Genomic DNA, 55,313 nt, shown 5'->3' with positions numbered 1-55,313 from the left:
CGAAGCCGGCGCCGACGATGACGACGCGATGGGGATTTGCGGCCATGATTTAACCCTCGAATCTCGCTGCTGCTCGCCTTCATTTAAGTGCGGATTGGGCGCCGCGGTCCAATAGAGGTCATCAATCGTCGCATAGGCCTGATGTATCGATCCGGCGCGAAAAAGCGCCGCAGCCTCCCGGACCGGCCCTGGGCCGGCCTCGGCCGAAGTGAGTAGAATTATAATTCTTGCCATCTCAGATCGGGGCGAAATATGGTGCAGGGCGGGCGCTGAGCCATTGGCGGCGCGACATATTTTGCGTTCAATAGAGACAGGCCTGGAGCGGCGATCACCCCGCTTCCAGGACCGATAATTAAGGAGGGAGTGTTATGAGGACGGCATTCTGGCTGGCGGGCGCAGCGGCGCTGGTGCTGGCAAATCAGGCATTCGCCGGAGACACCATCAAGATCGGTTTCGTCTCGACCTTCAGCGGCCCGACCGCCGTGATCGGCAACGACATGCGCAATTCCTTCGAGCTCGCGCTCGATCATCTCGGCCGCAAGATGGCCGGCAAGCCGGTCGAGGTGCTCTACGAGGACGACGGGCAGAAGCCCGACGTCGGCAAGCAGAAGACCGAGAAGCTGGTGCAGTCGGACAAGGTCGACTTCATCGTCGGCTATATCTGGTCGAACGTGCTGCTCGCCTCGCTCAAGACCGCGGTCGATTCGAAGACCTTCCTGATCTCGGCCAATGCCGGGCCGTCGCAGCTCGCGGGCGAGCTGTGCTCGCCTTACGTGTTCTCGACCTCCTGGCAGAACGACCAGACCCCGCAGGCGGTCGGCACCTATATGAACCAGAAGGGTGTCAAGTCGGTGTTCCTGATCGGCCCGAACTATGCCGCCGGCAAGGACATGCTGGCCGGCGTCAAGAGCACCTTCAAGGGTCAGGTCGTGGGTGAGGAATATACGGTGTGGCCGAGCCAGCTCGACTTCTCCGCCGAGCTCTCCAAGGCGCGTGCCTCCGGCGCCGAGTCGATCTTCGTGTTCTACCCGGGTGCTGCTGGCGTGCAATTCCTGAACCAATATGCACAGGCCGGGCTGAAGAGCACGATGCCGCTCTACACCGCCTTCACCATCGACGAGCTCTCGCTGCCGCTCCAGAAGGAGAACGCGCTCGGGGTGCCCGGCGCGCAGCAATGGGTCAACGACCTCCCCAACGAGCAGAACAAGCGCTTCGTCGCCGACTACCGCAAGAAGTACCCCGGCCTGCGCCCGACCTTCTACGGCGCGCAGTCCTATGACGCCGCGAACCTGATCAACAGCGCCGTCGTCGCCGTGAAGGGAGACACCTCCAAGAAGGACGAGATGAAGGCCGAGATGGAGAAGGCCAACTTCAAGTCGGTGCGCGGCGCGTTCAAGTTCGGCAACAACCACATCCCGATCCAGAACTTCTATCTGCAGGACGTGGTCAAGGATTCCGAAGGCCAGCTCGCCTTGAAGACCGTCGCCACCATCGTCGAGAACGATCAGGATCGCTTCCACGAGAAGTGCAAGATGAAGTGAGCCACAAGCGACGTAGCCCCTTCTCCCCTTGTGGGAGAAGGTGGCGCGAAGCGCCGGATGAGGGGTTCTCTCCCCTTGCAAGATTGTCCGTGAGGAGAGAGACCCCTCACCCGTTCCGCCGCTTTGCGGCGAGCCACCCTCTCCCGCAAGGGGAGAGGGGAAGCAGAATTGCCTACACCCTCGGCATGCTTGCCGGGCGCACCTCGCGCGCTTGCGCTGCGAGCCTGATGCCGGCGTTGGCCGCGCCAAAACCCTGATAGTTCCTGCGCTCGACGATCTCGAAGAAGAAGCGCTCGTCGAAGATGTGGGTGTAGACCTGGAAGAACTCGCCGTCGCCTTCGCGGTCGTAGAGGATGTGGTTGGCGCGCAGCTGCGCCATCAGTTCGGGCGAAAGATCGTATTTGGCTTCGATGTCGTCGTAGTAATTGTCGGGGATGTCCAGGAAGCCCGCGCCGCGCCGGCGCATCGCGGCGACGGTCGCAAAAATATCCTGACACGCGAAGGCGACATGCTGCACGCCCGAGCCGAAGAACTCGGAGATGAAGCGCGCCGGCAGGGTGCGGTTGGCGGAGGAGCCATTGAGCACGAAGCGCAGGCTCTGGTCGGCGTTGATGACGGCCTGGCTCTGCACGAGGCCTCTGGGGTCGGCGATCTCCATCTGCGGCAGGCGTTTCAGATCGAGAATGCCGGTGTAGAACAACAGCCAGGTCAGCATCTCGTCATAAGGCATCGACTGCGCGATGTGGTCGACCGCGACCAGCGCATCGGCGCTTGAATCGCTTGCAACAGGCTCGAAATCGGTGTCCCAGTTCTTGCCGGCCTGGTCGAGAAAATAGAGCAGGCTGCCGCCGACGCCATGGATCGCGGGAATCTCGAGTTCACCCGGTCCGACCGGCTGGTAGAAGGTGCGCGCCTTCAGCGTCTCGGCGCGCTGCATGGCGCGGCCGGCATCGTCGACGTCGAGCGCGATGGCGCAGACGCCGGGCCCGTGGGTGACATAGTGCGAATGCGCAAAGCCGTCGGTCTCGCAATTGATGACGAGCTCGACCTTGCCCTGCGACCAGCGCTCCACCGCCTTGCTGCGGTGCTGGCCCGTCTTGCGAAAACCGAGCTGCGAGAACAGGCGGCCAAGCTCGGCTGCCTTGCTCTCGTTGACGGCAAATTCGATGAAGCCGGTGCCGCGGCTCTTCGCCTTCGGGGCCAGCGCCTTGCCGGCGAAATTCTGCCAGTCCGGTGCGAGCTGGTCCTCCAGCAGGATCAGCGAGCGCAGGCCGTCGACCGCGGTCTGTGCGGCCGAGCCGGCGCGGAACTGGTCGTTGAAGATTTCCAGCGACAGCGGTCCGGCATAGCCGGTCGCTGCGATCGCCGCCATGAACGCGCCGACCGGCAGGTCGCCCTGGCCGGGGAAGGAGCGGAAGTGCCGGCTCAATGACAGGATGTCGAGCTTGAGCCTTGGCGCGTCGGAGAGCTGCACCAGAAAGATCTTGTCGCCGGGGATCGAGGCCATGGCGCGGGTCGGAAAGCCAGGTGCCAGCGCATGGAAGCTGTCGAGGATGACGCCAATCGCGGGATGATCGGCGCGGCGCACGATCTCCCAGGCGTCGCGATAATCGTTGACGTGGCGGCCCCAGGCCAGCGCCTCATAGCCGACGCGCAAACGACGTTTCGCGGCGCGCTGGCCAAGCTCGCGAAAATCGTCAGCCGCGCGGTCGATGCCGCCGAGCGCGGCGGGTGAGACGTTGGAGCAGATCAGCAACAGATCGGTGCCGAGCTCCTGCATCAGATCGAACTTCCGCTCCGCGCGGGCGAAGTTGCGCGCGCGCTGCGGCTCCGGCATGCCTTCGAAATCGCGGAACGGCTGGAACGCACAGATCTCGAGATTGAGGTCCGTGCACATCTTCGCGATATCGCGTGGGCCGGCGCCGAACGACAGCAGGTCATTCTCGAAGATTTCGACCGCATCGAAGCCCGCGGCGGCGATGGCGCGGAGCTTTTCGTCGAGGCTGCCTGAGAGGGAGACGGTGGCGATCGAGCGCTTGTTCATGCGGCCTGCTCCATGATCTGCCCCGGCGAGATCGTTTGCCCGGTACGCGCGGCCGCGCTGACGGCTTCGACGACGGCGAGCGTTCCCATCGCGTCCTCGACCGAGATCAGCGGCTGTTCACGGCCGGCAATCATTGCGCAGAAATGCCGGAGCTGCTCGACCAGCGGATCGAACGCGGGCGGCGCGATGGTCGCGCGCGCCAGCGGCGCGTACCAGCCGGGCTGCTCTGTGTATGACCACAGCTCCATGTTCGGCACGGAGAGCGAACCCGCCGTCCCTGCGAAGATGTAGCAGGGCTGGTCCTGCGTGGGATAGGCCGGGTTCTCGCCTGAGGAGAGCTCCCAGCTCCACGGCGCCGGCGTCGCATCCGACACGGTTACCGTGCCCAGCGCGCCGCTCGCAAAGCGCAGCAGCAGCGCGGCGGTGTCCTCGACCGCGAAGCCGCGCACCTTGTTCGAGGTCAGCGCCTGCACCTCGACGATCTCGCCGCAGATGAAGCGGAGATTGTCGATGTCGTGGATGAGATTGATCAGCAGTGGCCCGCCGCCTGCCTCACGCCGCCAGGCGACCTCGAAATAATCGTCGGGCTTCTTGAGGAGCCACAGCCCGACCACGGCCGTGAGCTGGCCGAGCTTTCCGTTCGTCACGGCCTCGCGGGCCGACTTGATGACGGGATTGTGCCGCCGGTGGTGGCCGACCAGCATCGGCACGCCGGTGCGTCTCACCGCCGCGCACAGGCGTTGCGCGGTGGCAACCGTCTCGGTCACCGGCTTCTCGATCAAAGCCGGCACGCCGGCTTCGGCGCAGTCGAGCGCCATCGGCAAGTGCAACGTGTTGGGCGACGCAATGATGAGGCCGTCGGGCTTCTCTTCGGCCAGCAGCGCGCGATGGTCCGCATAGCAGGGCACGCCATGCGCCCGCGCATATTCCTTCGCGGCGGGCGAGGGGTCTGCGATGCCGGCGAGCACGCAATCCTGGGAGGACTCGATCAACTCGATATGGCGACGGCCGATCAGGCCGGCGCCGGCCACGGCGATCCGCATTCTCGCGCTCATGCTGCACTCTCCTCCATGGCGCCGCCGAGGAAGAGCTGCCCGATGCGCGGATCGTTCAGAATGCGCCTGGCGTCATCGACCATGCGGGTCTGGCCAAGCTCCAGCACGATGCCGATGTCGGAGATCTCCAGCGCCGAGCGCGCGTTCTGCTCGATCATCAGGATGGTGACGCCGCGATCGCGCAAGCTCTTGAGGATGTCGAAGGTCTGCTGCACCATCAGCGGCGACAGACCGATCGAGGGCTCGTCGACCAGCACCAGCTTCGGCTCGAGCAGCAGCGAGCGGGCGATCTCGAGCTGCTTCTGCTCGCCGCCGGACAGCGTCGAGGCCTGCTGCGCGGACTTGCGCCGCAATGCGGGAAACAGGTCGAGCGCCGCCTCGATCCGCTTGGGCAGGTCGAGGCCCTTGTCGGCGGCGACGCCGCCGAGCTCGATATTGTGGCGCACCGACAGCTCGGGAAAGATGTTGCGGCCCTGCGGCACATAACAGATGCCGGCGTTGAGCAGCGCGCGCTGGCTCAAATTGGTGACGTCGCGGCCGGCGAAGCTGATCTTGCCTTCGCGCAGCTTGAGCAGGCCGAAGATGGCCTTGAATACCGTCGATTTGCCGGCGCCGTTCGGGCCGATGATCGTCGTGATCGTGGCTGACGGCACGGCAAACGTCGTGCCGTTCAAGATCGTCATCTTGCCGTAGCCGCCGACGAGATTGTGGACCGAGAGAATGGGATCGCTCATTACGCGCTCCTAATGTCCGAGATAGGCTTCGATCACGGCGGGGTTCTTGCGGACCTCGTCGGGCCGGCCCATCGCCAGCACCTTGCCTTCCGCCATCACCATCACGCGCGAGCACAGCGACATCACGAACTCCATGTTGTGCTCGATCACGACGAAGGTGGCGTTCTTCTCGCGGTTGATCGCGACCAGGCGCTCCTTGAGGTCCGCCAGCATCGACGGGTTGACGCCGCCGGCTGGCTCGTCGAGCAGCACCAGGCGCGAGCCGCCCATGAAGGCCATGGCGGCATCGAGCAGTTTTTGCTGACCATAAGAGAGACCCCCAGCCGGCTCGTCGGCGAGATGGTCGAGCTTGAAGAAGCCGATCATCTGGTTCGCGGCCTCCGTCAGCCCGGCATCGGAGCGGCCGACCAGGCGCGAGGCCATGTTGCCCTGGTGCTCCTGTCCGGCGAGGATCAGGTTCTCGCGCACCGAGAGCTTTGGGAACACCTGCAACAGCTGGAAGGTGCGGCTGACCCCGAGCTTGTTGAGCTCGGAGGGACGCAGGCCCGTGACGACCTGTCCGTCGAGCTTGACTTCGCCGCCGGTCGGCGTGAGCTGGCCGAGGATGCAGTTGAACAGCGTGGACTTGCCGCAGCCGTTCGGCCCGATCAGGCCGAGGATCTCGCCCTCGCGCACGTCGAACGAGACCCCGTTGACGGCGTGGATGCCGCCAAAGCTCTTCTTGATGTCGGTGACTTCGAGGACCGCGCTCATTGCGCCGTCTCCAGGCGCGACTTTGCGACGGCGCGCAGCGCGGACGCCGCCTTGGTGCGGCGCTCGGCGAGATATCGGTCGAGGATTCCGAGAATCCCGGTCGGCGACCAGATCAGCAGCAGCATCACGGCGACGGCGTAGAGCATCAGGTAGTAGCCTTCCGTGAAGCGCAGCCATTCCGGCAGCAGCACCGCGATCATCGCTCCCAGGAACGGACCGAAATAGAAGCCGGCGCCGCCGACGATCACCATCAGCAGGAGGTCGAGCGAGAGCGACAGGTTGAACGGCACGGGATCGATATATTGCGTCAGCGGCGCATAGAGCGCTCCGGCGACGCCGCCGAGTGCCGAGCCGATCGCGAAGGCCATCAGCGTGTAGCGGCGGGTATCGACGCCGAGGGATTGCGCGCGCAACGGATTCTCGCGCAGCGCCATGAAGGCACGGCCCCAGGGCGAACGGATCAGCCACCACACCGCAAGCGAGACGATCGCGAGCGAGCCGAGGCAGACATAGTAGAACGGCAGCGGCTTGTTGGTCGCGATGCCGAAGATGTGCGGACGTGGGATGTTGGAGATGCCGTAGATGCCGCCGGTCAGCCAGCTCTCGTTGCGGAACACCAGGAAGGCGAGGGTGGAAAAGGCGAGGGTGACGAAGGCGAGGTAATGGTGCTGCACGCGCAGTGCGGGATAGCCGAGCACCCAGCCGATCGCAAAGCTCAAGACGATCGCCACCAGGATCGCCGCCGGCAGCGGCCAGCCATGTGTGGTCATGATCGCGGCGGCATAGGCGCCGATGCCGACGAAGGCGCCTTGCGCCAGCGAGACCTGGCCGGCATAGCCGAGCGTGAGATTGAGCCCCATGGCGGCGATGCTCATCACCGCCCATTGGCTCAGGATGAACAGGCCGTAGCGGTTGAAGTTCATGGGGACGATGATCAGCGCGGCGAGGATGGCAAGGCCGAGCGCGATCTTCAGGGGTTTGGCGATGCCGCTCATACGGTGCGCTCCTCGGCACGGCCGAGCAAGCCCTGCGGCCGGAACAGGATGACGGCGATCAGGAACATCATCGGCACGGCGGCGCGATACTGCGTCGACACATAGGCCGCCGCGAGATTGTCGAGTACGCCGATCAGCAGGCCGCCGGCGATGGCGCCGCGCACCTGGTTGAAGCCGCCGACGATCGCGGCGATGAAGGCGGCCTGGCCCAGCACCTCGCCGGACGAGAATTTTGCGAGGTAGATCGGTGTGATCAGCAGCGAGGCCAGCGCCACCAGGAAGGCGTTGATCAGGAAGGTCAGCAGGATCATGCGCTCGACCGGGACGCCGATGATGCGGGCCACCGTCGGGTTCTGCGCCGCCGCCTGCATCTGGTGGCCGAGCGAGGTACGGCTCAGCAGCGTGGTCAGGCCGAGAACGGCGAGGATGGCAACAGTGAGCACGCCGATGCTCTGCAGCGACACAGCATGGCCGAGGATGGAGATGTCGCCGGTCGGCACGATCGAGGGGAAGGGCGAAGCCTCCGCGCTGTAGAACTGCTTGACCGATTCCTTGATGCCGATCGCGAGCGCCATGGTCGCGATCGCCAGCGGTAGCACACCGTGACGCATCATCGGGTCCACCAGCAGCATCTTGAAGGCGAGCCCGAGCAGGATCAGCGAGAGCAGGATGCCGACGATGATCGCGAGCCAGAACGGCGCGCCCACATGCATCGCGGCCAGCATCAGGAACGCCGGCAGCATCACGAACTCGCCTTGCGCGAAATTGATAGTCTGCGAGGTCTGCCACAGCAGCGTGAAGCCGACGGCGACCAGCGCGTAGATGGCGCCGGTGGCGAGCCCCGCGACCAGTAGATCGAATAGGTTGGACATGTTCCCCTCTTTCCTCTCCCTCTCCCCGCTCTCTTTCTTCTCCCTCTCCCCGTACTTACGGGGAGAGGGTTGGGGTGAGGGGCTGTCTCCGCGTACTCGATTGTCACCGTCGTCGCGGAAGCAGCCCCTCACCCCGCCCTCTCCCCGCGAAGGGGCGGGGAGAGGGAGACGAAAGATCTCTCCCCGCGTAGAGCGGGGCGAGGGAGAAGGGCCACGCTTCACTTCACCTTGGGCAGCACCTGCTTCACCACCTGCTTGCCTTCGACCACCTCGACCAGGAAGCTCTGGCGGTCGATGTCGCCGGTGTCGCTGAAGGTGACGTCCATCAAAATGCCCGGCTCGTCCGCGGCCTTGATGGTGAGGCCGTGCAGCGTGTCGGCGAACTTCTTCGGGTCGACCTTGCCCATCTTTTCCGTGGTCGCCTTCACCATGTAGACGGCGAGGTAGCCCTTCAGGCCGTTATGATCGGGGACGTAATTGTACTTCTTGGAGAACTTCTCGCGGAACGCCTTGACCAGATCGACCGGCGCGTCGGTGGTGAGGCCGACATGGCCGCGCGCGCCGTTGGCGGCATCGCCCGCGAGCTCGATCACCTTCTGGCCGATCAGCGTGGTCTCGCCCATCAGCGGCGCGGTGACGCCCTGGCGCTTCAGCTCCTTCAGGATGCGCGCGCTCTCTTCCTCGTTCAGGTAGACGAACACGGCGTCGGGATTGGCGGCCTTGATCTTGCCGACGTCGGCGGCGAAGTCGGCCTGGCCCGCTTCGGTGGAGAGATCGGCGACGACCTTGGAGCCGAGCCGGTCGAGCTCCTTGACCACGACGTCGCGGCCACCGCGGCCGAAATCGTTGTTGACCCAGACCACCGCAACGGTCTTCGCCTTCATCTCGTCGTGGATGTACTTTGCGACCTTCGGCATTGAGGATTGCTGGCCGAAGGAGGTGCGGAACAGGAACTTGTTTCCTGTCTGCGTCAGCTCGGCGGCTTCGCCGCCCATGATCTGCGCGATGCCGGCTTCGGCCGCGAGCGGCGCGGTCACCTTCACCGAGCCGGAATAACCGGGCCCGAGCAGCACATAGGGCTCGGCGTCGAGCGCCTTCTGCACCTGGGCGCGCGCCACCCCGGGGTTGGACTGCGAGTCGGCGTGGCTGACCTCGAGCTTGCGGCCGAGCACGCCGCCCTTGGCGTTGATCTCCTCGATCGCGAGGTCGATGCCGTTCTTCCAGTTGGTGCCGACGGTAGCGCCGCCGCCCGAGAGCTCCGCGACATTGGCGAGCTTGATCGCCTGGGCAAAGGCGCCCGTTGCGGTCATGACGGTGAGCAATGCGCCCACCACTAGCGTTGATTTCATCGTCCTCTCCTCCCGTTTCAAATCTTGCAAGCGGCCTTGTATCCGGCCGCTTCGCCTCAAGCTGCCTGATAGGCGGCGCTGCGCGCTGCCATCACGGCGTCGAAAGCCTCTCCCATGATCTCGGTGGATGGGGCAAGGCCTGTGAACAATTCGAAGGCGTCGGCGGCCTGGTAGATCGCGAGGTCGCGGCCGGTCATGATCTTCGCGCCTTTCTCTCGCGCTGCGGCCAGCAGCGGCGTGATCAGCGGCGAATAGACGGCGTCGGCGACCCATAGGTCCGCCCTGAGCAGTCCCGCCGGCACCGGCGTGTCACGGTTCGGCAGCATGCCGACCGGCGTGCCGTTGACGAGACCGGTCGCGCCCTCGAGCGCATCCTCGACGCTGGCGGCAACGCGGGCGCCGTGCGGGGCGAGCATGGCGGCCAGCTTCTCGGCGCGCGCCGGCTCGCTGTCGAAAATGCGGATGTCAGCCACCTCTCGGCTCGCCAGCGCAAACGCGATGGCCTTGCCGACGCCGCCGGCGCCGATCAGGGCGATGGCGTTGCCGGAGGGCGCCAGCAATGGCGTCACCGCCCGCGCGAAACCCGTGGTGTCGGTGTTGTGGCCGGTCAGCCGGCCGTCCCTGACGACGACGGTGTTGACCGCGCCCATGCCGGCTGCGCCCGGCGCCAGCGCGTCGAGCAGCGGCACCACCGCTTCCTTGTAGGGGTAGGTGACATTGACGCCGGCAAAGCCGAGCCGCCGGATGCCCTCGAGCATCATGCGCAGCCCGGCCGCATCGGCGCCGGCGACCTCGATAAGCTGGTAATGGCCGCGCAGGCCGAGCGCCTCGGCGGCGCGCTCATGCATGGCAGGCGAGGCGGAATGCGCGATCGGGGCGCCGATCAGGCCGGTAAGGAGTTTCTTGCTGGCGGCGTATCCGCGTTTCGACATGGTTCGCTATCGTCTCAAAGGGAGCGTCCGGACCCGGCCATTAGCGGGGAAATCCGTGCAATTCCAGCTGCGACGATAGCCTTTCCCCCGCCTAACACAATTACCCTTTTATCTGGCAAACCTAACATCATGTTATTTCCTCCGCCCGCGGGCAGGGGCGGTCTTGCCACTGCCGCGGGAGGGCTCGACCGCGCGCATCTCGGCGCGCAGGGCCTCGATGAAATACTCGGCATGCAGCGACAGCGGCGTGCCGCGCTTGACTGCGATGTAGGTGTCGAAGCGCGTCGGCTCGGCGATCTTCAGAAGCTCGATCCCGGGATAGCCGCCATGGGCGACGGTGAACTGGTCGATGATGGCGATGCCGAGTCCCGCCTTCACCAGCGCGCAGACGGTGGTGCCGAAGCGCGCGCGGATCGTGATGTTGTAGTCGAGCCGGTGGCGCGCGAAGATCCCGGCCATGATCCGGCCGTAGGGGTCGTTGGGATCGATGCCGATCAGCGGATAGCGCGTGATCTCGGCGGCGGAGACCTGCTTGCGGCCGGAGAGCTCGTGGCCGGGCGGCACGATGCAATAGAGCTCGCCCGAAGCGAGCGGCATGAAGTCGAGCCCGGAATGCTCGAGCCGATAGCTCATCGCCACGCATTCGCCGCGGCCGAGCATCAGGTAGTCGATGGCTTCCTCGAGCTTGAGGATGTTGATGTCGATGCCGAGATCGGGATAGCGGCGGCGGACGCGCTCGATCGCACGCGGCACCATCACCTGCGAGATGCTCGGCACCGAGCCGATGCGCAGCTCCGACAGGCCGCCGCGGCCGATCTTGGAGATGATCTCGGAGAGGTCGTCGACCTTCTTGTAGACGCCGTTGATCTGCTCGAAGATGTTCTCCGCTTCCGGCGTCGGGAAGTAGCGCCCGTTCTGGCGCTGGAAGAAGCGGATGCCGAGCGAGCGCTCGGTGTATTTGACGAGGCGGCTGATCCCCGGCGCCGAGACGTTGAGCAGCTTCGCCGCACCGCCGATGGTGCCCGTCACCATCACGGCACGGATCACTTCGACCTGGCGCAGCGTCATCATGGCCTTGAACCGTCCCTGGCATCGACAAGAGATCGCGGCGATCATCTCACGAGAGATGCGCTGTCATCCAGCGGCAAGTGTGCGCCGATGTGGCCGGAGGCTGGCGCTTTCCCTCTCCGCTTGTGGGAGAGGGTGGATCGCCGCAGAGCGGCGAGACGGGTGAGGGGTCTCTCTCCGCGACTTCAAATGGGAGTTGGATTCGCGGAGAGAGACCCCTCATCCGGCGCTTCGCGCCACCTTCTCCCACAAGGGGAGAAGGGAAGCCAAAATTCGCAGTCAGAGTGTTTCGACTAAAACCCGCGCGGTCAGATGGAGAGGCGTCCTCGTGACGCGATCTGTTGCTCCGGCGTCGTCTTTGCAGCGGCGTTCTAGCTCGCCGGCCCTTCCGGCGACACGCTCTCGGCCAGCTCCGCGCGCTCGCTCTGCAGCACCTCGCGCGCAAACTCGATGATCTTCTGCTTGTTCGCCGTTTCGCGGACGGCAAAAAACACGCGGTTCAATTCCAGGCCGAGCACGCTGTTGAGGGCGATGTCCTCGTCTTCCATCGTTGGCTTCCCGCTTCGGATGTTCTCAGGTGTATCGTGGCGTCAATTCTGCCACAAGTAGTTAAATCCTCAGAGCGCATGAGCACCGGGAAACTACGGCCACAGCGAATTGAGGCGGTCTGTGAATACGTGCTATACGGAAGCGCGAGGGTCAGGAAACGTACGATGTCCGCCGTAGACTATGGCCGGGAGGCGCTCGACTTCATCGAAGGCCTGCAGACCTACCGCAAGGTACCAGAGGCCATGAACGCGCTCGAAGCGGCGTTCGGTCGCTTCGGCTTCGAAACCATCATCGTGACGGGGTTGCCCAATCCCGATCAGCAGTTTGCGCAGATGGTGCTCGCCAAACGCTGGCCTGCGGGATGGTTCAGCCTCTACACCGAGAAAAACTACGATCGTTTCGATCCCGTGGTGCGGTTGTGCCGGCAGTCGGTCAATCCGTTCGAGTGGTCGGAAGCGCCCTATGATGCGGAACTCGAGCCGAATGCGGCCGAGGTGATGAACCGTGCCAGCGAGTTCCGCATGTCGCGCGGCTTCATCGTGCCGATCCACGGCCTCACCGGCTACGAGGCGGCGGTCTCGCTCGGCGGTGTCCATCTCGACCTCAATGCCCGCAGCAAGCCGGCGCTGCATCTGATGGCGATGTATGGCTTCGACCACATTCGCCGTCTGCTCGAGCCGATGCCGCATCCGTCGACGCGCCTCACGCCGCGCGAACGCGAGGTGATCGCCTGGGCTTCGCAGGGGAAGTCGGCCTGGGAAATCGGCGAGATCCTGCACATCACCCAGCGCACCGCCGAAGAGCATCTTGCAACTGCTGCGCGCAAGCTCGGCGCGGTCAACCGTACGCATGCGGTCGCGCTGGCGATTCGGAACAAGATCATCAATCCTTAAGCCGCCTTACTGGGAAATTTCCCAATACCGAAGCTGCGTCTTTTCGCAGAATCTCCCCCCATTGAGGATGAATGGGGGTTTTCATGATTCACGCAGTTTCCGCGGTAAATCGTCACCTTTATGAAGACGTAATCGAGCAGCATTTCCGGCTGCGTCACGACATCTTCGTCGAGGAGCGGCGCTGGGAGACGCTGCGCAGGCCGGATGGCCGTGAGATCGATTCCTACGACGACGAGGACACCGTCTACCTGCTGGCGCTGGAAGGCCGCCGCGTCGTGGGCGGTCATCGGCTCTATCCGACCACCAAGCCCTCGATGATGAGTGAGGTGTTTCCGCATCTGGCGGCGGTTCGCGGCTGGCCCGCCGATCCGCTAGTGTGGGAATGGTCGCGCTACTTCGTCGTGCGCGATCGCCGCGACGGCGCGCTCAACCTGCAACTGATGGCTGCGGTGCAGGAGTTCTGCCTCGACCAGGGAATCGCGCAGGTCAGCGCGATCATGGAGACCTGGTGGCTGCCGCGCTTCCACGAAGCCGGCTTCGTCGTGACGCCGCTCGGCCTACCGGCTCTGGTCGAGAACGCATGGACCATGGCGGCGACCATCGACATTCGTCGGGAGACGCTCGATGCCCTGCATCATCGGATCGGCACGGCTTCGGTCGTGCAGCAGGACGGCCCTCGTCTCGATGCCATCGCCCGTGCCAACCTCTGCGGTCATGTTGCCGCGCAACGAAAGAGCGCCTGAGATGTCGAACGTGATGCGGGACAGCCAGATCATGGCGCAAATGAAAGACGAGGATCTCGGCTACATGTCCGACATGGCGCTCGAACTGGCGCAAATGGCGGAGGACACCGGATTGACGACGCTCGCTTATCTGTTTCGGATGGCGGCCCTGGAGGCGTCGACGGCCAACAGCGTTCTCGCCGAGCCGGACGAGCTCCCCCGGCAGATGACGTCGCACTAGACGCAGCCCTGCTCGATTTTACGACGATCGTACCCTCTCACCGCCAGCCGGTGAGAGGGTGATGCCGTTTCGCTGCGGCAGGTTGCCTCATGCCGCGCGGCAGCCTTTTTGCATTGCGGGGCGCGTCCCGGCCGCACGTGCCGAGATGCAACAAAGTGCATGTTTGATGTCGAATCGCTCTTGCCTCGGAACGATACTGCCATTACCCATTTTTCGGCCTTGAAGAGGCAGGGGGAGCTCTTTCACTGATGGCGACAGTGTTCGAACATCGGCGCGCGTCTGTATGCGCCTGAAAGAGTCCTGATGCTGCTCGTCGTCGAACAATTCTTGAATGGGTTGCAGTTCGGTCTGCTGCTGTTCCTGCTCGCCGCGGGCCTGACGCTGGTGTTCGGGATCATGGATCTCGTCAACCTCGCGCACGGCTCGCTCTATATGATGGGCGCCTATTTCGCCGCCACCTTCGCGGCCTGGACCGGCAGCTTCCTGCTCGGCGCGCTGATGGCGTTGGGCGCGACGCTCGTGCTCGGCATCGTGCTGGAGGTGAGCGCGCTGCGGCATCTCTATGGCCGCGACCATCTCGACCACGTGCTCGCGACCTTCGGCCTGATCCTGTTCTTCAACGAAGCCGTGCGGCTGATCTGGGGCCCCGCGGGCCTGGCGTTGCCGCTGCCGGCCTGGCTCACCGTGCCGGTGCCGATCCTGCCCGGCATTCACTATCCCGCCTATCGCCTCGCCATCATTGGGGTAGCGCTGCTGGTCGCGCTGCTGCTCTATCTCGGCGTGATGCGCACCCGCATCGGCATGCTGATCCGGGCCGGCGCATCCAACCGCGAGATGATCGGCGCGCTCGGCATCAACATCAAGCTGCTCTACACGCTGGTGTTCGGCCTGGGCGCCGCACTCGCGGGCCTTGCCGGGCTGATGCAGGCGCCGATCCTGACCGTGCAGATCGGCATGGGCGAGAACATCCTGATCCTCGCTTTCGTCATCATCGTGATCGGCGGCATCGGTTCGATCCGCGGCGCTTTCCTCGCCGCGATCTTCGTCGGCATGATCGACACGCTCGGCCGCGCCTTCCTTCCGAACCTGCTCCGCCAGGTGCTGAGCGGCGCCGCCGCATCCACCGCCGCGCCCGCGCTGTCCTCCATGCTGATCTATCTGCTGATGGCGATCGTGCTGGTGGTGCGGCCGGAGGGGCTGTTTCCGGCCAATCGTCGATGAAGGGTTTGAGCGTGAGCAAGGCCGTCACGGCCCTGATGCTGGCGGGCCTCGTGCTGCTGCCGCTCTATTCGCAGCTGACCGGCAACATCTTCATCCTGACGCTGTTCACCCGCATCATCATCCTGGCGCTGGCGGCTGCGAGCCTCAACCTCATCATGGGATTTGCGGGCCTGATGAGCTTTGGCCATGCCGCGTATCTCGGCATCGGCGGCTATGCCGTCGGCATGCTCGCGCAGGAAGGCGTTGGGTCCGGCTTCATCCAGTTTCCGGTCGCGATTGCGGCGTCGGCGATCTATGCGCTGGTGATCGGCGCGCTGTCGCTGCGCACCCGTGGCGTCTACTTCATCATGATCACGCTGGCCTTCGCCCAGATGGCCTACTATGTCGCCTCGGGCCTGGCTCGTTACGGCGGCGACGACGGCCTGACCATCTACACGCGCAGCGACTTCTCGGGCCTGATCGATCTCGGCAACCGCACGCAGTTCTATTATCTCTGCCTCGCCTGCCTTTTCGGCGTCATGCTCCTGATATGGCGCATCGTCAACTCGCGCTTCGGTCTTGTCGTGCAGGGCCTGCGTTCCAACGAGCAGCGCATGCAGGCCATCGGCTTCCCGGCCAAGCGTTACCAACTGGTCTGCTTCGTCATATCAGGCACGATGTGCGGCCTTGCCGGCGCGCTGCTCGCCAACAACACCGATTTCGTAAGCCCGGCCGTGATGTACTGGACCCGTTCCGGCGACCTCATGGTGATGGTGATCCTGGGCGGCATGGGCACGCTGTTCGGCCCGGTCATGGGTGCGGTGGTGTTCCTGCTGCTGGAAGAACTGCTGTCGCAGATCACCGAATATTGGGCGCTGATCCTGGGCCCGCTGCTGCTGCTCATCGTCCTGTTCGGCCGCGGCGGCATCATGGGCGCACTCGGGAGGGCTGGCCGTGGCTGAACCCTTGCTCCGCGTCGAAAAGCTGGTGCGCCGCTTCGGCGGAATCATCGCCACCGACAACGTCTCGCTCGACGTCGCATCCGGCGAGCTGCACGCCATCATCGGCCCGAACGGCGCCGGCAAGACCACGCTGATCAGCCAGCTCACCGGGCATCTCGAACCGCATTCCGGCAGCGTCTCGCTGGCGGGGCGCGACATCACCTATCTGCCAGCCTATCGCCGCTGCGCGTTGGGCCTGGCGCGTTCGTTCCAGATCACCTCGCTGCTGCTCGATTTCACCGCCGCGGACAATGTCGCGCTGGCGGCGCAGGCGCATGCCGGCACCTCGTTCCGATTCTTCGCCAATGCGCGGAAAGAGAAGGGTCTGCGCGATGCCGCCCAGGCGGCGCTCGATCGCGTCGGCCTCGGCCATCGCGCCGATATCGTGGTCTCCAGGCTCAGCCACGGCGAACGCCGCGAGCTGGAGCTCGCAGTCGCGCTCGCAAGTAAGCCGAAGCTGTTGCTACTCGACGAGCCGATGGCCGGCCTCGGCGTGACCGAATCCCAGCGCATGGTGAAGCTGCTCCAGGAGCTGCGGAAAGAGGTCTCGATCGTGCTGGTCGAGCACGACATGCCGGCGGTGTTCGCGCTGGCCGACCGCATCACGGTGCTGGTCTATGGCCGCGTCATCGCCTCCGGCGACCCGGCCGCGATCCGGGCCAATGAGGACGTCAAGCGCGCCTATCTCGGCGATCAGCATGTGGTGACGCATCATGGCTGACACGCTGCTCGAGGTCGACGGCATCGAGACCTGCTACGGCCTGTCCCAGGTGCTGTTCGGCCTGTCGCTGTCGATCAAGCCGGGCGAGATGGTCTCGCTGATGGGCCGCAACGGCATGGGCAAGACCACCACCATCCGCTCCATCATGGGCCTGACGCCGGCGCGCGCGGGCACCATTCGCTTCGCGGGCGCGGAGGTGCGGCAGCTTCCGTCCTACCGGATTGCGAAACTCGGTGTTGGTCTCGTGCCCGAGGGCCGGCAGATCTTCCCGAACCTCACCGTGCGCGAAAACCTGGTCGCGGCCGCGGCGGATCGCTTCAACAGCGATAATCCCTGGACGCTCGCCGCGATCTACGTGATGTTTCCGCGCCTCGCCGAACGCGCGTCCAACATGGGCAACCAGCTTTCCGGTGGCGAGCAGCAGATGCTCGCGATCGGCCGCGCGCTGATGACGAATCCAAAGCTCCTGATCCTGGACGAGGCGACCGAAGGCCTCGCGCCGCTGATCCGGCAGGAGATCTGGAATTGCCTGTCGCTACTCAAGAGCCGCGGACAGTCGATCCTGGTCGTCGACAAGAACGTCGACCATCTCGCCCGCATCTGCGATCGCCACTACATCATCGAGCGCGGCAAGACGGTGTGGAGCGGCACCTCCGACGAGCTGATGGCCGCGCCGGACCTGCAGCACAAATATCTGGGAATCTGAGCCCGGCTCCAGCCGCGTCGTCGTTGCGAGCACAGCAAAGCAATCCAGCCTGCCGCTGCGGAAAGATCCTGGATTGCTTCGCTGCGCTCGCAATGACGGAAGAGATAACGTGAGCTCTCACCAATAAATTCCGTGCCGATGCAGCTCGCGGATCACGCGCGCCTCGGTGGACGGCTGCCGGCGCTTCGGCTTGGCGGTTTCGGCCCTCGACGCCGTTGCGGACCGGGCCGACGTTGTGGCGGCCGGAATTGCAGAGGCAGGCGCCGTCGATGCAGCTGGTGCGGTCGCCGTCGGCCCATTCGTTGTTGGCGGGGCTTGAGGCGTCTGCGCTGGAACTGGCGTCGCAGTGGCCGGCTGTTCCGCCTGCTGGCTTGCATTGCTGGCCGCCAGGCTGAGGCTCCGCGAGCCTCCGGCATTGGCCTGGCTTGCGAGCAGCGACATCGCGGCGATCAGGATCAGCTTGCGCATGGCAATCCCCGTCATCTGGTCAATCGATCTTACCCAATTCCCTTGGGCTTCATGGACCTAACGCGCGAGGCGGTGCGTGCCGATCTCGATCAGGGTGGTCCGGCAGGACAGGCGATAGATCAGGCTGAAAAGTTGACCCCACATGACCGAACTCCGTTGTTGATCAATGCAGAGAATCTAGACCGCCTGCCTTTCCGGCGTTTTTCGCCGGGTGAGGAAAATGGCTTCGTCCGGGGGCGGCGCGATGTCGTCGCAACAATCCGGAAGAAGTCGCCTCACGCGGGCGTGAAGCAGCGCGCCGATCGAGGCCGGACCGGATTCCGATCAAGGCCAGTAGTTGTCCCGGGATGAAGCGCGCGTAGCGCGGCAGTAACGTGCGGGCGGCCTTCAGCCGCGGTTATTGTATGAGTTCCGATCGCCAAGACGATCCGCCGATCCTCATCTGCTCAAAATGCAGGCGGCCAATGAAGTTCCTGGCGACACTACCTGGAATAGTCACGCTGCCTGCGGAGCACGTTTATCATTGCGTCCAGTGCCGTCGCGTCGACACGATTCGGCTGAAGTGACGCTCTGGTGGCCGGGGCGGGCCGCTTACAGCAGTTGTAGCTGCTCCCGCCGCCGCGAAACCGGTGCTATAATATCGTGAACAGACGAGAACAGGGAGGACACCATGAACCACACCATGGTTCCCAGTGATCGCGTGGAGCACGTCGCCGTCTACGGACGCGACGGCACGAAGCTCGGCACGATCGAGCGGTTGATGCTCGACAAGATGAGCGGAACGGTCGCCTATGCCGTGATCAAGACCGGCGGGCTGCTCGGTACGCGTCACCATTATCCGCTGCAGTGGAGCGCGCTGAAATACGATCCAGCACGGCAGGCGTTCCAGACCGAGCAGACGCTGGACGAACTCAGCAGCGGCCCGTGCGAGTTCGATGGCGACGCGTTCGACTGGGGCGACCGCTCGCGGCCCTACCCGCATCCGCATTACTGGTCGGTCTAGCGAGCAAGACGGTTCGGCCGCGGAGCAGTATTTGACGCGAGCGCCCGCTATCCCGCGAGCGGCGGCTCGCCGACCTTGGGCCAATAGGTGCCGAAGCTCCAGAGCCCGCCCTCCGGATCGCGTGCGGCGAAATCGCGGCTGCCATAATCGGTCGTGTAGGGCTCCATCTCGATCTCTGCACCAGCGGATTTCACCTTCGCATAGAGCGCGTCGGGATCATCGACAGCCAGATAGACGGCATCCGTCCGCCGGCCGCCGATGTCGCCAACCAATTTGCCGTAGGCGTCGTCGCGATGCGCGCCCAGCATGAGGATCGACGATCCGAACGCCAGCTCGGCGTGAACGACCGTGCCCTCCTTGCGGTACACCACCCGTTCGGTGAAGCCGAGAACGTTCTTCAGCCAGGCGATCATCGCCTCGGCATCCTTGCAGCGCATGGTGTGGTAGAGGCGCGGCGCTTCGTAGCCGTTCGGCTGGTTCATGACACTCTCCAGGTTCGGTGCAAGCTTGTTGCGAAGCCGACCCTAGTTCGGATCATGGCGGCCGGCTTGAACAAATGGGACCTGACCGTGCCTCGCGCCGTCTTGCCGCTGTTTTGGCGCTAGCCCCCGCCGTCCCGCATCAGGCGTGAATCGACGACATCGAGCCGCGCGGCCCATCCGGTCGGCGTCTCTCCGCTGAACATCCGGAAATCGCGAGCAAGATGTGCCTGGTCGGCATAGCCGGCGTCCGCGGCAATGGCCGCCCAGCCGCCTGCGCCATCCGTCCGGGCCAGGACGCAAGCGCGATGAAAGCGCAGCATCTGGGCCAGCGTCTTTGGCGGAGCGCCGATCTCGCGGTGGAAGCGGCGTGTGAGATGCTTGCGGCTCCAAGTCGGAGGCAATGTCGGCGATCCTGACCGCGCCCGCGCCTCGCCACAGCGTCTCCAGCGCGAAGGCGACCTCAGGCGAGGGCTCGTGTACGGCGCGGCGAAGCACGAAGTCTTCGACGATCTCGAATCGTCGCTGCCAGCCGGCCGCCTCGGCCACCCTGGCGCGGAGCTCCCTGCCGTGCCGTCCCAGAATGTCGTCGAGCCCGACGATCCGCGCGGTCAGATCGGGCACGGCGCCTCCGAAGAAGCGATACGCCCCGAGCGGCGTGAAATCGACCTGAACGCATTCGGCGCGCCCGTCGGATTCGATCACGACCGGCCCAGGAAACAGACCCGCTGCGAAACTCGGCCGCGCATCGGCGGTGTCCGGTCGGTGTCCGAGCGCAATGCGGAAGGGCGTTCCCAAATTCACCAGCAGAGGCAGTGCAAGCGGCGCGGCGTGGCGGAAGGCGGCCAAGCCGATCCCGCGCTCGCGGTAGAAGGAAATGCTGGAGATCAGCCGCGCAAGACGCGGCGAGGGCGATCGACGGATGACATCGGGAGGTGCGTCCATCACGCGCTAACGCTCCGTCACTTCGCGCTCCATGCGTATGGTGTCGCAGAGCATGTCGGTCATGCCTGGAGCTTAGCAGGCGATCGCAGCGGAACTCAAATGACCCGGTGCGTGGCCGTCGAATTGCGCCGAAGCGCTGCCGCCCCGTCACGGCCGGTTGCGCATCCAGTCGGCCAGGCCCGCTATCGCCTTGTCGAGATCCTGGCGCGCGGCGGCGTCGGTGATCGTCTCCTCCAGCGCGCCGCGCATGCAGAGCATCCAGGCGTCGCGCTCGGCGTCCCCAATGGCGAAGCCGAAATGGCGCTGGCGCAGCCGCGGATGACCTTTCTCGGGTGTATAGAGCCGCGGGCCACCGGTCCATTCGGTGAGATAGCGCTTCAGCACGTCCCTGATCAGGCCAAGGTCGTCCGCATGCATGGCGCGGATGATCTTCGCCTCCGGCAGCGTGTCCATGCGGTCGTAGAAGCGGTCGACGAGGGCGTCGATCGTGGCGCTGCCGCCGATCCGCTCGAACATGGAGGTGGCGACGTCGGTGGACGTCATCGCTACAGCGCCACGCTGCGCAGGCCGAAGCTGCGGGCTTCGTTCTGCAGCACCGGCCGCACCGCATCGATCAGGCGTGCGGCGGCGGCATCGACGGAGAGGCCGGCGGTATCCACCACCGCGGTCGCGCGCGAATAGAGCGGCTCGCGGCTGAGCAGGATGTTGCGCAGCTCCGTCATCGCCGAGCGATCATCCGCCATCGGGCGTAGATCGCCCTGGCGACGCACGCGCGCCATGTGCTCCTCGGGCTCGGCCTTCAGCCAGATCGTGTAGAACGAGGAGAGGACCTGATCGAAGGTCAGGGGCTCGGAGACGATGCCGCCGCCGGTTGCCAGCACCATCAGCTCGTTGCGCGCGAGCAGCTGTTGCAGTGCCGCCTGCTCCATGCGGCGAAAGCCTTCCTGGCCGTACAGCGCGATGATCTCGGCGACCGAGAGCCCGTTCTGCTGCTCGACCTCCTTGTTGAGCTCGACGAAACTCCAGCCGATCTTCTTCGCCAGCATGCGTCCGAGTGTCGACTTGCCGGCGCCGCGCAGGCCGATCAGCGCGATCCCGCAGAACGGCGCGCGCCGGGGCGCGGTTACGCTGCCGCCGGCGAGCAGATCCTTGGCCTGAGCAATCTGCGCGGGCGTCGCCTTGCGCAGGAGGTCGCGAAACATCTGCCAGTCCGGCGTCGGATCGGGCGAGGGGAGCAAATCTTCGAGATGCGCGCCCATCGCATCGGAGACGCGGCGCAGCAGCACGATCGAGACATTGCCCTTGCCGCTCTCGAGCTGCGCGATGTAGCGCTCCGAGATTCCCGATACCTTGGCGAGCACTTTGCGCGACATGCCGCGCAGCGCGCGCATGGTGCGCACACGCTGGCCGAGTTGTTCGAGGAAGCGGGATTCGGCGTCGGGACTTTCGGTCATGAGTCTTCTTTACAGGGGTCCTGCGGCGCGTTTTAATGAAACATAGTGCCTGCTGGCATTGACAGCAAGCCGCCGTGGTGTCTTTCTATGAATTATAATTCTAAATTCCGGGGAGATGTCCGTGAGCGAGGGATCCTATAACGCGGTGACCTGGCTGCTCGACCGTAACGTCAGGGAGGGCAGGGGCAGTAAGCTCGCCTTCGACGACACCGTCTCGCGACTCACCTATGGCGAGCTCCAGCAACAGACCCGGCGCGCCGCCAACATGCTGCGCCGGCTCGGCGTCCGCCGCGAGGAGCGCGTGGCGATGATCATGCTGGATACAATCGATTTCCCGATCGTGTTCCTGGGCGCGATCCGCGCCGGCATCGTGCCGGTGCCGCTCAACACGCTGCTGACCGCGGACCAGTACGCCTACATCCTCGCCGACTGCCGCGCGCGCGTGCTGTTCGTGTCCGAAGCGCTCTATCCCGTCATCAAGGACGTTGTCGGCCGCATGCCGGATCTCGAGCATGTCGTGGTCTCCGGCGCCAAGCAGAACGGCCACAAGCAGCTTGCCGAAGAGCTCGCTGGCGAGAACGATCAGTTCACCACCGCCGTGACGCATCCGGACGAGCCGGCGTTCTGGCTGTACTCGTCGGGCTCGACGGGCATGCCGAAGGGCGTGCGCCATTTGCACTCCAATTTGCAGGCCACTGCCGACACCTATGCCAAGCAGGTGCTCGGCATCCGTGAGAGCGATGTGTGTCTCTCCGCGGCGAAATTGTTCTTCGCCTATGGCCTCGGCAATGCGCTGACCTTTCCAATGTCTGTCGGTGCCAGCGTGATCCTCAACAGCGAGCGGCCGACGCCGGCGCGCATGTTCGACCTGATGAATCGCTACAATCCCTCGATCTTCTATGGCGTGCCGACCTTGTTCGCCGCGATGCTCAACGACGAGACCATGAAGAGCAAGCGCGGCGGCAAGGCTTTGCGCATCTGCACCTCCGCCGGCGAGGCGCTGCCGGAATCCGTCGGCCACAGCTGGAAGGCGCGGTTTGGTGTCGACATTCTCGATGGCGTCGGCTCGACCGAGCTGTTGCACATTTTTCTGTCGAACGCGCCCGGCGACATCAGATACGGTTCCTCCGGCAAGCCGGTGCCGGGCTATGCGGTGCGGCTCGTCAACGAGGCGGGCCAGGACGTCGCCGACGGCGAGGTCGGCGAGCTCCTGGTCGATGCGCCCTCCGCCGGCGAGGGCTACTGGAACCAGCGTCACAAGAGCCGCCGCACCTTCGAAGGGCCGTGGACCCGCACAGGCGACAAATATGTCCGTGACGCCGATGGCCGCTACACCTTCTGCGGCCGCGCCGACGACATGTTCAAGGTCTCCGGTATCTGGGTCTCGCCGTTCGAAGTCGAAAGCGCGCTGATCACGCATCCGGCCGTGCTGGAAGCTGCCGTCGTGCCCGAGGCCGATCCGGAAGGACTCCTGAAGCCCAAGGCCTTCGTCGTGCTGCGCCCGGGCGCGAAGACGACGGATTTGCAGGAGATGCTCAAGGAGCACGTCAAGCAGAAGATCGGCCCCTGGAAATATCCGCGCTGGATCGATGTGGTGGACTCGCTGCCGAAGACCGCGACCGGAAAGATCCAAAGGTTCAAGCTGCGGGAAGGCGCGCATTAGGCGACTAGGCACGATGGTTCGTCATGGCCGGGCTTGACCCGGCCATCCACGTGCCACCGCGATTGCCATAAGACGTGGATGCCCGGTCAAGCCCGGGCATGACGATCGAGAGAGAAGAGCGCAGAAATGACCAATCTCACCCCCACCGGCTTCCTCAACATCGACGGCGCCAGCCTCGAATACAGATGGCTCGCGCCGCTAGTCCCCGACGCGCCCACGATCGTCATGCTGCATGAAGGCCTCGGCTCCGTCGGCCTCTGGGGTGATTTCCCTGAGAAGCTGCAGCAGGCCACGGGCGCGGGCATCTTCGCCTATTCGCGCGCAGGCTACGGCCAGTCCAGCCCGGTCGCACTGCCGCGGCCGCTCGACTACATGCATCGCGAGGCGCTGGACGTGCTGCCGAAGCTGCTCGACATGATCGGCTTCAAGCGCGGCCTCCTGCTCGGCCATTCCGACGGTGCCTCGATCGCCACCATCTATGCCGGGGCGCATCAGGATCATCGCCTGAGCGGCCTCGTGCTGATCGCGCCACATTTCATCGTCGAGGACATCTCGATCAAATCCATCGCCGCGATCAAGACGACGTTCGAGACCACGGACCTCAAGACAAAGCTGGCGCGCTGGCACAAGGACGTCGACAACGCCTTCCACGGCTGGAACGGCGCCTGGCTCGATCCAAAGTTCCGCGATTGGGATATCTCCGAATACCTCGCATACATCCGCGTGCCCGTCATGATCGTGCAGGGCACAGATGATCAATACGGCACGCTGCGCCAGGCCGAGATCGCGCAGGAGGAATGTTACTGCCCGGTCGACCTGAAGATCATGGCTGGGGCGGCGCATTCCCCGCATCGCGAGGCCGCGGGGCCGACCCTCGATGCCATCGTGCAGTTCGCAAAGGCCGCCTTGCGGGACGATCCAGGGCTTCAGGCTGCATGAAGCCCATGCCCGCCGAGATGAAGCAAAGTGCATGTGAATCCGCGATTCGGGCTAGACTAACCTAACAAGATGCACTATTGTGCATCTAACGCTCCAAATGCATAACCAAGCTTAAGGGTGGCTCATGGCCGGGGAAGATCGGCGCCTCGCAGGCGGCGCGACATTCATCGATTTCCAGACCGAACCGTCCCGCTACAAGCATTGGAAGCTCGCGGTCGATGGCGACGTCGCGACCTTGACCATGGATGTCGACGAGAACGGCGGACTGTTCGAGGGCTACCAGCTCAAGCTCAATTCCTACGATCTCGGCGTCGACATCGAGCTGGCCGATGCGATCCAGCGCCTGCGCTTCGAGCATCCGCAAGTGAAGGTCGTGGTGCTGCGCTCGGCCAAGAACCGCGTGTTCTGCGCCGGCGCCAACATCCGCATGCTCGCGGGCTCGACCCATGCCCACAAGGTGAACTTCTGCAAGTTCACCAACGAGACCCGCAACGGCATGGAGGATTCGTCGGAGAATTCCGGCCAGCGCTTCATCACGGTCGTGAACGGCTCCGCTGCCGGCGGCGGCTATGAGCTGGCGCTCGCGACCGATCACATCATCCTCGCCGACGACGGTTCGTCCGCCGTCGCGCTGCCCGAAGTGCCGCTGCTCGCGGTGCTGCCGGGCACCGGCGGTCTCACGCGGGTGGTCGACAAGCGCAAGGTGCGGCGCGATCACGCCGATGTCTTCTGCACCATCGAGGAAGGCGTGAAGGGCAAGCGCGCCGTGCAATGGCGCCTCGTCGACGAGATCGCACCGAACTCCAAGCTCGAGGCCAAGATCGCCGAGCGCGCCAAGGAGTTTGCGGCGGCCTCGACGCGCAAGGGCAGCGGCAAGGGCATCGCGCTGACGCCGCTCAGGCGCCTGATCGACGAAAACAGCATCCGCTACGGCTTCGTCACCGTCGACATCGATCGCACCGCCCGCATCGCCACCATCTCGATCAAGGCGCCGGAGACCGCGCCGCCCGCCGACATCGACGGCATGATGGCGCAAGGCGCCGCGTTCTGGCCGCTGCAAGTGGCGCGCGAGCTCGACGACGCCATTCTCCACTTGCGCATCAACGAGCTCGAGATCGCGATGCTGGTGTTCAAGAGCCATGGCGATCGCGCCCATGTGCTCGCCAGCGATGCTTTCCTCGAAGCCAACAAGGCGCACTGGCTGGTCAACGAGATCAGGCATTACTGGAAGCGCGTGCTCAAGCGCGTCGACGTCACCTCGCGCACGCTGGTGACGCTGGTCGAGCCCGGCTCCTGCTTTGCCGGCACGCTCGCCGAGCTCGTCTTCGCCGCCGACCGCTCCTACATGCTGATCGGCACGCGCCAGGGCGATAACCGCCCGCCGCCGTCGATCGAGTTGTCTGCCATGAACTTCGGCCCGTATCCGATGAGCCACGGCCTGACGCGGCTGCAGTCGCGCTTCCAGGCCGATCCGTCCGACCTGGAGCGCGCGGAAGCAACGCTCGGCACCAGCCTCGACGCCGAGCAGGCCGAAGAGCTCGGCCTCGTCACCTTCGCGCTCGACGACATCGACTGGGACGACGAGGTCCGCGTCTTCCTCGAGGAGCGCGCCAGCTTCTCGCCCGACAGCCTCACCGGCATGGAAGCGAGCCTGCGCTTCGTCGGCCCCGAGACGATGGAATCGAAGATCTTTGCGCGCCTTACGGCGTGGCAGAACTGGATATTCCAGCGCCCGAACGCCGTCGGCGAGGAAGGCGCGCTGCGCCGCTACGGCAGCGGCCAGAAACCGAAATTCGATATGACGCGAGTCTAGCGAATAGGGAGTGGCGAATAGCGAATAGGGGAATTCCATTCGCTACTCGCCATTCGCCCTTCGCGCCCTTCAAACGAGTAAGTCCCCCACGGAAGGTCCACATGAACATGAACATCATGAACGTCGACTACTCGACCAAGATTCCGAACAACGTCAATCTCGCCGAAGACCGCCAGGTGCTCAAAGCGCTGGAAGGCTGGCACCCCGGCTACATGGACTGGTGGAGCGACATGGGGCCGGAAGGGTTCCAGGAATCGCTGGTCTATTTGCGCACCGCCTACTCCGTCGATCCGCGCGGCTGGGCCAAGTTCGACTACGTCCGCATGCCCGAATATCGCTGGGGCATCCTGCTTGCGCCGCAGGAAGAGAACCGCGTCGTGCCGTTCGGCGAGCATTATGGCGAGCCGGCCTGGCAGGAAGTGCCGGGCGAGCACCGCGCCATGCTGCGCCGCCTGATCGTGATCCAGGGCGACACCGAGCCGGCCTCGGTCGAGCAGCAGCGCCATCTCGGCAAGACCGCGCCCTCGCTGTACGACATGCGCAATCTGTTCCAGGTCAACGTCGAGGAAGGCCGTCACCTCTGGGCGATGGTCTACCTGCTCCAGAAATATTTCGGGCGCGACGGACGTGAAGAAGCCGATGATTTGCTGCGCCGTCGCTCCGGCGATGCCGACGCGCCGCGCATGCTGGGCGCGTTCAACGAAGCGACGCCGGACTGGCTGTCCTTCTTCATGTTCACCTATTTCACCGACCGCGACGGCAAGATGCAGCTGCACTCACTGGCGCAGTCCGGCTTCGATCCCTTGTCGCGCACCTGCCGCTTCATGCTGACGGAGGAAGCGCACCACATGTTCGTCGGCGAGACCGGCATCACCCGCGTCGTGCAGCGCACCTGCGATGCGATGAAGGCGGCCGGCATCACCGACCCCACCGACATCGCGAAAGTCCGCGCGCTCGGCGTGATCGATCTTCCGACCATCCAGAAGAAGCTGAACCTGCACTACACGCTCTCGCTCGACCTGTTCGGCTCGGAAGTCTCGACCAACGCGGCCAACGCCTTCAACGCCGGCATCAAGGGCCGCTATCACGAGACCCAGATCGACGACGATCACCAGCTCAAGAATTCGACCTATCCGGTGCTCAAGTTGATCAACGGCGAGGTCAAGCTGGTCGACGAGCCGGCGTTGACCGCGCTCAACATGCGCCTGCGCGACGATTACAGCCAGGATTGCGTCAAGGGCATGCTGCGCTGGAACAAGGTGATCTCGACCGCCGGCTACGACTTCAAGCTGACGCTGCCCAATGTCGCCTTCCACCGCCACATCGGCGAGTTCAAGGACGTGCACGCGACGCCCGACGGCATTTTGATCGACGATGCCACCTGGGCCAAGCGCAAGGACGAATGGCTGCCGTCGGCCAGCGACGGCGACTTCATCACCTCTCTGATGCAGCCCGTCACCGAGATCGGCCAGTTCGCCTCCTGGATCTCGCCGCCCAAGGTCGGCATCGACAACAAGCCCGGCGATTTCGAGTACGTGAAGATCGAGTCGTAAGATAGTCGAATGGCGAGTGGCGAATAGTGCGACAGATGCTATTCGCCATTCGCTACCTCACTACTCGCGCATTCAGCTGTCCCACCCGCTGCCCTTGATCCCGGGGTTCGCATAGACGATGCCGCCATCCACCGCGATGGTCGCTCCCACCACGTAATCGCCGGCGCGGGAGGCGAGGTAGATCGCAGCGCCCGCCATGTCCTCGTCGGTGCCGATGCGGCCCACGGGGACGCGCGTTGCGACCTCGTCGGCGTGGTCGCGCGCGGCGCGGTTCATGTCTGACTTGAACGGGCCCGGCGCGATTGCGGTGACCACGATGTGGTCCGGGATCAGCTTCACCGCCATGCGCCGCGTCAGATGAATCAGCCCGGCCTTGCTCGCGGCATAGGAATAGGTCTCGCCGGGATTGACGAAGATGCCGTCGATCGAGGCGATGTTGATCACCTTCGCCGGCCGTTCCGCGCTCGCTGACGTGCGCAGCGTCGGCGCCAACGCCTTGGTCAGGAAGAACGGCGCCTTGACGTTGAGGTTCATCACCTTGTCCCAGCCGTTCTCCGGAAATTCGTCGAACTCCGCGCCCCAGGCCGCGCCCGCATTGTTGACGAGGATGTCGAGCCGGGACTCGCGTTTCCCGAACTCGCTGGCCAGCAGCTCGGCGCCGGCAACGGTCGAGATGTCGATCGGCAGCGCGATGCATTCCCCGTCATATTGCGCGCTGAGCTCCTTCGCGGTGGCCTCGCACGGTCCGGCCTTGCGCGCGGTGATGTAGACCTTTGCCGCGCCGGCGCTGAGAAATCCCGCCGCGATCATCTTTCCGATGCCGCGCGAGCCGCCGGTTACCAGCGCGATGCGGCCTTTGAGCGAGAACAGATCGTTGAACATGCGTCCCTCCCTTGGTTGCCGCCGGTTGTGGGCGGAGCGGGGAGGGGTGTCAAGGAAGGCACGCTTGTCCTCGACCAGTGCAGATTGAGGCCTACGCCGCCGCGATGCGGCGGAAGCCGTTCCACATCGCGGTCGCGGCACCCGAGGTCAGCACCGGCAGGATCCGCGCGTCCTGATAATTGCCATTGAGCGAGACGCGGGGCAGCGCGGTCATGTGGCCGGCGTTCTCCGCGAACAGCATGCCGGGCCGCGTCGTCACCGCGGTCTTGAAACCGGCGGATGCGGCAAGGGCGAATTCGCGCGCGCCCGCGGCGTCGCGGTCGCCATAGGGATAGGCGAGGTGCAGCACGGGGCGCTCCAGCACCTGCTCGATCCGCGCGCGGCTTGCGGCCATCTCCTGCGCGGCGATGTCTTCCGTCTGCTTGGCGAGATTGCAATGGCTGATGCTGTGCGCGCCGATCGTGACCAGCGGATCGGCGGCAAAGGACTTGAGCTCGGCCCAGGACAGGCAGAGGCCGCGGCACTGCGCTTCCATGTCGACGCCGTGAGTCCTGCACAGCGCCCCGATCTCGCGCGCAAGATCCTGCTCGCCCGGCAGCGCGCGCAGCCAGTCGTGCAGGCGGTCGAATGCCGCCTGCTTCGCCGCGACACTGGTCGCATCGAGCCGCAGGGCGGAATTGCCGATCTGAATGTCGATCTGCTCGGCCTTGGCGATCACGGCCTCCAGCGCCGTCCACCACAATCGCCCGGTGCCGTCGGCAAAATCGCTCGTGACATAGACCGCCAGCGGCGCGTCAAATTCGCGCAGCACCGGCAGCGCGTAATCCAGATTGTCGCGGTAACCGTCGTCGAGGGTGAAGGCGGCGAAGCGACGGTCGAACCGGCCCTGCACCAGCCGCTCATGCAGCTCGTCCATGCTGACGATGTCGATGTCGCGCGAGCGCAAATGGCACAGCGTGGCGCGCAGGAAGTCGGGGGTGACCTCGAGATGCCGGTTCGGCTGGAACGCGGCCTCGCGCGCCGGCCGCACATGGTGCAGCATGAAAATGGCGCCGACGCCCGACAAGAGCGGGCGCAACAGGTGGTGCGCCCCGCTGAGATAGAGTGCTCCCAGCCCGGCGCGGATGACGTTGTTACGCAGTTGTTTCATGACCGGGTGGGGGACTTTGGCATTCCGGCCTCAACTTACGGAAGAACCCTTGAAGAAAAAGTTATTCCGATTGTCCCACCCGGGCCTTGGGACCAGGGCCATTTCCGGTTTGACAGCCTGCCAAGGGTTTGTTTTGTCTCCGTTTCCAGAGGTCGGGTCGTCGAATGCAGAAGCTTTTCTCGTGGGCCAGCAAATGGTGGCCGGGGTTGATCCCCCTTGCCGTCATGTGGGGATTTGCGGCCTGGAATAATACCTTACCGGTCGAGGCTGATCTGTCGGCCCGCAGCTCGGCTGCGCTCAAGGACACCGTTCTGGACAAGACCCGGATCGCGGTCGACGGCCGCGACGTCAGCCTGGCCGCGGACGCCTTCTCCGAGGAGGGGCGCCGCGACGCAGTGATGGCGGTCGAAACCGTGCCCGGCGTGCGGCTGGTCGACGACCGGACCCGCCTCGTTCCCGAGGCCAAGCCCTTCGTGTGGAATGCCGAGCGCGACGTGGTGCGGGTGACGCTGTCGGGCTCCGCGCCGCTGCCATCGATGAGGGCCCGGCTGACCGAGGCGGCCCGCAAGGAAGTCGGCGGCGTCGAGGTCGCCGACCAGATGGGGCTGGCGCGCGGGGCGCCGCCCCGGTTCGAAGCCGCCGCGATGCTGCTGCTGGATCAGATCGGCAAGCTGAAGGACGGCAAGATCACGATCACGGACACCAAGGTCAATCTGTCGGGCATGGCGCGTGAGCTCGGCGGCCGTGAGGCGATCGCGGCTGCGCTGAAGAACCTGCCCGAGGGTTTTTCGATTGCGGCCAACGAGATCAAGGCGCCGCCCTACATCTTCCAGGCCTACAAGGATCCGGTGGCTGCGACGGTGACGCTGACCGGCAATGTTCCGGACAACAACGTCCACGCCGCGATCGGCACCAGCGCCTCGCGAAAGTTCTTCACCGAAAAGGTCGTCGACAATCTCAAGGCCAGCATCGGCGCCCCCGGCTCCTTCAGCACGGCTGTTATCGCCGCGCTCGGCGCGCTGTCGCGGCTGTCGACCGGCACGCTGGTCGTCTCCGACCGCGAGGTGAAGCTCTCAGGCGATGCGCTCTACGAGGGCGCCGCCAACGAGATCCGCGCAGGCCTCGGCAAGGACTTCCCGAAGAACTGGCAGTACAAGCCGGAGATCACGGTGAAGCCCGCCGCAGGCCCGGTCGACGGCACCGTGTGCCAGCAATTGTTCTCGGAGCTTCTGACCAAGGGCAAGATCCGCTTCGCGAACAGGCGCGCGGACATCGATCCTGACTCGGCCGGCATTCTCGATCGCCTCATCGAGACTGCGCTGCGCTGCCCCACCACCAATATCGAGGTCGTCGGACATACCGACGCCGATGGCGAGGATGCATTCAACCAGGCCCTTTCGGAAAAGCGCGCGCAGGCGGTGATCGACTATCTGGTCAAGGCGGGCCTTCCTGCCAGCCGCTTCACCGCGGTCGGCCATGGCAGCACGCAGCCCGTCGCCGGCAACGACACCGATGAAGGCAAGGCGCAGAACCGCCGCATCGAATTTCTGGTGAGGTGACGATGCCTTATCTCGTCTCGTTCCATCTGGGCTGGCTGATCGGCTCGCTGCTGCTGGGCTTCTGCATGGGCTGGATCTCGGTGGTCCAGCGCGGCAACGGCACCTCGAAGGTGATTGCGCGGTGGCTCGCAGTGCTTGCCGCCGCCCTGGTCGCGGCCTCTCTCACCCATGTGGTCCCCGGTCGCTTCGGCTACTGGCTCGACCTCGGCCTGATCATGTTCGCCTGCTATCTCGTCGGCGGCACGATCGGAGCGTGGCTGCGCGATCGGGTGGTCTCGCGTACCGCGCCGCCAGCCGCTGTGTGATGTTGCTATGCACCCTCACGCGCGGGGCGGGGTGTGCTCCGCCGCGGCCTTTCGGCGCATTGGAAAACCGGGACCTGGCCGCTCCAGTCACCCCTCTTTCAACAGGCAGGCCGGCTCCATAGATTGACGTTGGCTTAAGGCGTGACGGAACATTGTGCGGCCGAAATCATCAAAACTTCATGGCCCCTGCGCAGGATCGCCTGGAGATTCGCGCCAAGCCTTGCCGACGAAAGCGCCAAATTCTGCACTGGGAGCTGCAACCCTGCCTAAAATATTGAAGGCACGTGTTTTTGTTCGAATTGGCGAATTCCACTTCGGCCGAAAACGCGCTAGTGGAGGGGCAGGGGGCATGCGCGATTCCGGCGCCGGCGGCGAGGGTTCGTTGAATGCCTGCGCGTCCGCCTGTCCGCCGGCCACCCTGGCCGCTGAAGCGTTGTTCGAGGTCTAGATGCTGGAAGCCATACGCAGGGCGACGACGTTTCTGCGCCAGAAGCAAGTCCTGCATAAGCTTGGAGTCGTGATCAGCATCGCGGTCATCGGCATCGCTTGCTACGTGCTCTACCACATGCTGCGCGGCATCGATTTCAACGAGGTCCTCGAAGCGATCAAGAGCACTGAGCCGAGCCAGATTGCGATGGCGGCGCTATTCGTCACTGCGGGCTATTTCACGCTGACCTTCTACGACCTCTTCGCCACGCGCGCGATCGGCCATGCCCATGTGCCCTATCGCATCAACGCGCTCGCGGCCTTCACCAGTTATTCGATCGGCCACAATGTCGGCGCCTCCGTCTTCACCGGCGGGGCGGTGCGCTACCGCATCTATTCGGCCTATGGGCTCAACGCGATCGACGTCGCAAAAATCTGCTTTCTCGCCGGCCTGACCTTCTGGCTGGGCAATGCCGCGGTGCTCGGCCTCGGCATCGCCTACCATCCGGAGGCGGCAGCCTCGATCGACCAGCTGCCGGTCTGGCTGAACCGGACACTGGCGCTGATGATCATCGTGGCGCTGATCGGTTACGTGATCTGGGTCTGGAGCCAGCCGCGGGTGGTCGGCCGCGGCCCTTGGACGGTGGTGCTGCCGGGCGGCCCGCTGACGCTGCTCCAGATCGCGATCGGCATCGTCGATCTCGGTTTCTGCGCGCTGGCGATGTATGTGCTGGTCCCCGACGAGCCCAATCTCGGCTTCGTGATGGTCGCGGTGATCTTCGTCTCGGCGACCCTGCTCGGCTTCGCCAGCCATTCACCCGGAGGCTTGGGGGTGTTCGATGCCGCCATGCTGGTCGGGCTCTGGCAGATGGACCGCGAGGAGCTGCTGGGCGGCATGCTCCTGTTCCGCGTCCTCTATTATCTGTCTCCGTTCGTCTTATCTGTAATCTTGCTGACGTTTCGAGAGGTTATAATCGGCGCCCGATCGAAGCGCTTGCAACAGGCGGCGCTCAAGCTGGACCCCGGCCCGGCGCCTGAAGCCGCCTATGTGAGAGAGCGCAGCGACAGCGGCGCCTGACCGGTGTCAGGTCCTTAAGGACAGTCCCCAGGAGAAGTCCGCCCCGATGGCGATCGACGCCCCCTCTTCTCCCTCCGCCCAGCCCTGGTCCGATCGGCTGCGGCACTCGACCATCATCCTGATCGCCGCGGCGCTGGCGCTGTCCGTCGTGGTCTCGCTCGGCGAATTGTCGGCGCTGCACGCTGCAATCGTGTTCCTCTGCATCGCGGCGGCTGCCTTGATCCCGTGGCGGCTGCACGATCCCGCCACCTCCCGCGACGACGTCAGACGCATCAACCCGGTCGAGAGCGCGGCGGTGGCCGCGGTGGTCGCCGGCATGCCGGATCCGGCGGTGCTGCTCGACCGGGCCGGCCGCGTCATCCACCTCAACGCCGCCGCCGCCCAGCTCGCGCCGGCGCTGCGCAAGAACGAGCTCGCCCAGTTCGCGCTGCGCTCGCCGGAGATCATCACCGCGCTGCGCGAGGCCATCGCGACCACCGAGCCGCGGCGCGCGACCTATCTCGATCATGTTCCGGTCGATCGCTGGATGGAGCTGATCATCACGCCGGTACCGGTGCCGACCAGCTTCGGCGGCGCCGACAAATGCATGCTGATGACCTTCCACGACCAGACGCCGCTGCGCCGGGTCGAGGAGATGCGCGCCGACTTCGTCGCCAATGCCAGCCACGAGCTGCGCACGCCGCTGGCGGCGCTGTCGGGCTTCATCGATACGCTCCAGGGCCAGGCCAAGGACGATCCCAAGGCGCGCGAGCGCTTCCTCGGCATCATGCACAACCAGGCCACGCGCATGGCGCGCCTGATCGACGATCTCTTGTCGCTGTCGCGGGTCGAGCTGTCGGCCCATGTCCGGCCCGACACCCTGGTCGATCTCGTCCCGATCATCCGTCAGGTCGCCGACGGGCTCGAGCCGCTGGCGCGCGAGCGTCAGGTCGAGGTGGACATCCACCTGCCGGAGCCGCCGGTGATGATCGCGGGGGACCGCGAGGAGCTGCTCCGCCTGTTCGAGAACCTGATCGAGAACGCGCTCAAATACGGCGCCTCCGGCGGGCGCGTCATCGTGTCGCTGACCTCGAGCGCCGCCGCTGACGGAACTCAGGAAATCCGGGTCATGGTCCGCGATTTCGGCCCGGGCATCGCGCCGGAGCACCTGCCGCGGCTGACCGAGCGCTTCTATCGGGTCGACGTCGGCGACAGCCGCTCGCAAGGCGGCACCGGGCTCGGGTTATCGTTGGTGAAACATATCCTTAACCGTCATCGCGGCCGCCTTTTGATCGAAAGCGTGCCCAGGCAGGGCGCCACCTTCACCGCCTGTTTTCCCCAGATCAAGACTCCGGCTTGATCGGAAACGCAAGCAATTTCAATTGCTTGGTGTCGTCATCCAACTGTCACGAAACCTTCGTAAAAGCACAGCCGACCGCCCCTAAAGCGGCGGCGCGGGGAGCGCGATCGGGCGCGGATGGCGCTTCGCTCCCCTGTATGGAGACCAGCATGAATTTCCTCAAAACCATGGTCGCTGCCGGCTTGGTCGCCGCATCGACGACGGTAGCCTTTGCGGCCGACATCACCGGTGCCGGCGCGACGTTCCCGTTCCCGATCTATTCGAAGTGGGCTGACGCCTACAAAAAGGAGACCGGCAACGGTCTGAACTACCAGTCGATCGGCTCGGGTGGCGGCATCAAGCAGATCCAGGCCAAGACCGTGACCTTCGGCGCCACCGACGCGCCGCTCAAGGCCGAGCAGCTCGAGAAGGACGGCCTCGTCCAGTGGCCGATGGTGATGGGTGCCATCGTCCCCGTCGTCAACATCGAGGGCGTGAAGCCGGGCGAGCTGGTGTTCGACGGCGAGACCCTGGCCAACATCTATCTCGGCAAGATCACCAAGTGGGACGATGCCGCGATCAAGAAGCTCAATCCCAACGCGAAGCTGCCGTCAGAAGCCATCACCGTGGTCCGTCGTTCGGACGGCTCGGGCACCACCTTCAACTTCACCAACTATCTCTCCAAGGCCAGCGCGGACTGGAAGAGCAAGGTCGGCGAGGGCACCGCGGTCGAGTGGCCGGTCGGCGTCGGCGCCAAGGGCAACGAGGGTGTGTCGGGCAACATCAGCCAGACCAAGAACTCGATCGGCTATGTCGAATACGCCTATGCCAAGCAGAACAAGCTCACCCACACCGGTCTCGTCAACAAGGCCGGCAAGCCGGTGCAGCCGACCGTCGAGGCCTTCCAGGCGGCCGCCTCCAACGCCGATTGGTCCAAGGCTCCCGGCTATTACGTCATCCTGACCGAGCAGCCCGGCGAGAAGTCCTGGCCGATCACGGCGGCGACCTTCATCCTGATGCACAAGTCCGCCACCGACAAGGCGGCCGCGCAGGAAGCGATCAAGTTCTTCCGCTGGGCCTTCAAGAACGGCGGCAAGATGGCCGAGGAGCTCGACTACATTCCGATGCCGGACAGCGTCGTCCAGCAGATCGAGAAGACCTGGGCTGCCGAGATCAAGAGCTAAGGCGCTATATGTGTCCCGGACACGGTTCCGGGACGCTGCAAGATCTCCGCTCCGGATCGGCCTCCTGCCGCATCCGGAGCGCGCCACCAACAACAAGCGTACATAAAACGGGTATAGGGGATCGGCGTGGCTGAGATGGCTGTTGAGAGCAATGTGATTGATGCTGCCGGTCCATATGATCGCGCCAAGGCCTTGAGCGCGTTCAAGCTCGGCGACGTCACCTTCTACTGGATCACGCGGTTGTCCGCGATCTCGGTGCTGCTGATCCTCGGCGGCATCATCATCTCGCTGATCGTCGGCGCCTTACCGGCGATCCAGGAGTTCGGCATCTCCTTCCTGTGGACGCAGCGCTGGGCGCCCTCGGCCGATCCGCCGGTGCTCGGCGCGCTCGGGCCGATCTACGGCACGCTCGTCACCTCCTTCATCGCGATGCTGATCGCCATTCCCGTCGGTCTCGGCATTGCGATCTTCCTCACCGAGCTCTGCCCGCAATGGCTGCGCCGCCCGATCGGCATGGCGGTCGAGCTGCTCGCCGGCATCCCCTCGATCATCTACGGCATGTGGGGCTTCTTCGTGCTCGGCCCGTTCCTGGCCAACACCTTCCAGCCTTTCATGATCAGGGTGTTCGACGGCGTCCCCGTGCTGGGCGCGATCTTCGCAGGGCCCCCGTCCTATCTCAGCCTGTTCAACGCCGCGCTGATCCTCGCCATCATGGTGCTGCCCTTCATCACCTCGATTTCGGTCGACGTGTTCAAGACGGTGCCGCCGGTGCTGAAGGAAGCCGCCTACGGCGTCGGCTGCACCACCTGGGAGGTCGTCCGCAGCGTGGTGATCCCCTACACCCGCGTCGGCATCATCGGCGGCGTCATGCTGGCGCTGGGCCGGGCGCTCGGCGAGACCATGGCGGTGACCTTCATCATCGGCAACTCGTTCCGGATCTCCTCGTCGATCTTCGCGCCGGGCACGACGATTTCGGCGGCGATCGCCTCCGAATTTGCCGAGAGCGACGGCCTGCACCAGTCCGGCCTGATCCTGCTCGGCCTCCTGCTGTTCGTGCTGACGTTCTTCGTGCTCGCTGCCGCCCGTTTGATGCTGCTGCGCCTCGAAACCAAGGCCGGGAAGTGAAGCCATGAACCCGATCTATTCGCGCCGCCGCCGCTGGGACATCGTCATTCGCGGCCTCTGCATCGCAGCCGCCGCCTTCGGCGTCACCTGGCTCGCGCTGATCCTGGTCACGCTGCTCTACAACGGCTTGGCCGGGCTCAACCTCCAGGTCTTCACAGCTGACACGCCGCCGCCCGGATCGACCGAGGGCGGCCTGCGCAACGCCATCGTCGGCTCGTTGATCATGACCGTGATCGGCGTCGGCATCGGCGCGCCGCTCGGCCTGTTCGCCGGCACCTATCTCGCCGAGTACGGCCGCAACGACAAGCTGACCTCGGTGATCCGCTTCATCAACGACATTCTCCTGTCGGCACCCTCGATCATCATCGGCCTCTTCATCTATGGCGCGGTGGTGGTGCCGATGCGCGGCTTCTCGGCGATTGCGGGCGCGCTGGCGCTTGCCGTCATCGTGATCCCGGTCGTCGTGCGCACCACCGAAGACATGCTACTGCTGGTGCCGAATCCGTTGCGCGAAGCTGCCAGCGCGCTCGGCCTGCCGCGCTCGCTGGTGATCAAGCGCATCGCCTATCGTGCCGCGCGCTCCGGCCTCATCACCGGCGTGCTGCTGGCGACCGCCCGCGTCGCCGGCGAGACCGCGCCGCTGTTGTTCACGGCACTGTCGAACCAGTTCTTCAGCCTCGGCCTGAACAAGACGATGGCGAACCTGCCTGTCACCATCAACAACTTCGTGCAGAGCCCCTACGAGTATTGGAAGCAACTCGCCTGGAGCGGTGCGCTGTTGATCACCCTGACCGTGCTTGCCCTTAACATTGGCGCGCGCATCCTTGGCGCCGAGAGGACTGCAAAATGAGTGAAATGTCTGTTTCCGTCAGCGCACCGTCCGTTCATCCCGGCTCGCAGCCCCTGCCCGAGGCGCCCGCCAAGGTCACGGCGCGCAACCTCAACTTCTACTACGGCGACCACCACGCGCTGAAGAACATCAACCTGGCGCTCGGCACCAACCGCGTCACGGCGTTCATCGGCCCGTCCGGCTGCGGCAAGTCCACCCTGCTGCGCATCTTCAACCGGATGTACGACCTCTATCCGGGCCAGCGCGCCGACGGTCAGCTGTTACTCGACCATACCAACATCCTCGACCCCAAGCTCGACCTCAACCTGCTCCGCGCCCGGGTCGGCATGGTGTTCCAGAAGCCGACGCCGTTCCCGATGACGATCTACGAGAACATCGCCTTCGGCATTCGTCTCTATGAGAAGATCTCCAAGTCCGAGATGGACGACCGCGTCGAGAAGGCGCTGCGCGGTGGCGCGCTGTGGAACGAGGTCAAGGACAAGCTCAATGCCTCCGGCCTGTCGCTCTCCGGCGGCCAGCAGCAGCGTCTCTGCATCGCCCGCACCGTCGCGGTGCGGCCCGAGGTGATCCTGTTTGACGAGCCCTGCTCGGCGCTCGACCCGATCTCGACCGCCAAGGTCGAGGAGCTGATCCAGGAATTGTCCGAGAACTACACGATCGCGATCGTCACCCACAACATGCAGCAGGCGGCGCGCGTTTCCGACAAGACCGCCTTCATGTATCTCGGCGAGTTGATCGAGTTCGACGACACCAGCAAGATCTTCACGTCGCCGAGCGATCGGCGCACGCAGGATTACATCACCGGCCGGTTCGGCTGAGGAGACGGAACATGGGTTCTGAACATACCGTAAAGGCTTTCGACAGCGACCTTCAGGAGCTCACCCGCCTGGTCGCCGAGATGGGCGGCATCGCCGAGCGCATGATCGTCGATTCCGTCGACGCGCTGATCCGCCGCGACGTCGCGCTCGGCCAGCGCGTCGTCGCCACCGACGTCGAGCTCGACGCGCTGCAGAAGCGCATCGAGGAGCGCGCCGTGCTCACCATCGCCCGCCGCCAGCCGATGGCCGTCGACCTGCGCGAGATCGTCGGCGCGATGCGCGTTGCGACCGATCTCGAGCGCATCGGCGATCTCGCCAAGAACATGGGCAAGCGCGTCGCGGCGCTGGAGACGGATTTCCATCCGCTCAAGCTGTTCCGCGGCCTGGAGCACATGACCGACCTCGTGCAGCAGCAGGTCAAGTCGGTGCTGGACGCCTATGCCGCGCACGACCTGCCGGCGGCGATGGCGGTGTGGAAGGGCGACGAAGAAGTCGACGCCATCTGCACCTCGCTGTTCCGCGAGCTCCTCACCTACATGATGGAGGATCCGCGCAACATCTCGTTCTGCATCCACCTGATGTTCTGTGCCAAGAACATCGAGCGGATCGGCGACCACGCCACCAACATCGCCGAGACCGTGTTCTACATGATCGAGGGCCAGGCGATCACCGACAAGCGGCCGAAGGGCGACATGACGACCTTCGCCACGACGGTGCCGAACACCTGACGACTTAAGGAGCTACGACCACATGGGCGCACGCATTATGGTGGTTGAGGACGAGGAAGCTCTCACCGAGCTTCTTCGCTACAACCTCGAAGGCGACGGCTATGACGTCGAGACGGTGATGCGCGGCGATGACGCCGACACCCGCCTCAAGGAGCACATTCCCGATCTGATCGTGCTCGACTGGATGCTGCCGGGCCTGTCGGGCATCGAGCTGTGCCGGCGGCTTCGGACCCGGCCCGAGACCAAACAGCTGCCGATCATCATGCTCACCGCGCGCGGGGAGGAGAGCGAGCGGGTGCGCGGGCTTGCCACCGGCGCGGATGATTACATCGTCAAGCCGTTCTCGGTGCCGGAACTGCTCGCGCGCGTGAAGGGCTTGCTCAGGCGCGCGAGCCCCGAGCGCCTCGCCACCGTGCTCGCCTATGGCGATATCGAGCTCGACCGCGACAAGCGCCGCGTGGCGCGCTCGGGCCGGCCGATCGATCTCGGTCCGACCGAATATCGCCTGCTGGAGTTCTTCCTGGAGCATCCCGGCCGCGTGTTCTCGCGCGAGCAGCTGCTCGACAGCGTCTGGGGCCGCGACATCTACATCGACGAGCGCACCGTCGACGTCCATATCGGCCGCCTGCGCAAGCTGCTCAACCTTGGCCGCGAGCAGGACCCGATCCGCACCGTCCGCGGCGCCGGCTACGCGCTGGACGATCGCTTCGCGAAGGCTGAGCAGACGTAAGATCGGGCGAGTTGTTGGTTCTCGGCCGCGGCAACAATCTCGGTCGTGATCCCGGGGCGCGCGCAGCGCGAGCCCGGGATCTCAGCGCGAGCGCGCGCGCTCGTCGCGATCAGCCACAGGACGTGGTTTGGCGAAGACTCGGAGTGACCATCTCGCGCAACGATTGCGTTATGGATCCCCGCCTTCGCGGGGATGACACCGGAGTGATTGGGAGCCGTCATCGTGTGACGGCTGCAGCCTTGGCGATCAAGCTTGGCGATCAAAGCTTGGCGATCAGGAAATTCCGCAACCTCACCGCGTGCCCGGTTTCGGTGCTGCGCGACGGCGATCCGCTGCAGGCTGATAGGCCACGCGCGAATGCTGGGCACAATAGGGCAGGCCGGAGAGCGCCTTGCCGCCGCAGAAGAAGAAATCCGGGCTCGAGGGATCGCCGACCGGCCAGTGGCAGGTCGCCTCGTTCAATTCCAGCAGCGACAGCCGCTGGCTCATCGGCACCACGTTGTCGTAGGTAACCGGCTCGGCTTCCAACTCGACCTCGAAGGCCTGCGCCAGCGCGGTGTTGCCGCGCGCGACGGGGCGGGTCACCCGCATCATATGCTGCGCGGGCCGTGCCTTGCGCGGCCGCGGCGCTGCCGATGAAGGGCTCTTGGCGCGGCCGGACAGGCCGAGCCGGTGCACCTTGCCGATCACGGCATTGCGGGTCACATTGCCGAGCTCCGCCGCGATCTGGCTGGCCGAAAGTCCGGCCTCCCAGAGCTTCTTCAGCTGCTCGACGCGATCATCGGACCAGGTCAAAACCGTCATTGCACCCTTTCCCTCGCTGCGCGCCTGCCATCCTGGGGCCTTCGCAGCGAATGCTTTAGCCTTGAAAAACCCGTGCCGTCAGAATCCCTTAAGGCTCGCCGGGCGCGCTCAAGACGCCCGAACGTTTACGCCGGTACATGAGGACTTCTGGGATCAGAACTGCTGCACGAGATGTCGTATCTGACAGTCCAAACGCTACAATATGGCGTGACTCCCGCGCAAGAGTCCGCCGACTCGCTTCCACATGTTCCGTGGTGAAAAACCCGCAAAATCGGCACCGCAAGACTACGGAATCAGCGTTTCGCGAGGCTTTCCGGGCGGCATTGACACCCGTCTTGCCAGGCATAAGATAGTGCCACGTGCCGCCCTTAAAAGGCGGCACGTTTCGTTTTCCGGGGCCGGTCGATGGTGCGTCGCGCAATGCATGCCTCACACCGTCCGCAACATTCAAGTGACGTCATGACTAACAGCGCAGCGCCGCATTTGCTCCCCGTTTTCGCCAGGGCCGACCTCGGTTTCGAGCGCGGCGAAGGCTGCTGGCTGATCGCGACCAACGGCGATCGCTATCTCGATTTCACCTCGGGTGTTGCGGTGAATGCGCTCGGCCATGTCCATCCCGCGCTGGTCAAGGCATTGCAGGAGCAGGCGACCAAGCTCTGGCACATGTCGAATCTGTTCCAGAGCCCTGACGGCGAGAAGCTCGCAAGCCGCCTCTGCAATGAGAGCTTTGCGGACTTCGTGTTCTTCTGCAATTCCGGCGCCGAGGCGCTGGAAGGCGTGATCAAGCTGGTGCGCCACCATCACTTCTCCAAGGGGCATCCGGAGCGTTACCGCATGATCACCTTCGAGGGTGCCTTCCATGGCCGCACGCTGGCGACGCTCGCCGCCACCGGCTCTGCGAAATATCTCGAGGGCTTCGGTCCGCCGATGGACGGCTTCGATCAGGTGCCGCACGGCGACCTCGACGCCGTGAAGAAGGCGAGTGGTCCGCACACCGCCGGCATTCTCATCGAGCCGATCCAGGGCGAGGGTGGCGTTCGTTCTGCACCTCACGCCTTCCTGAGGGCGCTGCGCGAACTCTGTAACGAGCGCGGCCTGTTGCTCGCCTTCGACGAGGTGCAGACCGGCATGGGCCGCACCGGCGAGCTCTTTGCCTACAAGCGCACCGGCGTCACACCGGATGCGATGTCGCTCGCCAAGGCGCTCGGCGGCGGCTTTCCGATCGGCGCGGTGCTGGCGACCGCGGACGCGGCGGCCGGCATGGGGCCCGGCTCGCACGGCTCCACCTTCGGCGGCAATCCGCTCGCGATCTCGGCTGCCAACGCCGTGCTCGATGTCATGCTCAAGCCCGGCTTCTTCGACCACGTGCAGAAGATGTCGCTGCTGCTCAAGCAGAAGCTCGCCTCCGTGATCGATCGTCATCCCGAAATCGTCAGCGAGGTGCGCGGCGAGGGCCTCCTGATCGGTATCAAAGCGGTGGTGCCCTCGGGCGATCTCGTCGCGGCGCTGCGCGCCGAAAAGCTGCTCACCGTCGGGGCCGGCGACAATGTCGTGCGCTTCCTGCCGCCCCTGATCGTCACGGAAGCGGAGATCGAGGACAGCGTCGGCCGGTTAGAGCGCGCCTGCGCTGCGATCTCCTCCAGCCAGACCAAGCGGGCGGCAAGCTGATGAGCACGACGCCCAACAAAGCTCCCAAGCACTTCCTGGACATCAACGAGCTGCCGCTCTCGGAGCTCAAGAGCATGCTCGCCGCCTCTTCGGCGATGAAGGCGAAGCAGAAGGCGCAGCAGCCGGTCAGGCCGCTCGAAGGCAAGACGCTGGCGATGATCTTCGAGCGTCCCTCGACCCGCACCCGCGTCTCGTTCGACGTCGGCATGCGCCAGCTCGGCGGCGAGGCGATCATGCTCACCGGCGCCGAGATGCAGCTCGGCCGCGGCGAGACCATCGCCGACACCGCGCGGGTTCTGTCGCGCTATGTCGACGCCATCATGATCCGCATCCTCAACCATGATGCGCTGCTGGAGCTTGCGGCCAACGCCACCGTGCCCGTCATCAACGGTCTGACGCGGCGTTCGCATCCCTGCCAGGTGATGGCCGACCTCATGACCTATGAGGAACATCGCGGCCCGATCGAGGGCAAGACGGTGGCCTGGACCGGCGACGACAACAACGTGCTGGCGTCCTGGGCCCATGCCGCCGAGCGCTTCAAATTCCAGCTCAATGTCGCAACGCCGCCGGAGCTCGCACCGAAAAAGGTCATGCGCGACTGGATCAGGGCGACGGGCGCGCCGATCGTGCTCGGCACCGATCCGGAAGCCGCCGTGCGCGGCGCCGATTGCGTCGTCACCGACACCTGGGTGTCGATGGGCGATAAGGAGGGCGAGCACCGCCACAACGTGCTCAAGCCCTACCAGGTCAATGCCAAGCTGATGTCGCTGGCGAAGCGAGATGCGCTGTTCATGCATTGCCTGCCGGCCCATCGCGGCGAGGAGGTCACCGACGAGGTGATCGACGGGCCGCAATCGGTCGTGTTCGACGAGGCCGAAAACCGCCTGCACGCGCAGAAGGGCATTTTGGCCTGGTGCTTCGACGCGGTGAAGTAGGCCCGCCAGAGGCCCCGCTGCGGCCTCACACGCAATTGTCGTCCCGGACAAGCGCGCCAAAAGCGCGCGCAGATCCGGGACCCATAACCACAGGAAGTCGTTTGGCGAAGAGTCGGAGTTGCCATCTCGCTCGATGACGTGGTCCTGTGGTTATGGGTCCCGGGCTCGCGCGTTGCGCGCCCCGGGACGACACCGAGCTTGCTGTAGCGTTGTGCACCCTCATCGCATCCGGAACGCGCCCCCTTCCATTTCCGCCCTCCGACCCCAGATAAAGCGCCATGGTTTCCCAATCTCCTGACATGAACACCGGGCCTGAAGGCCCGGTTCGCGCGCCATCATCGGTTCCGATCGATGACGCCGTGCTGCCTTACGAGGTCGACGCGCTTGACGTGCGCGGGCGCCTGGTGCGGCTTGGCCCCGCGCTCGACGACATCCTCACCAAGCACGATTATCCCGCAGCCGTGGGCAAGCTGCTCGGCGAGGCCATCGTGCTGACGACGCTGCTCGGCTCGACGCTGAAATTCGAGGGCCGCTTCATTCTTCAGGCGCAGACCGACGGTCCGGTGTCGTTCCTGGTGGTCGACTACAAGGCCCCGGACCGCCTGCGCGCCTATGCGCGCTTTGACGCCTCGCGCCTGGGCACGGCCAAGGATTCCGGCACGCTGCTCGGCCGCGGCCATCTCGCCATGACCATCGACCAGGGCCCCGACATGAGCCGTTACCAGGGCCTGGTTGCGCTCGACGGCGGCAGCCTGGAAGACGCCGCCCACGAATATTTCCTGCGCTCCGAGCAGATCCCGACGCGCGTGCGCCTCGCGGTCGGCGAGGAGTGGCGCTCGAGCGACGGCGGCAAGCATCGCTGGCGCGCCGGCGGCATGCTGATGCAATTTCTGCCGAAGGCGCCGGAGCGCGCGCGGCAGGCGGACTTGCATCCCGGCGATGCGCCCGACGGCACCGAGGTGCACAGCGTCGCGGAAGACGATGCCTGGGTCGAGGCACGCTCGCTGATCGAGACGGTCGAAGACGTCGAGCTGATCGATCCCGAGCTCTCCGGCGAGCGGTTGCTCTACCGCCTCTTCCACGAGCGCGGTGTGCGCGTGTTCAATCCGCAGGTGCTCGAGGCGCGGTGCTCCTGCTCGCGCGATGCGGTCGCCGCGATGCTCAAGAGCTTCTCGCACGACGACCGCGCCGCCATGGTCAAGGACGACAAGGTCGTCGTCACCTGCGAGTTCTGCTCGTCGGTGTATCAGTTCACGCCGCACGAGGCGGGCGTCGAGGACGCCTGAGCCTACCCGCGTCGCTGCACTCGCAATGTCGAGTGGAGCAGTGCCACACGCGCGGTGTCATCGCCCGACTTGATCGGGCGATCCAGTACTCCGAGACGATGCTGATCGAAACGAGAGGCCGCGGCGTACTGGATGCCCCGGTCAAGCCGGGGCATGACAGTTGTGAGTGTTACGGCGAACTCGCCTCTCTAATTCAACACCCGCTTGTTGTCGGGGCTGTCCAGCGAAAACGTCGGCACGTCGATCTCGAAGCGTTCGCCGGTTTCGCTGACCATCTGGTAGCGGCCGGTCATGAAGCCCGAGGCGGTCGAGAGCGGCACGCCGGAGGTGTATTCGAAGCGCTCGCCGGGGGCGAGGATCGGCTGCTCGCCGACCACGCCTTCGCCCTTCACCTCCTGCTGGCGGCCGGAGGCATCGGTGATGATCCAGTGCCGCGTCTTGAGCTGCACGGTCTCCTCGCCCGAATTGGTGATGACGATGGTGTAGGACCAGAAGTAGCGCGAGCGGTCGGCCGACGATTGCTCCGGAACAAAGTTCGGCTCGACGGTCACTTCGATCTGGCGGGTCACGGCGCGGTACATGGCTGTCATCATACCGAAATCCGCCCCGGGAACCAAACCCCCGCGGGCGCCTTGGCGACATCGTCCCGCCAGAATTGGCGGGAAAGCACACCACCGAGGGAGACACCCTGATGTGATCCGGACGCTTTGCGAGACGACAGCCGGACCATTACACTGCTTCAACGTCGCGATTTGCGGAAGGGTTTCCAGGCCCCGATGACCATTGCCGACCAAGTGACGGGATCGACCATCGCAGGAACCGCGGGCGCCAAGCCCGCAGGGACCAAGGCGCGCGCCGCAGCGCCGGCCATCACGCTGCCCGCCATCGGCGAGCGCGAGCTCCGGCTCGATCTGTTCCGCGGCCTCGCGCTGTGGCTGATCTTCATCGACCATCTGCCGCCCAGTCTGCTGACCTGGTTCACGATCCGCAATTACGGCCTCAGCGACGCCACCGAGATCTTCATCTTCATCTCCGGCTACACCGCGGCCTTCGTCTATGGCCGGGCCATGCTGGAGAGCGGCGTTCTCATCGCCACCGCGCGCATCCTGCGCCGGGTCTGGCAGATTTACGTCGCCCACGTCTTCCTGTTCACGATCTTCCTCGCCGAGATCTCCTATGTCGCGACCAGGTTCGAGAACCCGCTCTACACCGAAGAGATGGGCATCATGGACTTCCTCAAGCAGCCCGACGTCGTCATCGTGCAGGCGCTGCTGCTGCGCTTCCGTCCCGTCAACATGGACGTGCTGCCGCTCTACATCGTGCTGATGCTGGCGCTGCCGCTGATCCTGTGGTCGATGAAATGGCGGCCGGACGTCACGCTCGGGCTGTCGGTCCTGCTCTACGCGGTGACCTGGGAGTACGACCTTTACCTGTCGGCCTATCCGAACGGCTTCTGGGCCTTCAATCCGTTCGCCTGGCAATTGCTGTTCGTGTTTGGTGCCTGGTGCGCGCTCGGAGGTGCGCGTCGCATGTCGGGCATCCTGGCCTCGCCCGTGACGATGTGGATCTCGATCGCCTATCTCATCGCGGCGTTCTACGTGACCTTGACCTGGTACGTGCCCCAGCTCTCCCAGTTCATGCCGAAGCAGATCGAACAATGGATGTATCCGATCGACAAGACCGACCTCGACGTGCTGCGCTTCGCGCACTTCCTGGCGCTGGCGGCGCTGACCGTACGCTTCCTGCCCCGCGATTGGCCGGGCTTGAAATCGCGCTGGCTACGACCATTGATTCTATGTGGTCAGCATTCGCTCGAGATCTTCTGCCTCGGCGTCTTCCTGGCCTTTGCCGGCCATTTCGTCCTCGCCGAAATCTCCGGCGGGCCGGTCATGCATGCGTTGATTAGCCTCTCCGGAGTCCTGATCATGTGGGGGGTGGCCTGGGTCATTTCGTGGTACAAGCGTGTGGCTGACAAGAGCGGTGCGAAAACCAAAAACGCCGTCGGCAACGCCGATCTGGCGGGAGGGGGCTGATGAAGGCGAAGGTTCTCCTGAGCCTGGTCCTGCTATGCGGTAACCTCGCCGCGCCCACGGCGCGCGCGGGCGATGCCACGTCTGCCGCATCCCCTATGCCTGCGGCCTGCGAACTGCCGTCCTATCTGCTGACCAGCGAAAGCCAGCTGCCCAAGGTCGCCGAGGCGATCAAGGCCGGCAAACCGCTCGACATCCTGGTGATCGGCAGCCGCTCGACCACGATTCCGTCGTCGGAGAGCAGCTCCTATCCGGCGCGCATGGAGGCGATCCTCAAGGAGAAACTGCCGCCCTCCGAGCCGGTGCACGTCTCCGTAGAAATACAGAGCAAGAAAACGGCAGAGGAGACCGCGTCCACCTTCGTTAAGCTGATGGAAGCAAAAACGCCTACTTTGGTCATCTGGCAGACCGGGACCGTGGATGCTATCCGATCCATCGATCCCGACGAATTTCGTAGCGCGGTGACCGACGGGGTTGTTGCGCTGCAAAAGTCAGGGGCGGACGTCGTCTTGATGAATTTGCAATATAGCCCGCGCACCGAGACCATGATCTCGGCGCAGCCTTTTCTCGATAATATGCGCGTCGTGGCACAGGAGCACGACATCCCGCTGTTCGATCGTTTCGCGATCATGCGGCAGTGGAATGAACAGGGCCAGTTCGACCTGTTCAACCCGTCCCGCGGGCCTGAGCTGGCGAAGCAGGTCCATGATTGCCTTGGCCGGGCGTTGGCACAGTTCGTGATTGACGCTGCTCATCTGGAGCCGGCCCAGCAGCAAAATTGAGGTCTAGCGTTAATGAGTTCTCTCCGCCCTTTTTGCCTGACGTCATGGCTGGCCGTGCCTGCAACAGCAGTGCTGTTGTTGCTGACGCCCGCCTCGCATGCGCAGACGCCGGCTGCACAGCCGGCGACCCCCGCACCCGCCCAGTCGCCTGATCCCGCGCCCGCTACGCCGTCCCAGACCACCGTCGCCGCGAGGTCGCCCGAGCAGCGCGGCGTCACCTCGCGCGCCATCGACAAGGTGAAGGAGGTCGCAAAGTCCGCCGCCGACATCTTCAGCCGCGTGCCCTGCCTGCCGCCGAAGGGCGGCTCCAAGGCGATGGGCTCGCTGCCGCATGTTGCGAGCAAGCTGGTCGCCGGCCAGCCCGTCGTCATCGTCGCGTTCGGCTCCTCGTCGACTCAAGGGTTCGGCGCGAGCTCGCCGGAGTTCAATTACCCCAATCGTCTCGCCGCGCAGCTGCGCCGGCACTATCCGACTGCCGACATCAGCGTCATCAATGCCGGCGTCGGCGGCGAGGACGCCCCCGAGATGATGAAGCGTCTGCAGACGCAGGTGATCGACAGGCATCCGGATCTCGTGATCTGGCAGGTCGGCACCAACGCCGTGCTGCGCAATCTCGATCCCGGCGAGACCGTCAAGCTGGTGGAGGACGGCATCAACCGCATTCAGGCCGCCGGCGGCACCGACATCGTGCTGGTCGATCCGCAATATTCGCCGGCCGTCAACCAGCGCAAGGAGAGCGCCGGCAAGATGATCAAGCTGCTCGGCAACGTCGCCGAGCTCCGCAAGGTCGGCATTTTCCCGCGCTTCGAGGTGATGCGCGACTGGCACGAGAACCAGTCGATCCCGGTCGAGGGCTTCGTCATCGCCGACGGCCTGCACATGAACGATTGGGGCTATGCCTGCTTCGCCCAGCTGCTCGGCGACGACATCATCCGCTCCGTCGGCCAGATCAAGCTCGGTGTGAGCGTGCCCGCCGATGTGAGAACGTACCGGCCGATGTGAGAGGGTGCGTAGGGTGGGTTAGGCGAAGCCGTAACCCACCACTGTCTATCTCCGCGGATGCAGCAGAGGTGGATTACGCCTTCGGCTAATCCACCCTACGAGACCTCGCTTCCCTCACGCCTTCTCCAGCGCCGCGGTGAGATCCTCGATCAGGTCATCCGCGTGCTCGAGCCCCGCCGAGAAGCGGATAAATCCCTCGCTGATGCCGAGCGCGGCGCGGTCTTCCGGCTTGAGGCGCTGATGCGTCGTGGTCGCCGGATGCGTGACGAGGCTCTTGGCGTCGCCGAGATTGTTGGAGATCTTGGCGAGCTTCAATTCGTTGAGCACACGGAACGCCGCCGCCTTGCCGCCCTTCACCTCGAAGCCGACCAGCGTCGAGCCGCCGCGCATCTGCTTCTTCACCAGCGCCGCCTGCGGATGATCGGCGCGGCCGGGATAGACCAGTCGCGAGATCTTGGGATGGCTGGCCAGCGCCTCGGCGATGCGCGCGGCATTGTCGGTCTGCGCGCGCACGCGCACGCCCAGCGTCTCCAGGCCCTTGAGCAGGACCCAGGCATTGAACGGCGAAATCGACGGGCCGGTCTGGCGCATGAAATTGTGGATGTGCTCGGCAATGAAGGCTTCGGAGGACAGGATGATGCCGCCGAGACAGCGGCCCTGGCCGTCGATGTGCTTGGTCGCAGAGTAGACGACGACGTCGGCGCCGAGCGCGAGCGGGCTCTGCCAGATCGGGGTTGCAAACACGTTGTCGACGACGAGCCGCGCGCCGCCCTTGTGCGCGATCTCGGCAATCGAGGGAATGTCGAGCACGTCCAGCGTCGGGTTGGTCGGGCTCTCCAGGAAGAACGTCTTGGTGTTGGGCCTCAGCGCGCGTTGCCACTGGTCGAGATCGAGCCCGTCGACCAGCGTGGCCTCGATGCCGTAGCGCGGCAACAGGTCCTGGATGACGTAGAGGCAGGAGCCGAACAGCGCACGGGAGGCGACCACGTGATCGCCGGCCTTGAGCGGCGCCAGGATCGCGGTCGTCACCGCCGCCATGCCGGTTGCCGCCGAGCGCGCGGCCTCGGCACCCTCGAGCTCGATCATGCGGCGCTCGAACATTGCAATCGTCGGGTTGGAATAGCGCGAATAGATGAAGCCGGGATCCTCGCCCTTGAAGCGCGCCTCGCACTCCTCCGCGCTGGCGTAGACATAGCCTTGCGTCAGGAACAGCGCCTCCGAGGTCTCGCCATATTGCGAGCGCAGGGTGCCGGAATGGACCAGGCGGGTTTCGGGGCGATAAGTGGCAGACGACTTCGACATAGGACCCTCTCCGACATGACCGTCGAGGCGAAAACGGTCACAAAAAAACCGGCCTGGATATCTCCACGGGCCGGGATCACAGAGGTCCCCGGCCTGTTTAGCGACTTATTTAACGTGGCTGCAAGCCGGCCGGCTCAAATCACCACGGGATAAGTGATGCTCATATTCCGCAATGCCCTTTCCGTCAAGGCGTCCATCGGATAGCCGTAAAAGACTTGTATTTCCGGCATGTCCGGATGCATTCGGCCCCTGATGAGGACCCCCCGGTTGACGTTCACGGTCGCCGCCGACGCCAATGGTATCCTGCCCGACCGCATGATAGCGGCGATGGCGGAAGAAGGTCTCATCCTGCCCGCCTACGACTTCGTCGAGAGCCAGATCCAGCCGGCGAGCCTCGATCTGCGCCTCGGCGACATCGCCTATCGGGTCCGCGCCAGCTTCCTCCCCGGGCCCGGTGCCACCGTGGCCGAGCGCATCGACGAGCTGAAGCTGCACGAGTTCAGCCTCGCCGACGGCGCGGTGCTCGAGACCAACTGCGTCTACATCGTGCCGTTGCTCGAGAGTCTGGCGCTGCCGCCGGAGATCGTCGCTGCCGCCAATCCGAAGAGCTCGACCGGCCGGCTCGACGTCTTCACCCGCGTGATCGCCGACGGCACCCGTCGCTTCGACATGATCGGCGCCGGCTATCACGGCCCGCTCTATGCCGAGATCAGCCCGAAGACGTTTCCGGTGCTGGTGCGCGAGGGCTCGCGTCTCAGCCAGGTGCGCTTCCGCACCGGCGATGCCATCCTCAATGCCGACGAGCTCGATGCGCTGCACGCCAGCGAGCGTCTCGTCGACATCGACGATGCCGATCTCTCGGGCGGCGTTGCCGTCTCGGTCGATCTCTCCGGCGAGAAGGCGAGCGGCTTCGTCGGCTACCGCGCCAAGCGCCACACCGGCGTCGTCGATGTCGACCGCCGCGCGGGCTACGCGGTGGAGGATTTCTGGGAGCCGATCTCGGCGCGTCCCGACGGCAGCCTGATCCTCGACCCCGGCGAGTTCTACATCCTCGCCTCCAAGGAAGCGGTGCAGGTGCCTCCCGACTACGCCGCGGAGATGGTGCCGTTCGATCCCCTGGTCGGCGAATTCCGCGTGCACTATGCCGGCTTTTTCGATCCCGGCTTCGGCTATGCCGGCGCTGGCGGGCTGGGATCGCGCGCCGTGCTGGAAGTGCGCTCGCGCGAGGTGCCGTTCATCCTCGAGCACGGCCAGATCGTCGGCCGCCTCGTCTACGAGAAGATGCTGGCCCGCCCCGACGCGATGTATGGCCAGCGCATCGGCTCGAATTACCAGGCGCAAGGCCTGAAGCTCAGCAAGCATTTCAGGGTGTAGTGCTAACCTCACCCACCGCTGTCATTCCCCGCGGAGGCGGGGAATCCAGTACGCCGCGGCCTCTCGATTCAAGCATGACCATCTCGGAGTACTGGATCGCCCGCCTTCGCGGGCGATAACACCGAGAGCGCGTCCGGTTGCGTCACCCGATCCGCGATGACACACTCCCGCAAAACAACAAGCCGGGAGCGAACATGACTATCGCACCAGACCTCGCGCAGCACGCGCAATGGAAGCGCTGGCGCGCCGTCGCCGATCTCTATCACGCTTACTTCACCGGGCTGATCCTCACCGTCGTCACGCGCCGCGGCACGGCGGATGCCGCAGAGTTCGTCTTCCGCGTGCTTCGTCGCCAGCAGCAGGAGCGTTTCCTGCCGGGGCTCAGCAAGCTCGGGATCGACCATCTGCCGCCGGCGGTCGCGGCTGCGCAATACCACTATCTCTCCAACTGGATCGGCGGCGTTCATGTCGAATACATGTACGAGAGCGACACCAAGGCTTGGATCCGCTATCCGCCGCCGCGCTGGATCTGGAAGGGCACTGCGATCTGTGGCGTGCCGGGCGAAGTCTCACGCGCCATGCTGCGCGGCTGGCACGCCAACAATGGCGCGGCCCTCGGCGACCTCAGGCTCGGCTTCGTCTGCACCAAGCAGAGCGTCGACGGCCAGGACGGGCTCGAAGGCTATTACCATCTCTACGACCATCCGCTCGAGCTCGACCAGCGCCTCGTGTTCGCGCGCCACCTCGAAGCACCTTTGTTCGATGCGAAGACGGCGCCCGCCTTGCCGGTCGCGAGCTGGCCAAGACCGCGGCTGGAAAAGGCCTATCGCAATTACGCGATGGAATATGTCCGCACCGCCGCGCCCGTGATGGTGCAGCTGTTCGGCCCGGAGGATGCCGGCTATCTGCTGCACCTCACCGGCAAGCTGATCGGCATGCAATATTTCGACGAGGTCGCCGCGGCGCTGGCGACGACCCGCGGCGGAGCGCGAGAATTCGCATCGTTCCTGAACGCGCTGCTCGCCGCGCAGGATGATGCGGCCGAGATGACGCAATCGGAAGGCACGTTCGAGATCCGGCAGCAGAGCTGGAAGCTGATGGACGACGTCGCCGATTATCATCGCGCCTGCGCCAAGGTGCTGGAGGGATTGTTCGAAGGGCTCGCCGCAGGCTGCGGCCGGCACATCGGCGTGCAGATGCGCACCGCGGTAGGCGGGCGCCCACCGCTGGTGTGGACCATCGGTTAGGCGACGGCCGCAGCGGGCCTCACCTCGCCCCGCTTGCGGGGAGAGGTCGGATTGCATCGAAGATGCAATCCGGATGAGGGGGAGTCTCCGCGAGTCCAGCTCTCGCCGTCTTCGCGAATAGAGCCCCTCACCCCGACGCTCTCGGCGCGAGCAAGGCTCGTCGCGGCCCCGTAAGAACGGGGAGAGGGAGAAGAACGAATTCCACCGCTTGAAATGCGCTGCCGCAGGGCACGCCTGCATCGGGCGCAGGCAGAATCGGAGCACGCCGTGCTAACACGCCTCAGCCGCGCCATTCGCGCGAACGACGCCATTGGCACACCAAGTGATTGCTGCGCTGCAAACGGCGCCTGCGCCCGGGAGAGGACATGTCCGACATCGCCGAAATCCCGGTCGATGAGCAAGAGCGCCCGCTGCCGCCGCCTCCGGCGCCGATCAGAAGCGCTCTGACGGATGGGCCGATCCTGCGGACGCTGCTCTCGCTCGCTTGGCCGAACGCGATCGGTCTGTCGGCCGGCATTTGCGTGGTGATCGCCGAGACCTCCTATGTCGGCCGGCTCGGCGTCGAGGCGCTGGCGGCGATGGCGCTGGTGTTTCCGACGATCATTCTGACCATGACGATGTCCGGCGGCGCCATGGGCGGCGCGGTGGCCTCGGCCATCGCGCGTGCGCTCGGCGCCGGCAATCGCGAGCGCGCCGGCACATTGGCCGTGCACGCGATGCTCATCGGCATCAGCTTCGGATTCGTCTTCATGCTGGGCATGTTGATCTTCGGGCCGAGGCTGCTCGAGATGCTCGGCGGCCGCGGCGATGTGTTGACGCATGCGATCGCCTACACGCAGGTGTTCTTCGGCGGCGCCGTGCTGCCCTGGCTGCTTAACACCATGGCGGGCATCTTGCGCGGTACCGGCAACATGAAGCTGCCGTCGTTCCTGATCCTCAACTCCGCGGCCTGGCAGATCGTGCTCGGCGGCACGCTCGGTCTCGGGCTCGGGCCAGTGCCGCAGTTCGGCATGCGCGGCGTCGCCGCTGGCGCGCTGATCGCCTACACTATGAACATCGGCATCATGAGCTGGTACCTGTTCTCCGGCCGCGCGCGGATCACGCTGAAGCTGCGCGGCCTGCGCATCCAATGGGCGATGTTCTTCGACATCCTCAAGGTCGGCGCCATCGCCTGCTTCTCGCCGCTGCAATCGGTGCTGACGATCTCGATCTTCACGCACATGCTGGCGCAGTTCGGCACTGCGATCCTCGCCGGCTACGGCGTCGGCGCGCGGCTCGAATTCCTGCTGACCTCGATCGCATTCTCGTTCGGCATCGCCTGCGTGCCGATGGTCGGGATGGCGATCGGCGCCGGCCGCATCGCGCGGGCCCGGCGCATCGCCTGGACCGCCAGCGTTGCTGCTTTCGTGGCGGTCGGCGTGCCGGCGTGCCTCGTTGCGATCTTCCCCGATCTCTGGGTCAACATGTTCACCGACAGTGTGGCGGTGCGCGCGGCGAGCCATCAATATCTTTCGACGGTCGGGCCGTTCTACGCCTTCTTCGGCCTGGCAACGACGATGTATTTCTCCTCGCAAGGCGCGGCCAAGGTGATCGGGCCCGTGCTGGCGCAGACCGCGCGGCTGATCTACATCGCCGGAATCGGCTGGTGGCTGTCGAGGCACGGCGCCAGCGCGCAGAGCTTCTTCTGGCTCGCCGCGAGCTCGATGGTCGTGCTCGGCCTCTTGTCGTGCTCCAGCGTCGTGCTGACACGCTGGGGACCGCGCGAGGGCAAGCCTGCAATCGCGCCTGCTCTTGTTGTCGACTAGCGACGCTTGTGGCGGCGATGGCCGCCACCGCCGGTATTGGCGAGCCGCATCAATTGCGGGATCATCGCCATCATGTCGCTGCCACCGGTGCCGCCGAGCATGCCCATGATGTCGCCGCCGCCCATGCTACCGATCCCGACCGGCATGGTGCCGCCGCCCATCGGGGTGTAGCCGCCATAGCTCGGTGCACCGAATCCGCCGCCGAAATTGCCGCCGCCCATCAAGCCGCCGAGCCCGCCGCCGCCGTTCTCCATCATGCGGCTCATCATCGGCCCCATGGTCTGCATCAGCATGGCGAAGCGGCGTTTGCCCATCTTCGCCTTCATCATCTCCAGCATCGGCGCCATCTGGGTCATCATGTCCTCGCCGCCAGCTCCTCCGCCGCCGAGGAGTTGCGCCTTTGCCGGCACGCTCGAGATCGAAAACAGCAGCAGCACCGCGGCCGCCTGACAGATCACCTTGTCCGCACCTCTCATGGCATGCTCCTCGCGTGCGTGGCGCCGCCGGGAGAGCAGAGCCGACCGGACGCACGAGGGGCATGGTTACGGCCGGCGAGGACGCGCTTCTGTGAGACAACTCACAGTGAATGATCAGGCCGAAGCGGGCGGAAACGCCTTGTGCATGGCGGCCACCGCCTCCTTGGTTTGCCCCTGAACGTAGGGCGCGAGCTCGTTCGGCAGCATGTCGATGATCCAGACGAGGCGGCAGCTCGTCTCGCCCTCGGCAATGACCTGCACCGAGGCGCTGTAATGCCTTAGCCGCTCGTTGTTGATGGCATAGACGAGGCGTCGCCGCGTATCGTCGCAATCGACCAGCACCTCGCGCGCCACCGAGCCGTTGGCAAAGGTGACGATGCGTGCATCGCCGTCGAGCGTGCACGCGGTGACGAAGCCCGGCACCAGCCGCCGATGCAGCGCGCCGAAATCACGCACCGCGTCCCAGACGTCGCGCGCGGAGGCGGGGAGGGAGATGTCGTTGTGGATGGAGGCCATGAATATTCCCCTTTTTTCGGAGTTCGTAGGGTGGGCAAAGGCGCGCTCTTCGCGCGCCGTGCCCACCATTCATCGGCGTTGTCGCGAGCAATTGGTGGGCACGCTACGCTTTGCCCACCCTTGTAATAGCGCAATCGGATATTGATTGGGGTGTTCCGAGAGGAATGGCCTGCCGGGGCTGCAACCCCGGCAGGCCGCTGGCGATCGGATCGAGCCCACCCAGAGCAGTTTGTGGCTGCC

The 55,313-nt window shown here is 65.0% G+C and carries 55 protein-coding genes and 1 riboswitch (1 of these 56 running past the window's edge); of the genes, 32 read left to right on the top strand and 23 right to left on the bottom strand.

Annotated elements, in window-relative coordinates:
• Positions 1-46: the start of an NAD(P)/FAD-dependent oxidoreductase gene (locus tag I6F28_RS22780; RefSeq protein WP_036001827.1), read on the bottom strand. The gene continues 1,217 nt to the left of window position 1, outside the view; 46 of the gene's 1,263 nt are visible here — the first part of the coding sequence; it begins with the start codon at positions 44-46; the stop codon falls past the left edge of the window.
• 322 nt (positions 47-368) lie between these two features.
• Here I6F28_RS22780 and I6F28_RS22775 point away from each other — a divergent pair, with 322 nt between their 5' ends.
• Positions 369-1,541 carry an ABC transporter substrate-binding protein gene (locus I6F28_RS22775; protein WP_036001824.1) on the top strand — a complete coding sequence of 391 codons (1,173 nt, stop codon included), beginning with the start codon at positions 369-371 and terminating at the stop codon, positions 1,539-1,541.
• A 172-nt stretch (positions 1,542-1,713) separates the two neighbouring features.
• Here the strand turns inward: I6F28_RS22775 and I6F28_RS22770 are convergent, their stop codons facing one another.
• The 10 genes from I6F28_RS22770 to I6F28_RS22725 all read right to left on the bottom strand — a co-directional run bounded on the left by I6F28_RS22770 (position 1,714) and on the right by I6F28_RS22725 (position 11,891).
• Positions 1,714-3,585 (bottom strand): bifunctional sugar phosphate isomerase/epimerase/4-hydroxyphenylpyruvate dioxygenase family protein, encoded by a 1,872-nt coding sequence (locus tag I6F28_RS22770; protein WP_225141159.1) that lies wholly within the window; start codon positions 3,583-3,585, stop codon positions 1,714-1,716.
• On the bottom strand, positions 3,582-4,640 hold the full coding sequence (locus I6F28_RS22765; RefSeq protein ID WP_225141157.1) for a Gfo/Idh/MocA family protein: 1,059 nt from the start codon (positions 4,638-4,640) through the stop codon (positions 3,582-3,584). Before I6F28_RS22765 ends, I6F28_RS22770 begins: the two co-directional genes overlap by 4 nt.
• Positions 4,637-5,374, bottom strand: a complete 738-nt coding sequence (locus I6F28_RS22760) for an ABC transporter ATP-binding protein (protein WP_036020339.1) — start codon at positions 5,372-5,374, stop codon at positions 4,637-4,639. The genes I6F28_RS22765 and I6F28_RS22760 overlap by 4 nt, the downstream gene beginning before the upstream one ends.
• Positions 5,375-5,383: 9 nt before the next feature.
• Complete coding sequence (locus I6F28_RS22755) at positions 5,384-6,127, bottom strand: ABC transporter ATP-binding protein (protein WP_036001814.1); 744 nt, start codon at positions 6,125-6,127, stop codon at positions 5,384-5,386.
• A complete protein-coding gene (locus I6F28_RS22750) occupies positions 6,124-7,122 on the bottom strand; it encodes a branched-chain amino acid ABC transporter permease (protein ID WP_225141154.1) in 999 nt (332 codons plus the stop codon). Before I6F28_RS22750 ends, I6F28_RS22755 begins: the two co-directional genes overlap by 4 nt.
• Complete coding sequence (locus tag I6F28_RS22745; protein WP_109142166.1) at positions 7,119-7,994, bottom strand: branched-chain amino acid ABC transporter permease; 876 nt, start codon at positions 7,992-7,994, stop codon at positions 7,119-7,121. Before I6F28_RS22745 ends, I6F28_RS22750 begins: the two co-directional genes overlap by 4 nt.
• A gap of 218 nt (positions 7,995-8,212) precedes the next feature.
• Positions 8,213-9,343 (bottom strand): ABC transporter substrate-binding protein, encoded by a 1,131-nt coding sequence (locus I6F28_RS22740; RefSeq protein ID WP_036001805.1) that lies wholly within the window; start codon positions 9,341-9,343, stop codon positions 8,213-8,215.
• 56 nt (positions 9,344-9,399) lie between these two features.
• Entirely contained in the window at positions 9,400-10,275 is an 876-nt protein-coding gene (locus I6F28_RS22735; RefSeq protein WP_225141152.1) for a shikimate dehydrogenase, read from the bottom strand.
• Between the two features lie 132 nt (positions 10,276-10,407).
• Positions 10,408-11,346, bottom strand: coding sequence for a LysR family transcriptional regulator (locus I6F28_RS22730; RefSeq protein ID WP_036001799.1), 939 nt, complete (start codon positions 11,344-11,346; stop codon positions 10,408-10,410).
• Between the two features lie 368 nt (positions 11,347-11,714).
• A complete protein-coding gene (locus I6F28_RS22725) occupies positions 11,715-11,891 on the bottom strand; it encodes a hypothetical protein (RefSeq protein WP_036001797.1) in 177 nt (58 codons plus the stop codon).
• A gap of 165 nt (positions 11,892-12,056) precedes the next feature.
• On the opposite strand from I6F28_RS22725, the gene I6F28_RS22720 reads away from it, so the two are divergent.
• From I6F28_RS22720 to I6F28_RS22690, 7 genes are all read left to right on the top strand, one after another.
• Positions 12,057-12,785, top strand: coding sequence for a helix-turn-helix transcriptional regulator (locus tag I6F28_RS22720; RefSeq protein WP_036001794.1), 729 nt, complete (start codon positions 12,057-12,059; stop codon positions 12,783-12,785).
• Positions 12,786-12,868: 83 nt separating this feature from the next.
• Complete coding sequence (locus I6F28_RS22715) at positions 12,869-13,528, top strand: acyl-homoserine-lactone synthase (RefSeq protein ID WP_036020350.1); 660 nt, start codon at positions 12,869-12,871, stop codon at positions 13,526-13,528.
• A gap of 1 nt (position 13,529) precedes the next feature.
• Entirely contained in the window at positions 13,530-13,748 is a 219-nt protein-coding gene (locus I6F28_RS22710; protein ID WP_036001783.1) for a hypothetical protein, read from the top strand.
• A gap of 303 nt (positions 13,749-14,051) precedes the next feature.
• Positions 14,052-14,969 (top strand): branched-chain amino acid ABC transporter permease, encoded by a 918-nt coding sequence (locus I6F28_RS22705; protein WP_036001780.1) that lies wholly within the window; start codon positions 14,052-14,054, stop codon positions 14,967-14,969.
• Entirely contained in the window at positions 14,966-15,910 is a 945-nt protein-coding gene (locus I6F28_RS22700) for a branched-chain amino acid ABC transporter permease (RefSeq protein WP_225141150.1), read from the top strand. The genes I6F28_RS22705 and I6F28_RS22700 overlap by 4 nt, the downstream gene beginning before the upstream one ends.
• Positions 15,903-16,670, top strand: a complete 768-nt coding sequence (locus I6F28_RS22695) for an ABC transporter ATP-binding protein (RefSeq protein ID WP_036001772.1) — start codon at positions 15,903-15,905, stop codon at positions 16,668-16,670. Before I6F28_RS22700 ends, I6F28_RS22695 begins: the two co-directional genes overlap by 8 nt.
• Positions 16,663-17,376, top strand: coding sequence for an ABC transporter ATP-binding protein (locus I6F28_RS22690; protein WP_036001768.1), 714 nt, complete (start codon positions 16,663-16,665; stop codon positions 17,374-17,376). The genes I6F28_RS22695 and I6F28_RS22690 overlap by 8 nt, the downstream gene beginning before the upstream one ends.
• Before the next feature lie 117 nt (positions 17,377-17,493).
• Here I6F28_RS22690 and I6F28_RS22685 read toward each other — a convergent pair whose 3' ends face one another.
• Complete coding sequence (locus I6F28_RS22685) at positions 17,494-17,859, bottom strand: hypothetical protein (protein ID WP_524536113.1); 366 nt, start codon at positions 17,857-17,859, stop codon at positions 17,494-17,496.
• Between the two features lie 655 nt (positions 17,860-18,514).
• Between I6F28_RS22685 and I6F28_RS22680 the strand changes: the two genes are divergently transcribed.
• The gene (locus I6F28_RS22680; protein WP_036001758.1) at positions 18,515-18,847 is read left to right on the top strand and encodes a PRC-barrel domain-containing protein; all 333 of its coding nucleotides are present in this window, start codon (positions 18,515-18,517) and stop codon (positions 18,845-18,847) included.
• Between the two features lie 47 nt (positions 18,848-18,894).
• Here I6F28_RS22680 and I6F28_RS22675 read toward each other — a convergent pair whose 3' ends face one another.
• The 4 genes from I6F28_RS22675 to I6F28_RS22660 form a co-directional block, all read right to left on the bottom strand.
• Positions 18,895-19,329, bottom strand: a complete 435-nt coding sequence (locus I6F28_RS22675; RefSeq protein ID WP_225141148.1) for a VOC family protein — start codon at positions 19,327-19,329, stop codon at positions 18,895-18,897.
• A gap of 119 nt (positions 19,330-19,448) precedes the next feature.
• Positions 19,449-19,730, bottom strand: a complete 282-nt coding sequence (locus I6F28_RS22670) for a helix-turn-helix domain-containing protein (RefSeq protein WP_225141146.1) — start codon at positions 19,728-19,730, stop codon at positions 19,449-19,451.
• 688 nt (positions 19,731-20,418) lie between these two features.
• Entirely contained in the window at positions 20,419-20,814 is a 396-nt protein-coding gene (locus I6F28_RS22665; RefSeq protein WP_057028463.1) for a group II truncated hemoglobin, read from the bottom strand.
• A 2-nt stretch (positions 20,815-20,816) separates the two neighbouring features.
• Entirely contained in the window at positions 20,817-21,725 is a 909-nt protein-coding gene (locus tag I6F28_RS22660; protein ID WP_225141144.1) for a helix-turn-helix transcriptional regulator, read from the bottom strand.
• Positions 21,726-21,846: 121 nt separating this feature from the next.
• On the opposite strand from I6F28_RS22660, the gene I6F28_RS22655 reads away from it, so the two are divergent.
• The 4 genes from I6F28_RS22655 (at position 21,847) to boxB (ending at position 27,693) form a co-directional block, all read left to right on the top strand.
• The gene (locus tag I6F28_RS22655) at positions 21,847-23,388 is read left to right on the top strand and encodes a benzoate-CoA ligase family protein (RefSeq protein WP_225141142.1); all 1,542 of its coding nucleotides are present in this window, start codon (positions 21,847-21,849) and stop codon (positions 23,386-23,388) included.
• Positions 23,389-23,514: 126 nt separating this feature from the next.
• Entirely contained in the window at positions 23,515-24,327 is an 813-nt protein-coding gene (locus tag I6F28_RS22650; protein ID WP_225141140.1) for an alpha/beta fold hydrolase, read from the top strand.
• Between the two features lie 124 nt (positions 24,328-24,451).
• Positions 24,452-26,140, top strand: coding sequence for a 2,3-epoxybenzoyl-CoA dihydrolase (boxC, locus tag I6F28_RS22645; RefSeq protein ID WP_225141138.1), 1,689 nt, complete (start codon positions 24,452-24,454; stop codon positions 26,138-26,140).
• A 101-nt stretch (positions 26,141-26,241) separates the two neighbouring features.
• Positions 26,242-27,693, top strand: coding sequence for a benzoyl-CoA 2,3-epoxidase subunit BoxB (boxB, locus tag I6F28_RS22640; RefSeq protein ID WP_212256045.1), 1,452 nt, complete (start codon positions 26,242-26,244; stop codon positions 27,691-27,693).
• 72 nt (positions 27,694-27,765) lie between these two features.
• Here the strand turns inward: boxB and I6F28_RS22635 are convergent, their stop codons facing one another.
• Positions 27,766-28,575: an SDR family oxidoreductase gene (locus I6F28_RS22635; RefSeq protein ID WP_225113441.1), complete on the bottom strand. Its 810-nt coding sequence runs from the start codon at positions 28,573-28,575 to the stop codon at positions 27,766-27,768.
• 91 nt (positions 28,576-28,666) lie between these two features.
• On the bottom strand, positions 28,667-29,725 hold the full coding sequence (locus tag I6F28_RS22630; protein WP_225113442.1) for a polysaccharide deacetylase family protein: 1,059 nt from the start codon (positions 29,723-29,725) through the stop codon (positions 28,667-28,669).
• Positions 29,726-29,889: 164 nt separating this feature from the next.
• Between I6F28_RS22630 and I6F28_RS22625 the strand changes: the two genes are divergently transcribed.
• The 10 genes from I6F28_RS22625 (at position 29,890) to phoB (ending at position 39,846) form a co-directional block, all read left to right on the top strand.
• Positions 29,890-31,284, top strand: coding sequence for an OmpA family protein (locus tag I6F28_RS22625; protein ID WP_225113443.1), 1,395 nt, complete (start codon positions 29,890-29,892; stop codon positions 31,282-31,284).
• A 2-nt stretch (positions 31,285-31,286) separates the two neighbouring features.
• Positions 31,287-31,589, top strand: a complete 303-nt coding sequence (locus I6F28_RS22620; RefSeq protein ID WP_036001688.1) for a hypothetical protein — start codon at positions 31,287-31,289, stop codon at positions 31,587-31,589.
• A 448-nt stretch (positions 31,590-32,037) separates the two neighbouring features.
• Positions 32,038-33,093: a lysylphosphatidylglycerol synthase domain-containing protein gene (locus I6F28_RS22615; protein WP_036001683.1), complete on the top strand. Its 1,056-nt coding sequence runs from the start codon at positions 32,038-32,040 to the stop codon at positions 33,091-33,093.
• Positions 33,094-33,139: 46 nt separating this feature from the next.
• Positions 33,140-34,432, top strand: a complete 1,293-nt coding sequence (locus I6F28_RS22610; RefSeq protein ID WP_036001680.1) for an ATP-binding protein — start codon at positions 33,140-33,142, stop codon at positions 34,430-34,432.
• 149 nt (positions 34,433-34,581) lie between these two features.
• Complete coding sequence (gene pstS, locus I6F28_RS22605; RefSeq protein WP_036001732.1) at positions 34,582-35,595, top strand: phosphate ABC transporter substrate-binding protein PstS; 1,014 nt, start codon at positions 34,582-34,584, stop codon at positions 35,593-35,595.
• A 135-nt stretch (positions 35,596-35,730) separates the two neighbouring features.
• Complete coding sequence (gene pstC, locus I6F28_RS22600) at positions 35,731-36,720, top strand: phosphate ABC transporter permease subunit PstC (protein WP_036020411.1); 990 nt, start codon at positions 35,731-35,733, stop codon at positions 36,718-36,720.
• Positions 36,721-36,724: 4 nt separating this feature from the next.
• A complete protein-coding gene (gene pstA / locus I6F28_RS22595) occupies positions 36,725-37,570 on the top strand; it encodes a phosphate ABC transporter permease PstA (RefSeq protein WP_036001676.1) in 846 nt (281 codons plus the stop codon).
• Positions 37,567-38,388, top strand: coding sequence for a phosphate ABC transporter ATP-binding protein PstB (gene pstB / locus I6F28_RS22590; RefSeq protein ID WP_036020413.1), 822 nt, complete (start codon positions 37,567-37,569; stop codon positions 38,386-38,388). The genes pstA and pstB overlap by 4 nt, the downstream gene beginning before the upstream one ends.
• A gap of 11 nt (positions 38,389-38,399) precedes the next feature.
• A complete protein-coding gene (gene phoU / locus I6F28_RS22585; protein WP_036001670.1) occupies positions 38,400-39,116 on the top strand; it encodes a phosphate signaling complex protein PhoU in 717 nt (238 codons plus the stop codon).
• 22 nt (positions 39,117-39,138) lie between these two features.
• Positions 39,139-39,846, top strand: coding sequence for a phosphate regulon transcriptional regulator PhoB (gene phoB, locus I6F28_RS22580; RefSeq protein WP_008143479.1), 708 nt, complete (start codon positions 39,139-39,141; stop codon positions 39,844-39,846).
• Positions 39,847-40,137: 291 nt separating this feature from the next.
• Here phoB and I6F28_RS22575 read toward each other — a convergent pair whose 3' ends face one another.
• The gene (locus tag I6F28_RS22575; protein WP_036001664.1) at positions 40,138-40,650 is read right to left on the bottom strand and encodes a GcrA family cell cycle regulator; all 513 of its coding nucleotides are present in this window, start codon (positions 40,648-40,650) and stop codon (positions 40,138-40,140) included.
• A gap of 459 nt (positions 40,651-41,109) precedes the next feature.
• Between I6F28_RS22575 and I6F28_RS22570 the strand changes: the two genes are divergently transcribed.
• The 3 genes from I6F28_RS22570 (at position 41,110) to I6F28_RS22560 (ending at position 44,539) form a co-directional block, all read left to right on the top strand.
• Entirely contained in the window at positions 41,110-42,318 is a 1,209-nt protein-coding gene (locus I6F28_RS22570; protein WP_225141136.1) for an aspartate aminotransferase family protein, read from the top strand.
• Positions 42,318-43,253: an ornithine carbamoyltransferase gene (argF, locus tag I6F28_RS22565; RefSeq protein WP_225141134.1), complete on the top strand. Its 936-nt coding sequence runs from the start codon at positions 42,318-42,320 to the stop codon at positions 43,251-43,253. The genes I6F28_RS22570 and argF overlap by 1 nt, the downstream gene beginning before the upstream one ends.
• Before the next feature lie 278 nt (positions 43,254-43,531).
• Positions 43,532-44,539, top strand: coding sequence for an Hsp33 family molecular chaperone (locus I6F28_RS22560; RefSeq protein WP_109142180.1), 1,008 nt, complete (start codon positions 43,532-43,534; stop codon positions 44,537-44,539).
• Between the two features lie 188 nt (positions 44,540-44,727).
• On the opposite strand, the gene apaG is transcribed toward I6F28_RS22560, so the two are convergent.
• Complete coding sequence (gene apaG, locus I6F28_RS22555; protein WP_024337101.1) at positions 44,728-45,120, bottom strand: Co2+/Mg2+ efflux facilitator ApaG/CorD; 393 nt, start codon at positions 45,118-45,120, stop codon at positions 44,728-44,730.
• Between the two features lie 195 nt (positions 45,121-45,315).
• On the opposite strand from apaG, the gene I6F28_RS22550 reads away from it, so the two are divergent.
• The 3 genes from I6F28_RS22550 to I6F28_RS22540 are packed head-to-tail and all read left to right on the top strand — an operon-like array spanning position 45,316 to position 48,353.
• Positions 45,316-46,572: an OpgC domain-containing protein gene (locus tag I6F28_RS22550; RefSeq protein WP_035996371.1), complete on the top strand. Its 1,257-nt coding sequence runs from the start codon at positions 45,316-45,318 to the stop codon at positions 46,570-46,572.
• Complete coding sequence (locus I6F28_RS22545; RefSeq protein ID WP_225141132.1) at positions 46,572-47,351, top strand: SGNH/GDSL hydrolase family protein; 780 nt, start codon at positions 46,572-46,574, stop codon at positions 47,349-47,351. Before I6F28_RS22550 ends, I6F28_RS22545 begins: the two co-directional genes overlap by 1 nt.
• 12 nt (positions 47,352-47,363) lie before the next feature.
• On the top strand, positions 47,364-48,353 hold the full coding sequence (locus tag I6F28_RS22540) for an SGNH/GDSL hydrolase family protein (RefSeq protein WP_225141130.1): 990 nt from the start codon (positions 47,364-47,366) through the stop codon (positions 48,351-48,353).
• 114 nt (positions 48,354-48,467) lie between these two features.
• Here I6F28_RS22540 and I6F28_RS22535 read toward each other — a convergent pair whose 3' ends face one another.
• Positions 48,468-49,655, bottom strand: a complete 1,188-nt coding sequence (locus I6F28_RS22535) for an O-succinylhomoserine sulfhydrylase (RefSeq protein WP_225141128.1) — start codon at positions 49,653-49,655, stop codon at positions 48,468-48,470.
• Positions 49,656-49,731: 76 nt separating this feature from the next.
• A riboswitch (SAM riboswitch) is annotated at positions 49,732-49,811 on the bottom strand.
• Positions 49,812-49,907: 96 nt separating this feature from the next.
• On the opposite strand from I6F28_RS22535, the gene I6F28_RS22530 reads away from it, so the two are divergent.
• From I6F28_RS22530 to I6F28_RS22520, 3 genes are all read left to right on the top strand, one after another.
• Positions 49,908-51,029, top strand: coding sequence for a 2'-deoxycytidine 5'-triphosphate deaminase (locus I6F28_RS22530; protein ID WP_425248827.1), 1,122 nt, complete (start codon positions 49,908-49,910; stop codon positions 51,027-51,029).
• A gap of 194 nt (positions 51,030-51,223) precedes the next feature.
• On the top strand, positions 51,224-52,276 hold the full coding sequence (locus I6F28_RS22525; RefSeq protein ID WP_225141126.1) for a hypothetical protein: 1,053 nt from the start codon (positions 51,224-51,226) through the stop codon (positions 52,274-52,276).
• Positions 52,277-52,641: 365 nt separating this feature from the next.
• Entirely contained in the window at positions 52,642-54,081 is a 1,440-nt protein-coding gene (locus tag I6F28_RS22520) for an MATE family efflux transporter (RefSeq protein ID WP_225141123.1), read from the top strand.
• On the opposite strand, the gene I6F28_RS22515 is transcribed toward I6F28_RS22520, so the two are convergent.
• Both I6F28_RS22515 and I6F28_RS22510 read right to left on the bottom strand, forming a co-directional pair.
• Positions 54,078-54,557, bottom strand: a complete 480-nt coding sequence (locus I6F28_RS22515; RefSeq protein WP_225141122.1) for a hypothetical protein — start codon at positions 54,555-54,557, stop codon at positions 54,078-54,080. The two genes, I6F28_RS22520 and I6F28_RS22515, sit on opposite strands and share 4 nt — an antisense overlap.
• A gap of 114 nt (positions 54,558-54,671) precedes the next feature.
• Positions 54,672-55,073, bottom strand: a complete 402-nt coding sequence (locus I6F28_RS22510) for an SRPBCC family protein (RefSeq protein ID WP_225141120.1) — start codon at positions 55,071-55,073, stop codon at positions 54,672-54,674.
• Positions 55,074-55,313: the final 240 nt, after the last annotated feature.

This window comes from Bradyrhizobium sp. NBAIM14 (genome assembly GCF_020193895.1).
Taxonomy (GTDB): domain Bacteria; phylum Pseudomonadota; class Alphaproteobacteria; order Rhizobiales; family Xanthobacteraceae; genus Bradyrhizobium; species Bradyrhizobium yuanmingense.
The sequence above is the reverse complement of the archived record's forward strand: the minus strand, read 5'-3'. Positions and strand labels throughout refer to the sequence as shown.

Bases quoted from the DNA above. Each gene is read 5' to 3' on its own strand.
- pstA (WP_036001676.1), top strand. From the start codon at position 36,725: ATGAACCCGATCTATTCGCGCCGCCGCCGCTGGGACATCGTCATTCGC.
- I6F28_RS22740 (WP_036001805.1), bottom strand. From the start codon at position 9,343: ATGAAATCAACGCTAGTGGTGGGCGCATTGCTCACCGTCATGACCGCA.
- I6F28_RS22755 (WP_036001814.1), bottom strand. From the start codon at position 6,127: ATGAGCGCGGTCCTCGAAGTCACCGACATCAAGAAGAGCTTTGGCGGC.
- I6F28_RS22765 (WP_225141157.1), bottom strand. From the start codon at position 4,640: ATGAGCGCGAGAATGCGGATCGCCGTGGCCGGCGCCGGCCTGATCGGC.
- I6F28_RS22525 (WP_225141126.1), top strand. From the start codon at position 51,224: ATGACTATCGCACCAGACCTCGCGCAGCACGCGCAATGGAAGCGCTGG.
- I6F28_RS22760 (WP_036020339.1), bottom strand. From the start codon at position 5,374: ATGAGCGATCCCATTCTCTCGGTCCACAATCTCGTCGGCGGCTACGGC.
- I6F28_RS22700 (WP_225141150.1), top strand. From the start codon at position 14,966: ATGAAGGGTTTGAGCGTGAGCAAGGCCGTCACGGCCCTGATGCTGGCG.
- I6F28_RS22650 (WP_225141140.1), top strand. From the start codon at position 23,515: ATGACCAATCTCACCCCCACCGGCTTCCTCAACATCGACGGCGCCAGC.
- argF (WP_225141134.1), top strand. From the start codon at position 42,318: ATGAGCACGACGCCCAACAAAGCTCCCAAGCACTTCCTGGACATCAAC.
- I6F28_RS22575 (WP_036001664.1), bottom strand. From the start codon at position 40,650: ATGACGGTTTTGACCTGGTCCGATGATCGCGTCGAGCAGCTGAAGAAG.
- I6F28_RS22720 (WP_036001794.1), top strand. From the start codon at position 12,057: ATGTCCGCCGTAGACTATGGCCGGGAGGCGCTCGACTTCATCGAAGGC.
- I6F28_RS22715 (WP_036020350.1), top strand. From the start codon at position 12,869: ATGATTCACGCAGTTTCCGCGGTAAATCGTCACCTTTATGAAGACGTA.
- I6F28_RS22690 (WP_036001768.1), top strand. From the start codon at position 16,663: ATGGCTGACACGCTGCTCGAGGTCGACGGCATCGAGACCTGCTACGGC.
- I6F28_RS22735 (WP_225141152.1), bottom strand. From the start codon at position 10,275: ATGTCGAAACGCGGATACGCCGCCAGCAAGAAACTCCTTACCGGCCTG.
- phoB (WP_008143479.1), top strand. From the start codon at position 39,139: ATGGGCGCACGCATTATGGTGGTTGAGGACGAGGAAGCTCTCACCGAG.
- I6F28_RS22675 (WP_225141148.1), bottom strand. From the start codon at position 19,329: ATGAACCAGCCGAACGGCTACGAAGCGCCGCGCCTCTACCACACCATG.
- boxC (WP_225141138.1), top strand. From the start codon at position 24,452: ATGGCCGGGGAAGATCGGCGCCTCGCAGGCGGCGCGACATTCATCGAT.
- I6F28_RS22570 (WP_225141136.1), top strand. From the start codon at position 41,110: ATGACTAACAGCGCAGCGCCGCATTTGCTCCCCGTTTTCGCCAGGGCC.
- I6F28_RS22540 (WP_225141130.1), top strand. From the start codon at position 47,364: ATGAGTTCTCTCCGCCCTTTTTGCCTGACGTCATGGCTGGCCGTGCCT.
- I6F28_RS22520 (WP_225141123.1), top strand. From the start codon at position 52,642: ATGTCCGACATCGCCGAAATCCCGGTCGATGAGCAAGAGCGCCCGCTG.
- boxB (WP_212256045.1), top strand. From the start codon at position 26,242: ATGAACATGAACATCATGAACGTCGACTACTCGACCAAGATTCCGAAC.
- I6F28_RS22725 (WP_036001797.1), bottom strand. From the start codon at position 11,891: ATGGAAGACGAGGACATCGCCCTCAACAGCGTGCTCGGCCTGGAATTG.
- I6F28_RS22630 (WP_225113442.1), bottom strand. From the start codon at position 29,725: ATGAAACAACTGCGTAACAACGTCATCCGCGCCGGGCTGGGAGCACTC.
- I6F28_RS22620 (WP_036001688.1), top strand. From the start codon at position 31,287: ATGCCTTATCTCGTCTCGTTCCATCTGGGCTGGCTGATCGGCTCGCTG.
- I6F28_RS22680 (WP_036001758.1), top strand. From the start codon at position 18,515: ATGAACCACACCATGGTTCCCAGTGATCGCGTGGAGCACGTCGCCGTC.
- I6F28_RS22560 (WP_109142180.1), top strand. From the start codon at position 43,532: ATGGTTTCCCAATCTCCTGACATGAACACCGGGCCTGAAGGCCCGGTT.
- I6F28_RS22705 (WP_036001780.1), top strand. From the start codon at position 14,052: ATGCTGCTCGTCGTCGAACAATTCTTGAATGGGTTGCAGTTCGGTCTG.
- I6F28_RS22610 (WP_036001680.1), top strand. From the start codon at position 33,140: ATGGCGATCGACGCCCCCTCTTCTCCCTCCGCCCAGCCCTGGTCCGAT.
- pstB (WP_036020413.1), top strand. From the start codon at position 37,567: ATGAGTGAAATGTCTGTTTCCGTCAGCGCACCGTCCGTTCATCCCGGC.
- I6F28_RS22530 (WP_425248827.1), top strand. From the start codon at position 49,908: ATGAGGACCCCCCGGTTGACGTTCACGGTCGCCGCCGACGCCAATGGT.
- I6F28_RS22745 (WP_109142166.1), bottom strand. From the start codon at position 7,994: ATGTCCAACCTATTCGATCTACTGGTCGCGGGGCTCGCCACCGGCGCC.
- I6F28_RS22625 (WP_225113443.1), top strand. From the start codon at position 29,890: ATGCAGAAGCTTTTCTCGTGGGCCAGCAAATGGTGGCCGGGGTTGATC.
- I6F28_RS22515 (WP_225141122.1), bottom strand. From the start codon at position 54,557: ATGAGAGGTGCGGACAAGGTGATCTGTCAGGCGGCCGCGGTGCTGCTG.
- apaG (WP_024337101.1), bottom strand. From the start codon at position 45,120: ATGTACCGCGCCGTGACCCGCCAGATCGAAGTGACCGTCGAGCCGAAC.
- pstS (WP_036001732.1), top strand. From the start codon at position 34,582: ATGAATTTCCTCAAAACCATGGTCGCTGCCGGCTTGGTCGCCGCATCG.
- I6F28_RS22545 (WP_225141132.1), top strand. From the start codon at position 46,572: ATGAAGGCGAAGGTTCTCCTGAGCCTGGTCCTGCTATGCGGTAACCTC.
- I6F28_RS22750 (WP_225141154.1), bottom strand. From the start codon at position 7,122: ATGAGCGGCATCGCCAAACCCCTGAAGATCGCGCTCGGCCTTGCCATC.
- pstC (WP_036020411.1), top strand. From the start codon at position 35,731: ATGGCTGTTGAGAGCAATGTGATTGATGCTGCCGGTCCATATGATCGC.
- I6F28_RS22730 (WP_036001799.1), bottom strand. From the start codon at position 11,346: ATGATGACGCTGCGCCAGGTCGAAGTGATCCGTGCCGTGATGGTGACG.
- phoU (WP_036001670.1), top strand. From the start codon at position 38,400: ATGGGTTCTGAACATACCGTAAAGGCTTTCGACAGCGACCTTCAGGAG.
- I6F28_RS22685 (WP_524536113.1), bottom strand. From the start codon at position 17,859: ATGACGGGGATTGCCATGCGCAAGCTGATCCTGATCGCCGCGATGTCG.
- I6F28_RS22770 (WP_225141159.1), bottom strand. From the start codon at position 3,585: ATGAACAAGCGCTCGATCGCCACCGTCTCCCTCTCAGGCAGCCTCGAC.
- I6F28_RS22665 (WP_057028463.1), bottom strand. From the start codon at position 20,814: ATGACGTCCACCGACGTCGCCACCTCCATGTTCGAGCGGATCGGCGGC.
- I6F28_RS22615 (WP_036001683.1), top strand. From the start codon at position 32,038: ATGCTGGAAGCCATACGCAGGGCGACGACGTTTCTGCGCCAGAAGCAA.
- I6F28_RS22660 (WP_225141144.1), bottom strand. From the start codon at position 21,725: ATGACCGAAAGTCCCGACGCCGAATCCCGCTTCCTCGAACAACTCGGC.
- I6F28_RS22635 (WP_225113441.1), bottom strand. From the start codon at position 28,575: ATGTTCAACGATCTGTTCTCGCTCAAAGGCCGCATCGCGCTGGTAACC.
- I6F28_RS22710 (WP_036001783.1), top strand. From the start codon at position 13,530: ATGTCGAACGTGATGCGGGACAGCCAGATCATGGCGCAAATGAAAGAC.
- I6F28_RS22535 (WP_225141128.1), bottom strand. From the start codon at position 49,655: ATGTCGAAGTCGTCTGCCACTTATCGCCCCGAAACCCGCCTGGTCCAT.
- I6F28_RS22775 (WP_036001824.1), top strand. From the start codon at position 369: ATGAGGACGGCATTCTGGCTGGCGGGCGCAGCGGCGCTGGTGCTGGCA.
- I6F28_RS22510 (WP_225141120.1), bottom strand. From the start codon at position 55,073: ATGGCCTCCATCCACAACGACATCTCCCTCCCCGCCTCCGCGCGCGAC.
- I6F28_RS22550 (WP_035996371.1), top strand. From the start codon at position 45,316: ATGACCATTGCCGACCAAGTGACGGGATCGACCATCGCAGGAACCGCG.